The sequence below is a fragment of the Halorubrum sp. SD41 genome, from assembly GCF_058630335.1.
Map to the genome: position 1 here is coordinate 1 of NZ_JBZVGZ010000020.1, position 54,011 is coordinate 54,011.

At 69.3% G+C, this 54,011-nt stretch carries 57 protein-coding genes and 1 pseudogene (1 of these 58 running past the window's edge); 31 read left to right on the forward strand and 27 right to left on the reverse strand.

Features of this window, described 5'->3' with window-relative positions:
• Window positions 1-209 precede the first annotated feature (209 nt).
• Entirely contained in the window at window positions 210-851 is a 642-nt protein-coding gene (locus AC4NMM_RS10625; protein WP_096393861.1) for an MBL fold metallo-hydrolase, read from the reverse strand.
• A gap of 131 nt (window positions 852-982) precedes the next feature.
• Between AC4NMM_RS10625 and AC4NMM_RS10630 the strand changes: the two genes are divergently transcribed.
• The 3 genes from AC4NMM_RS10630 to AC4NMM_RS10640 are packed head-to-tail and all read left to right on the forward strand — an operon-like array spanning window position 983 to window position 2,437.
• Window positions 983-1,165: a DUF5786 family protein gene (locus tag AC4NMM_RS10630; RefSeq protein WP_007995123.1), complete on the forward strand. Its 183-nt coding sequence runs from the start codon at window positions 983-985 to the stop codon at window positions 1,163-1,165.
• Window positions 1,166-1,753 carry an endonuclease dU gene (locus AC4NMM_RS10635; RefSeq protein WP_096393862.1) on the forward strand — a complete coding sequence of 196 codons (588 nt, stop codon included), beginning with the start codon at window positions 1,166-1,168 and terminating at the stop codon, window positions 1,751-1,753.
• Window positions 1,754-1,804: 51 nt separating this feature from the next.
• A complete protein-coding gene (locus tag AC4NMM_RS10640; RefSeq protein WP_491924224.1) occupies window positions 1,805-2,437 on the forward strand; it encodes a uracil-DNA glycosylase in 633 nt (210 codons plus the stop codon).
• A 7-nt stretch (window positions 2,438-2,444) separates the two neighbouring features.
• Here AC4NMM_RS10640 and phnE read toward each other — a convergent pair whose 3' ends face one another.
• From phnE to AC4NMM_RS10655, 3 genes are all read right to left on the reverse strand, one after another.
• Window positions 2,445-3,461, reverse strand: a complete 1,017-nt coding sequence (gene phnE / locus AC4NMM_RS10645; RefSeq protein ID WP_096393864.1) for a phosphonate ABC transporter, permease protein PhnE — start codon at window positions 3,459-3,461, stop codon at window positions 2,445-2,447.
• On the reverse strand, window positions 3,458-4,264 hold the full coding sequence (phnC, locus tag AC4NMM_RS10650; RefSeq protein WP_096393865.1) for a phosphonate ABC transporter ATP-binding protein: 807 nt from the start codon (window positions 4,262-4,264) through the stop codon (window positions 3,458-3,460). Before phnC ends, phnE begins: the two co-directional genes overlap by 4 nt.
• A 72-nt stretch (window positions 4,265-4,336) precedes the next feature.
• A complete protein-coding gene (locus tag AC4NMM_RS10655) occupies window positions 4,337-5,374 on the reverse strand; it encodes a phosphate/phosphite/phosphonate ABC transporter substrate-binding protein (RefSeq protein WP_096393866.1) in 1,038 nt (345 codons plus the stop codon).
• A gap of 129 nt (window positions 5,375-5,503) precedes the next feature.
• Between AC4NMM_RS10655 and hisH the strand changes: the two genes are divergently transcribed.
• The gene (gene hisH, locus AC4NMM_RS10660) at window positions 5,504-6,157 is read left to right on the forward strand and encodes an imidazole glycerol phosphate synthase subunit HisH (RefSeq protein ID WP_096393867.1); all 654 of its coding nucleotides are present in this window, start codon (window positions 5,504-5,506) and stop codon (window positions 6,155-6,157) included.
• Window positions 6,158-6,179: 22 nt separating this feature from the next.
• Here the strand turns inward: hisH and AC4NMM_RS10665 are convergent, their stop codons facing one another.
• The 4 genes from AC4NMM_RS10665 to AC4NMM_RS10680 all read right to left on the reverse strand — a co-directional run bounded on the left by AC4NMM_RS10665 (window position 6,180) and on the right by AC4NMM_RS10680 (window position 9,382).
• Entirely contained in the window at window positions 6,180-7,193 is a 1,014-nt protein-coding gene (locus tag AC4NMM_RS10665) for an aldo/keto reductase (protein WP_491924225.1), read from the reverse strand.
• A gap of 94 nt (window positions 7,194-7,287) precedes the next feature.
• A complete protein-coding gene (locus AC4NMM_RS10670; RefSeq protein ID WP_157745933.1) occupies window positions 7,288-7,431 on the reverse strand; it encodes a DUF7560 family zinc ribbon protein in 144 nt (47 codons plus the stop codon).
• A gap of 101 nt (window positions 7,432-7,532) precedes the next feature.
• A complete protein-coding gene (locus AC4NMM_RS10675; RefSeq protein WP_491924226.1) occupies window positions 7,533-8,288 on the reverse strand; it encodes an ABC transporter permease in 756 nt (251 codons plus the stop codon).
• Window positions 8,285-9,382, reverse strand: coding sequence for an ABC transporter ATP-binding protein (locus AC4NMM_RS10680; RefSeq protein ID WP_491924227.1), 1,098 nt, complete (start codon window positions 9,380-9,382; stop codon window positions 8,285-8,287). Before AC4NMM_RS10680 ends, AC4NMM_RS10675 begins: the two co-directional genes overlap by 4 nt.
• 96 nt (window positions 9,383-9,478) lie before the next feature.
• Here AC4NMM_RS10680 and folP point away from each other — a divergent pair, with 96 nt between their 5' ends.
• From folP to AC4NMM_RS10705, 5 genes are all read left to right on the forward strand, one after another.
• Window positions 9,479-12,061 (forward strand): dihydropteroate synthase, encoded by a 2,583-nt coding sequence (folP, locus tag AC4NMM_RS10685; RefSeq protein ID WP_491924228.1) that lies wholly within the window; start codon window positions 9,479-9,481, stop codon window positions 12,059-12,061.
• A gap of 76 nt (window positions 12,062-12,137) precedes the next feature.
• Entirely contained in the window at window positions 12,138-13,628 is a 1,491-nt protein-coding gene (locus tag AC4NMM_RS10690) for a DHH family phosphoesterase (RefSeq protein ID WP_096393873.1), read from the forward strand.
• A 77-nt stretch (window positions 13,629-13,705) separates the two neighbouring features.
• Window positions 13,706-14,491 carry a class I SAM-dependent methyltransferase gene (locus tag AC4NMM_RS10695; protein ID WP_096393874.1) on the forward strand — a complete coding sequence of 262 codons (786 nt, stop codon included), beginning with the start codon at window positions 13,706-13,708 and terminating at the stop codon, window positions 14,489-14,491.
• A gap of 347 nt (window positions 14,492-14,838) precedes the next feature.
• A complete protein-coding gene (locus AC4NMM_RS10700; RefSeq protein WP_491924229.1) occupies window positions 14,839-15,909 on the forward strand; it encodes an NAD(P)/FAD-dependent oxidoreductase in 1,071 nt (356 codons plus the stop codon).
• A 138-nt stretch (window positions 15,910-16,047) separates the two neighbouring features.
• Window positions 16,048-16,611 (forward strand): hypothetical protein, encoded by a 564-nt coding sequence (locus AC4NMM_RS10705; protein ID WP_491924230.1) that lies wholly within the window; start codon window positions 16,048-16,050, stop codon window positions 16,609-16,611.
• A 481-nt stretch (window positions 16,612-17,092) separates the two neighbouring features.
• Here AC4NMM_RS10705 and ilvA read toward each other — a convergent pair whose 3' ends face one another.
• Both ilvA and AC4NMM_RS10715 read right to left on the reverse strand, forming a co-directional pair.
• The gene (ilvA, locus tag AC4NMM_RS10710) at window positions 17,093-18,304 is read right to left on the reverse strand and encodes a threonine ammonia-lyase (RefSeq protein ID WP_096393877.1); all 1,212 of its coding nucleotides are present in this window, start codon (window positions 18,302-18,304) and stop codon (window positions 17,093-17,095) included.
• Between the two features lie 273 nt (window positions 18,305-18,577).
• Window positions 18,578-18,985: a gamma-glutamylcyclotransferase family protein gene (locus AC4NMM_RS10715; protein WP_491924231.1), complete on the reverse strand. Its 408-nt coding sequence runs from the start codon at window positions 18,983-18,985 to the stop codon at window positions 18,578-18,580.
• Between the two features lie 153 nt (window positions 18,986-19,138).
• Here AC4NMM_RS10715 and AC4NMM_RS10720 point away from each other — a divergent pair, with 153 nt between their 5' ends.
• The gene (locus tag AC4NMM_RS10720) at window positions 19,139-20,569 is read left to right on the forward strand and encodes an MATE family efflux transporter (RefSeq protein ID WP_491924232.1); all 1,431 of its coding nucleotides are present in this window, start codon (window positions 19,139-19,141) and stop codon (window positions 20,567-20,569) included.
• A gap of 30 nt (window positions 20,570-20,599) precedes the next feature.
• Here the strand turns inward: AC4NMM_RS10720 and AC4NMM_RS10725 are convergent, their stop codons facing one another.
• On the reverse strand, window positions 20,600-20,911 hold the full coding sequence (locus tag AC4NMM_RS10725) for a DUF8081 domain-containing protein (RefSeq protein ID WP_491924233.1): 312 nt from the start codon (window positions 20,909-20,911) through the stop codon (window positions 20,600-20,602).
• Between the two features lie 50 nt (window positions 20,912-20,961).
• Window positions 20,962-22,536 (reverse strand): hydroxymethylglutaryl-CoA lyase-like TIM-barrel protein, encoded by a 1,575-nt coding sequence (locus AC4NMM_RS10730; RefSeq protein WP_491924234.1) that lies wholly within the window; start codon window positions 22,534-22,536, stop codon window positions 20,962-20,964.
• 295 nt (window positions 22,537-22,831) lie between these two features.
• Between AC4NMM_RS10730 and AC4NMM_RS10735 the strand changes: the two genes are divergently transcribed.
• Window positions 22,832-23,320 carry a cupin domain-containing protein gene (locus AC4NMM_RS10735; protein ID WP_096393882.1) on the forward strand — a complete coding sequence of 163 codons (489 nt, stop codon included), beginning with the start codon at window positions 22,832-22,834 and terminating at the stop codon, window positions 23,318-23,320.
• Window positions 23,321-23,369: 49 nt separating this feature from the next.
• Here AC4NMM_RS10735 and AC4NMM_RS10740 read toward each other — a convergent pair whose 3' ends face one another.
• The 4 genes from AC4NMM_RS10740 to AC4NMM_RS10755 all read right to left on the reverse strand — a co-directional run bounded on the left by AC4NMM_RS10740 (window position 23,370) and on the right by AC4NMM_RS10755 (window position 29,669).
• On the reverse strand, window positions 23,370-24,065 hold the full coding sequence (locus AC4NMM_RS10740; protein WP_096393883.1) for a CRISPR-associated protein Cas4: 696 nt from the start codon (window positions 24,063-24,065) through the stop codon (window positions 23,370-23,372).
• Between the two features lie 375 nt (window positions 24,066-24,440).
• Complete coding sequence (locus AC4NMM_RS10745; RefSeq protein ID WP_096393884.1) at window positions 24,441-25,124, reverse strand: hypothetical protein; 684 nt, start codon at window positions 25,122-25,124, stop codon at window positions 24,441-24,443.
• Between the two features lie 73 nt (window positions 25,125-25,197).
• The gene (locus AC4NMM_RS10750; protein ID WP_096393885.1) at window positions 25,198-27,210 is read right to left on the reverse strand and encodes a type II secretion system F family protein; all 2,013 of its coding nucleotides are present in this window, start codon (window positions 27,208-27,210) and stop codon (window positions 25,198-25,200) included.
• Window positions 27,207-29,669 (reverse strand): type II/IV secretion system ATPase subunit, encoded by a 2,463-nt coding sequence (locus AC4NMM_RS10755; RefSeq protein WP_491924235.1) that lies wholly within the window; start codon window positions 29,667-29,669, stop codon window positions 27,207-27,209. Before AC4NMM_RS10755 ends, AC4NMM_RS10750 begins: the two co-directional genes overlap by 4 nt.
• Window positions 29,670-30,035: 366 nt before the next feature.
• Between AC4NMM_RS10755 and AC4NMM_RS10760 the strand changes: the two genes are divergently transcribed.
• From AC4NMM_RS10760 to AC4NMM_RS10775, 4 genes are all read left to right on the forward strand, one after another.
• Window positions 30,036-31,121: a sulfite exporter TauE/SafE family protein gene (locus AC4NMM_RS10760; protein ID WP_096393887.1), complete on the forward strand. Its 1,086-nt coding sequence runs from the start codon at window positions 30,036-30,038 to the stop codon at window positions 31,119-31,121.
• A 53-nt stretch (window positions 31,122-31,174) separates the two neighbouring features.
• Window positions 31,175-32,227, forward strand: a complete 1,053-nt coding sequence (locus AC4NMM_RS10765; RefSeq protein WP_096393888.1) for a zinc-dependent alcohol dehydrogenase family protein — start codon at window positions 31,175-31,177, stop codon at window positions 32,225-32,227.
• Window positions 32,228-32,829: 602 nt separating this feature from the next.
• Window positions 32,830-33,003 (forward strand): hypothetical protein, encoded by a 174-nt coding sequence (locus AC4NMM_RS10770; protein ID WP_162832650.1) that lies wholly within the window; start codon window positions 32,830-32,832, stop codon window positions 33,001-33,003.
• 412 nt (window positions 33,004-33,415) lie between these two features.
• Complete coding sequence (locus tag AC4NMM_RS10775) at window positions 33,416-34,660, forward strand: RNA-guided endonuclease InsQ/TnpB family protein (protein ID WP_491924236.1); 1,245 nt, start codon at window positions 33,416-33,418, stop codon at window positions 34,658-34,660.
• A 77-nt stretch (window positions 34,661-34,737) separates the two neighbouring features.
• Here the strand turns inward: AC4NMM_RS10775 and AC4NMM_RS10780 are convergent, their stop codons facing one another.
• Genes AC4NMM_RS10780 through AC4NMM_RS10790 form a run of 3 tightly spaced genes read right to left on the reverse strand, consistent with a single transcriptional unit; the run spans window position 34,738 to window position 36,468 of the window.
• Window positions 34,738-35,496: an HFX_2341 family transcriptional regulator domain-containing protein gene (locus tag AC4NMM_RS10780; RefSeq protein WP_096393890.1), complete on the reverse strand. Its 759-nt coding sequence runs from the start codon at window positions 35,494-35,496 to the stop codon at window positions 34,738-34,740.
• 3 nt (window positions 35,497-35,499) lie between these two features.
• A complete protein-coding gene (locus AC4NMM_RS10785; RefSeq protein ID WP_491924237.1) occupies window positions 35,500-36,084 on the reverse strand; it encodes a hypothetical protein in 585 nt (194 codons plus the stop codon).
• A gap of 21 nt (window positions 36,085-36,105) precedes the next feature.
• On the reverse strand, window positions 36,106-36,468 hold the full coding sequence (locus tag AC4NMM_RS10790) for a VOC family protein (protein WP_096393891.1): 363 nt from the start codon (window positions 36,466-36,468) through the stop codon (window positions 36,106-36,108).
• Between the two features lie 129 nt (window positions 36,469-36,597).
• Between AC4NMM_RS10790 and AC4NMM_RS10795 the strand changes: the two genes are divergently transcribed.
• Both AC4NMM_RS10795 and AC4NMM_RS10800 read left to right on the forward strand, forming a co-directional pair.
• Window positions 36,598-37,683, forward strand: coding sequence for an ABC transporter ATP-binding protein (locus AC4NMM_RS10795; RefSeq protein WP_491924238.1), 1,086 nt, complete (start codon window positions 36,598-36,600; stop codon window positions 37,681-37,683).
• The gene (locus AC4NMM_RS10800) at window positions 37,680-38,552 is read left to right on the forward strand and encodes an ABC transporter permease (RefSeq protein ID WP_491924239.1); all 873 of its coding nucleotides are present in this window, start codon (window positions 37,680-37,682) and stop codon (window positions 38,550-38,552) included. The genes AC4NMM_RS10795 and AC4NMM_RS10800 overlap by 4 nt, the downstream gene beginning before the upstream one ends.
• A 51-nt stretch (window positions 38,553-38,603) precedes the next feature.
• On the opposite strand, the gene AC4NMM_RS10805 is transcribed toward AC4NMM_RS10800, so the two are convergent.
• The 3 genes and pseudogenes from AC4NMM_RS10805 to AC4NMM_RS10815 all read right to left on the reverse strand — a co-directional run bounded on the left by AC4NMM_RS10805 (window position 38,604) and on the right by AC4NMM_RS10815 (window position 39,932).
• The gene (locus tag AC4NMM_RS10805) at window positions 38,604-39,071 is read right to left on the reverse strand and encodes an HVO_A0114 family putative DNA-binding protein (RefSeq protein ID WP_096393894.1); all 468 of its coding nucleotides are present in this window, start codon (window positions 39,069-39,071) and stop codon (window positions 38,604-38,606) included.
• Window positions 39,052-39,359: pseudogene (locus AC4NMM_RS10810) on the reverse strand (toxin-antitoxin system TumE family protein). The gene AC4NMM_RS10805 and the pseudogene AC4NMM_RS10810 overlap by 20 nt, the downstream one beginning before the upstream one ends.
• A gap of 123 nt (window positions 39,360-39,482) precedes the next feature.
• Window positions 39,483-39,932, reverse strand: coding sequence for an acyl-CoA thioesterase (locus AC4NMM_RS10815; protein ID WP_491924240.1), 450 nt, complete (start codon window positions 39,930-39,932; stop codon window positions 39,483-39,485).
• Window positions 39,933-40,097: 165 nt separating this feature from the next.
• Here AC4NMM_RS10815 and AC4NMM_RS10820 point away from each other — a divergent pair, with 165 nt between their 5' ends.
• From AC4NMM_RS10820 to AC4NMM_RS10855, 8 genes are all read left to right on the forward strand, one after another.
• Window positions 40,098-41,681 carry a methyl-accepting chemotaxis protein gene (locus tag AC4NMM_RS10820; RefSeq protein WP_491924241.1) on the forward strand — a complete coding sequence of 528 codons (1,584 nt, stop codon included), beginning with the start codon at window positions 40,098-40,100 and terminating at the stop codon, window positions 41,679-41,681.
• On the forward strand, window positions 41,674-42,414 hold the full coding sequence (locus tag AC4NMM_RS10825; protein WP_491924242.1) for a G protein-coupled receptor family protein: 741 nt from the start codon (window positions 41,674-41,676) through the stop codon (window positions 42,412-42,414). The genes AC4NMM_RS10820 and AC4NMM_RS10825 overlap by 8 nt, the downstream gene beginning before the upstream one ends.
• Before the next feature lie 107 nt (window positions 42,415-42,521).
• Window positions 42,522-43,049 carry a hypothetical protein gene (locus tag AC4NMM_RS10830; RefSeq protein WP_491924243.1) on the forward strand — a complete coding sequence of 176 codons (528 nt, stop codon included), beginning with the start codon at window positions 42,522-42,524 and terminating at the stop codon, window positions 43,047-43,049.
• A 288-nt stretch (window positions 43,050-43,337) separates the two neighbouring features.
• Entirely contained in the window at window positions 43,338-43,871 is a 534-nt protein-coding gene (locus AC4NMM_RS10835; RefSeq protein WP_491924244.1) for a DUF7342 family protein, read from the forward strand.
• Complete coding sequence (locus AC4NMM_RS10840; protein WP_491924245.1) at window positions 43,868-44,305, forward strand: toxin-antitoxin system TumE family protein; 438 nt, start codon at window positions 43,868-43,870, stop codon at window positions 44,303-44,305. Before AC4NMM_RS10835 ends, AC4NMM_RS10840 begins: the two co-directional genes overlap by 4 nt.
• 60 nt (window positions 44,306-44,365) lie before the next feature.
• Window positions 44,366-44,662, forward strand: coding sequence for a DUF7317 family protein (locus tag AC4NMM_RS10845; RefSeq protein WP_491924246.1), 297 nt, complete (start codon window positions 44,366-44,368; stop codon window positions 44,660-44,662).
• A gap of 182 nt (window positions 44,663-44,844) precedes the next feature.
• A complete protein-coding gene (locus tag AC4NMM_RS10850; protein WP_491924247.1) occupies window positions 44,845-45,522 on the forward strand; it encodes a winged helix-turn-helix domain-containing protein in 678 nt (225 codons plus the stop codon).
• Entirely contained in the window at window positions 45,522-45,995 is a 474-nt protein-coding gene (locus AC4NMM_RS10855) for a toxin-antitoxin system TumE family protein (protein ID WP_491924248.1), read from the forward strand. Before AC4NMM_RS10850 ends, AC4NMM_RS10855 begins: the two co-directional genes overlap by 1 nt.
• Window positions 45,996-46,021: 26 nt before the next feature.
• Here AC4NMM_RS10855 and AC4NMM_RS10860 read toward each other — a convergent pair whose 3' ends face one another.
• Complete coding sequence (locus tag AC4NMM_RS10860) at window positions 46,022-46,429, reverse strand: ArsR/SmtB family transcription factor (RefSeq protein ID WP_491924249.1); 408 nt, start codon at window positions 46,427-46,429, stop codon at window positions 46,022-46,024.
• Between the two features lie 90 nt (window positions 46,430-46,519).
• Here AC4NMM_RS10860 and AC4NMM_RS10865 point away from each other — a divergent pair, with 90 nt between their 5' ends.
• Window positions 46,520-46,750, forward strand: a complete 231-nt coding sequence (locus tag AC4NMM_RS10865) for a hypothetical protein (protein WP_491924250.1) — start codon at window positions 46,520-46,522, stop codon at window positions 46,748-46,750.
• A 90-nt stretch (window positions 46,751-46,840) separates the two neighbouring features.
• On the opposite strand, the gene AC4NMM_RS10870 is transcribed toward AC4NMM_RS10865, so the two are convergent.
• Both AC4NMM_RS10870 and AC4NMM_RS10875 read right to left on the reverse strand, forming a co-directional pair.
• On the reverse strand, window positions 46,841-47,167 hold the full coding sequence (locus AC4NMM_RS10870; RefSeq protein ID WP_491924251.1) for a DUF5615 family PIN-like protein: 327 nt from the start codon (window positions 47,165-47,167) through the stop codon (window positions 46,841-46,843).
• Window positions 47,164-47,394 (reverse strand): DUF433 domain-containing protein, encoded by a 231-nt coding sequence (locus AC4NMM_RS10875; protein ID WP_423996327.1) that lies wholly within the window; start codon window positions 47,392-47,394, stop codon window positions 47,164-47,166. The genes AC4NMM_RS10870 and AC4NMM_RS10875 overlap by 4 nt, the downstream gene beginning before the upstream one ends.
• 122 nt (window positions 47,395-47,516) lie before the next feature.
• Between AC4NMM_RS10875 and mntA the strand changes: the two genes are divergently transcribed.
• The 3 genes from mntA to AC4NMM_RS10890 all read left to right on the forward strand — a co-directional run bounded on the left by mntA (window position 47,517) and on the right by AC4NMM_RS10890 (window position 48,751).
• Complete coding sequence (gene mntA, locus AC4NMM_RS10880; protein ID WP_491924252.1) at window positions 47,517-47,957, forward strand: type VII toxin-antitoxin system MntA family adenylyltransferase antitoxin; 441 nt, start codon at window positions 47,517-47,519, stop codon at window positions 47,955-47,957.
• 109 nt (window positions 47,958-48,066) lie between these two features.
• Entirely contained in the window at window positions 48,067-48,327 is a 261-nt protein-coding gene (locus AC4NMM_RS10885) for an AbrB/MazE/SpoVT family DNA-binding domain-containing protein (protein ID WP_004598831.1), read from the forward strand.
• 1 nt (window position 48,328) lies between these two features.
• The gene (locus AC4NMM_RS10890; RefSeq protein WP_491924253.1) at window positions 48,329-48,751 is read left to right on the forward strand and encodes a hypothetical protein; all 423 of its coding nucleotides are present in this window, start codon (window positions 48,329-48,331) and stop codon (window positions 48,749-48,751) included.
• Window positions 48,752-48,790: 39 nt separating this feature from the next.
• Here AC4NMM_RS10890 and AC4NMM_RS10895 read toward each other — a convergent pair whose 3' ends face one another.
• Both AC4NMM_RS10895 and AC4NMM_RS10900 read right to left on the reverse strand, forming a co-directional pair.
• On the reverse strand, window positions 48,791-49,039 hold the full coding sequence (locus AC4NMM_RS10895) for a UPF0175 family protein (RefSeq protein ID WP_491924254.1): 249 nt from the start codon (window positions 49,037-49,039) through the stop codon (window positions 48,791-48,793).
• A gap of 25 nt (window positions 49,040-49,064) precedes the next feature.
• Entirely contained in the window at window positions 49,065-49,262 is a 198-nt protein-coding gene (locus tag AC4NMM_RS10900) for a hypothetical protein (protein ID WP_491924255.1), read from the reverse strand.
• A 301-nt stretch (window positions 49,263-49,563) separates the two neighbouring features.
• On the opposite strand from AC4NMM_RS10900, the gene AC4NMM_RS10905 reads away from it, so the two are divergent.
• A complete protein-coding gene (locus tag AC4NMM_RS10905) occupies window positions 49,564-50,820 on the forward strand; it encodes an RNA-guided endonuclease InsQ/TnpB family protein (RefSeq protein WP_491924256.1) in 1,257 nt (418 codons plus the stop codon).
• Between the two features lie 610 nt (window positions 50,821-51,430).
• Window positions 51,431-54,011, forward strand: partial view of a BGTF surface domain-containing protein gene (locus AC4NMM_RS10910; protein ID WP_491924257.1) — the 5' portion only. Its footprint extends 311 nt past the window's final position; 2,581 of the gene's 2,892 nt are visible here — the first part of the coding sequence; the start codon lies at window positions 51,431-51,433; the stop codon falls past the right edge of the window.

The window sequence follows — 54,011 nt, forward strand, 5'->3', positions numbered from 1 at the left end:
GTTTCCCCTTTTGGCGGCCCGGCCGTGCGTGGCCCCCCCTCCCGCCGCCGGCCGCGCGTGGCCCCCGGCCCCCCCCCCCCTGGTCGCGGGCCCCACCGCCCCAAGCGACTCCCTCGCGCGTGCGACTCGCGCCCTGCGGGCGCTCGTCGGCACGCGCCGAAGTCGGCGGTCGGTCCCGGCGCTCGCTCGCATTTAAATACGGCTCCCGCTCACTCCTCGGGGTACTTCGGCTCGCGGCGCTCGGCGCGCTCCGTCGCGCGCTCGATCACCTCGCGGACGGTGTCCGGGCCGTCGGCCGCGCGGTAGACGTCGCCGTGGCCGGGGAACATGGCTTCGGTGGTGTCGGGCATGCGGTCGAGGATCTCGTGGAGGCTCTCGATCAGGCGCTCGCGCGACTGGCCGGTCATGTCGGTGCGGCCGAACGAGCCGTCGTCGAAGGCGCCGTCGTTGTAGACGACCACGTCGCCGGAGTAGCACCGCTCCTCGCCGACGAGCGAGACGTGGTCGTCGGCGTGGCCCGGCGTGTGGACGACCTCGCAGGCCTCGCTGCCGACGAGTATCTCGTCGCCGTCCGCGAGCGCGACGTCGCGGCGCGGGTGGTCGGCGTACGCGAACACCCGCGGGTCGAATCGGTCGACGACGGCGTCGAGCTCCCCCACGTGGTCGTGGTGCTGGTGGGTCACGACGAGGCGGTTGAGGCCGTCGACGCCCGCGTCGTCGAGCGCGTCGGCGATCACCTCGTCCACCCCGGGCATCGTTCCGGCGTCGACGAGCGTCGTCGCGTCCCCGGCGACGAGGTACGCGTTACAGGTGAACTCCTCAGCGTCCGCGGTGACGGTGATCGGCTCCATGCCCGTACTCGCTCGCGCAGCGACAAAAGGGTACAGCCGCGGCGCGCGCGGCGTTCGGGCCCCGGGGCGGCGTTTCGGAGGCACCACCGGCCGTGGATTTATTTGACACCCGCTGTTAGTCTCACGCACAGATGGGTTTCGGCAGCTACGACGAGTCCGAACAGGAGAATCAGGACCTGGACGCGGACTTCGACGACGACGACGGTGTCCGGGCTGCCCAGGAGACCCACCAGGGGTCCGTCGACTACGAGCCCGGCGCCTCGAACGACGAGCTTCTCGACCGACTCCAGGAGATCAAGTCCGAGGACGCGTGAGTGACGCCGCCGAGCCGCACGCTCGGCATCGCCTTCTCTGACGCCCGCGACGCGAGCCACGCGGCCGGCGTCGTCGTCCGCGCCGACGGGACGCCGGACGGCTTCGCGTTCGCGACCTGTACCGTCGGCGGGACCGACGCGACCGACGCCGTTCTCGACTGTTGGAGCGCGCTCGACCGCGAGGACGTCCGCCACGTCGCCTGCGCGGGCGTCGCGCCCGCGTGGTTCAACCTCCTCGACCTCCGGCGCCTCCACGAGACCCTCGACCGTCCCGTCTACGCCGTGAGCTACGAGCGGAGCCCCGGGCTCGAACCCGCCCTGCGCGACGCGTTCGACGGCGACGCGCTCGCCGACCGCCTCGCGACGTACCGGTCGCTGCCGCCGCGGGTTCCGGTCGACTCCGCGGACGCGGACGAGGACGTGTCGGACTCCGACGACCCCCGCTTCGTCCGCGCGGTCGGCCTCGACTCCGACGAGGCCGCCGCGGCGGTCAGGGGGCTCACCCGCGACGGGTTCCGGCGCTGCGAGCCGCTCCGGATGGCGGCGCTCGCCGCGAGCGCGCACCGCGAGGCCGTGACGGGCGAGTGAACGCTCCGGACCGACCGACGCTACTTAGACGACCGCGCCCGCAGCGCCTGTATGAGCGAACACGGCGGCGACGGCGCCGGCCTCGACGAGGACCTGTGCGTGCCGTCCTGCGAGCGGTGCCCCGAGCTCGTCGCGTCGCGGAGCCGGATCGTCGACGGGGTCGGCCCGACCGACGCGGACCTGCTGTTCGTCGGCGAGGGGCCGGGGGCCACCGAGGACGAGGAGGGCGAGCCGTTCGTCGGTCGCTCGGGCGACGTGCTCGACGAGGCGCTCCGGGACGCGGGACTCGCCCGCGCGGACGTGCGGATCACGAACTGCGTGCGGTGCCGGCCGCCCGACAACCGAGACCCGACGACCGAGGAGCTGGCGAACTGCCGCGGCTACCTCGAAACGGAGATCGCCCGGCTCGACCCGGAGCTGATCGTGACCCTCGGGAAGGTGCCGAGCGAACACCTCCTCGACCGCTCGGTAGCGATCACGTCGGAGTCGGGCGACGTGGTCGACGCGCGCCTCGCGGGCGAGTCGCGGCGCGTCCTCCTCTCCGTCCACCCGGCGGCGACGCTGTACGACCGGAGCCAGCGCGACGGCTTCTTCGAGACGGTCGCGCGGGCGGCGGAGCTGAGCGGCGTCGGAGAACGGGGAGAAGAAGGCGGGGACGGCCAGTCGCGGCTCGGCGAGTTCTGACGCCGGATCAGTCCCGGTCGGACCGGTCGCCGACGCCGAGCCACTTCTTCGCGTCGAACAGGCCGCGGATCGCCTCGACGAGCCCCTTCCCCTCGTGCTCGCCGGGCCGGAGCCGGGCGCGGATGCGCGAGGAGATCAGCTCGATGCCGAGGACGACGATGAACACCATGATCAGCCCGGCCGCGGTCTGCTGGAACTCGAAGAGGTCCTGGCTGTTCCGGATCATCAGCCCGAGGCCGCCGGCGCCGACGACGCCGAGCGAGATGGCGATCCGGGTGTTGATCTCGAGGATGTACAGCGTCCACGCGATGAAGGATCGAGACACCTGACTCAGCATGCCGAAGCTCACGGTCTGGGTGCCCGACGCGCCCGTCGACCGGATCGCCTCGATCGGCCCTTCGTCGATCTCCTCTAAGTCGTCGGTGAACAAGCGGCCGAGGTTCCCGATGCTGTCGGTCGCGATCGCGAGCACCGCCGTGACCTGCCCCGGCGGGCCGATGGGGATGTACAGGAAGATCCAGACGATGGCGGGGATGGCGCGGATGCCGCTGAGAGTGCCCCGGAAGATGAAGTTGAACGGGAACGGCGTGACGCGCTCGCTCCCGAGGACGCCGAGGACGAGCGCGAGCGGGAAGGCGAACACGGTGCCCATGAAGCCGAGGAGGAGCGTCACCAGGCTCGCCTTCACCAGCGACTGCCGCTGCGACTGGAAGCTCTCGATGATGTGCGCGCCGCCGTCGCCGAAGCTCGCGGGGATCGCCCGCAGCCCGGTGATCCCCTGGTCTTTGGTGTAGATAGTGAAGTTCTGGAAGTCCGGCGGGAAGAAGCCGGTCGCGATGAACTCGTACATCCCGGGGAGCCGCCCCGCGACGACGTTCGGCTGGAAGCCGATGAAGCCGAGCCCCCAGTAGGTGACGCCGAGGACAGCGGCGAGCAGCACGCCCCACAGCACGTACTTGAGCCGGCGGAGCCGTTCGAGCGCGCGGAACTGGTCGTCGATCGCCGAGTCGGGCGGCGAGCTCACGCCCGCTCACCTCCGTCGGCGGCGGCGTCGGCCTCGCCGAGCTCGTCGCCGCTCGTGCCGGTCGGAACCGTCTTGCCGCCCTGGGCCTCGCCGTAGTAGATCCGGTCCATCTCGTCCATGGTGAGGTCGTCGGCGTCGCCGTCGAAGATCACCTCGCCGTCGCGGATGCCGAGGAACCGGTCCCCGAACTCGCGCGCGATGTTCACCTGGTGGAGGCTGGTGATCGTGGTGAGGTCCTGCTCGGTCGCCGCCTTCTTGAGGTAGCGCATCACGTCGCGGGCGGCCTTCGGGTCGAGGCTGGCGACCGGCTCGTCGGCGAGGACGATCTCGGGGTTCTGGACCAAGGCGCGAGCGATCCCGACGCGCTGTTTCTGGCCCCCGCTCATCGACTCGGCGCGCTGGCCGGCCTCGTCGAGGAGGCCGACCGTCTGGAGGGCCTCCAGGGCGGTCCGCTTGTCCGCGTCGTCGTGTATCCCGAGGGCGCTCCGGAGGAGTCCGTTCCGGGAGAGCGCTCCCGACAGCGCGTTGCCGAACGCCGTCTTGCTCTCGATGAGGTAGTGTTCCTGGAACACCATCCCGACCCCGCTGCGGTTCCCCTGAAGCTCCTCGCCGCCGATGCGGACGGAGCCCTCGGTGGGTTGGGTGAGCCCGTTCAACACCCGCAGCATCGTCGACTTGCCGGCACCGGAGGGACCGAGGAGGATGACGAACTCCCCCTCGTCGATGGTGAACGACACGTCGTCGAGGGCGACGGTGTCCTCGTCGTATATCTTGCTGACGTTTTCGAATTCGATCGTTGGCATGAGGTGTGGCTTTGTCCGAAAACGGACCAATCGTGTGAAAAGTGATCCGAAGTTAGGGTGGAGAGCGGTGCCCTACTCGCCGAAGATGTCGGTTCCGACGCCGAGCTCGTCGGCGACGTCGATGACGGACTGGTAGTCGTCCTGGGTCGCCTCGCGGACGCGACTGAACCAGAGGTCGTCTTCGGTGCCGTCCTCGCCGTCGGCACCGTAGTAGATGCTGTCCGGCCCCTCCAGGAACGACTCCTGGAGCGCGGACTTCACGTCGTCGCTCAGCTCGGGCGAGACCACGACCGGGGCGCGCGGCAGGCCCTCGTCCTCGTGGAGGGTCGTCGCGACCTCCTGCCACGCCTCCGGCGATGGGCCGGTGCCCGTGTCGCGGACGAACCCGCCCATCGCGGCCGCGTCGACCCGGCCCTGTTCGAGCAGGGTGTACGAGCCGACGTGGCCGCCGGCGAAGCGGGCGTCGAACTCGGCCTGCGAGCCGTTGCCCTCGGGGAGCTCGCCGACGTCGAGGCCCCCTTGGTTCGACATGCTGTACAGCGGGTACAGCGCGCCGCTCGTCGAGAGCCGGTCGGAGAACGCGACCGTCTTCCCGGAGAGGTCGGACAGCTCGGTGATGTCGCTGTCGTTCGGCGTCGCGATGATACTCTTGTAGGTCCAACCGCCGTAGCCGTACCGCTGGAGGATGATCTCCGCGTTCCCGGTCTTCACGCCGAGGGCGGCCGCGAACGGGCCGGTCTCGGCGATGTCCAGCGTTCCCTGGCCGAGAGACTGGATGATGGCGCTGTAGTTGCTTCCGATGGTCCCCTCAACGCTGAGGTCGCTGGGGACGTCGTAGTTCTCCCGGAGGTAGCTCCCGATGTGGTCTTCGAGCGGGGAGTACTGTACGTTGAGGTCTTCCTGCGGCACGGACGGCGAGATGCCGAAGTCGACCGTGCCGTCGCCGCCGAAGGTCATCTCCGGTTCGCTGTCCGACCCGTCGGAGCCGTCGGAGCCGTCCGACCCGTCGGAGCCGTCCGACCCGTCGCCGCCGTCGCCGCCGCTACAGCCGGCCAGTCCAACGATGCTTGCTGCGCCCGCGACCTTGAGGAATTGGCGTCGTCGCTCCATGAGGAGTACATATTGGCGTTCTACTGATCTATCAAAAGTGTTGCTGTTCAAATATACGTACAGGTATATACTGCTCTGTAACCGATCCCGGATAGAAACTGACTTCCACGCAGATGATATATCGGTAACATGGACGAATCTCCAACGGATCGAGAGGTGTCCGTCGCCCTCGTGGACTACGGTCTCGGGAACCTCCGGTCGGCGACCCGCGGGCTGGAACGCGCGGGCGCCTCCGTCGAGATAACGGACGACCCCGATGCGTTCGCGGCCGCGGACGGCGTCGTCCTCCCCGGAGTCGGCGCGTTCCGCGAGGGGATGGAGAACGCCGGCCCCCTGCGCGAGGCGCTGACCGACCACGCCGCGGCGGGCCGCCCCCTCTTCGGGATATGCCTCGGGATGCAGATGCTCCTCACCACGAGCGAGGAGGCGGACCACGAGGGCGAAGGCGAGGTGACGGGCCTCGATTTAGTCCCCGGCACCAACGTCCGGTTCGACGTGGACCGGAAGGTCCCCCACATGGGGTGGAACGAGCTGGAGGTCGCGCGCGACCACCCGATCGTCGACGGGGTTAACGGCGAGTACGCCTACTTCGTCCACTCCTACTACGCCGCGCCGGACGACGCCGACGCGGTCGTCGCCACCGCGGACTACGGCGTCGACTTCCCGGCCGTCGTCGCCAACGAGGCCGGCAACGTGTTCGGCACGCAGTTCCACCCCGAGAAGAGCGGCGAGACGGGGCTGAAGATCCTGCGGAACTTCGTCGACTACTGCGCGGAGCAGTAGTCGGCGACCGCGTTCGCTTTTCTCAGAGTTCGTCGTACGGGCCCGGCTTGGCGGCCGTCAGGCGGTCGACCTGGTCGTCGGAGAGCTCGATCGTCGCGGCCGCGAGGTTCTCGCGCAGCTGGTCGACCGTCCGGGCGCCGACGATGGGCGCGGCCACGCCGTCGCGGTGCGTGAGCCACGCGAGCGCGGTCTGAGCGGGCGAGGCGTCCACCTCGTCGGCGACGGCGTCGAGTTCGTCGTGGACGTCGAAGTTCTCCTCGGTGAGGTACGCCTCCTGGAACCGGCTCGACTCGGCGGCCTTCGAGTCGTCGGGGAGGTCGGCGTCGCGGTCGTACTTCCCGGTCAAAAAGCCCTGCCCGAGCGGGCTCCACGGGGAGACCGCGAGGTCGCGCTGGCGCGCGAACTCCAGGTAGTCCCCCTCGACCTCGCGGTCGACGAGGTTGTACCGCGGCTGGAGTACTTTGAACGGCTCCCACCCCTCGCTCCGGGCGATCTCGTTGGCGCGGGCGACCTTCCACGCGTTCGGACGGAGCGTGGAGGCGCCGAGGTAGTGGACCTTGCCGGACTCGACGAGCCCGTTCAGCGTCTTCATCAGCTCGCGGGCGGGCGTCTCGTCGTCCCAGCGGTGGATGTAGAGGACGTCGATGTAGTCGGTGTCGAGCCGGTCGAGCAGGGCGTCGACGCGGTGCCGGACGTTCTTGCGGTTCGTGCCGCGGCTGTTCGGGTCGCCGTCGCGGATCTGCCAGTACACCTTCGAGGCGACCGTGTAGCGCTCGCGGTCGCGCTCGGCGAGCCAGTCGCCGATCCAGCGCTCGCAGTCGCCGCCGCCGTACACGTCGGCGGTGTCGATGTACCGCCCGCCGGCGGCCTCGTAGGCGCCGAGCAGCTCGTGGGCGCGGTCCTCGTCGATCTCCACGTTCCCTTCCTCGGTCACGCGGCCGAACCGCCACGTGCCGAACTGGAGCTCGCTCGTCCGCAGGCCGGTCCGGCCGAGCGGCACGGTTCCCAGGTCGATCTCGTCGAGTTCGGGCGTCATCGCCGAACGGTTGTCGCGGTCGACGCAAAAAGCCTCAGCAACCGGATGCGGTGTGCGAACGCGTCTCTATCGCCGAGGACGGGCGCGGGGGCGACTACTCGCAGGTCACGGCGAAGTCCGCCTCCGTCGCGGCCGCGGTACACACCGGACAGCCGGCGTCGAGTATCGTCTCCCGCATCGCGTCGTTGACCTCGATGGTCTGCGCGCAGTCCGGACAGGTGAAGTGAACGGTGGTCAACGGCTTTTCCTCTCGTTCCCCTCGGACGCGGGCTGCGAACATAAATGGACGGTTCCGGGGCGACGCGGGGCGCCGCCCGCCCCGCGCTCGCCGGCGTCCGCTCACTCGGTCCGCGGCACCGCGTACGCGCCGACCGCGAGGAAGGCGGCCGCGAGCGCGGCCAACACGAGCAGGTCGCCCGCCCACGCGCCGCCCTCGAAGGTTATCGCCCGGGTCCCGCGCGCGAAGTACGTCAGCGGCGAGGCGGCGACCGCCGGCAGGAACCACTCCGGCAGCAGCGACGGGGTGACGAACGTCTCGGAGAGGAAGAGGAGGGGGAGCGCGACCGTGTTGCTCGCGGCGATCACGCCGTCCTGCGAGTCCGAGAGCGCGCCGAGGACGGCGCCGAGCCCGCAGAAGAGCGCGACCGCGACCGCGACGAAGAGGGGGAGCGCGGCGAGCGCGGGCGAGACGATCAGCGTCGCGTCCGTCACCGCCAGCACGAGCCCGAGGATGAGCAGGCTCGCGGCGCCGATTATCCCCACGTTGACCAGCGTGTGCGCGAGCAGCCACTCGGCGCGGGAGAGGGGCGTCGTCGCCAGCTTCTCGAACCGCCCCCCGTCGCGGTGGCGCGCGATCTCGGAGCCGACCCGCGACAGCGGCGTGAACAGGACGACGACCGCGAGGTAGCCCGGGATGTAGTAGCCCGCGGGCTCGGCGAAGAGCCCGCCCCCGGTCGGCTGGGTCCGGACCAGCGCGCCGAAGATGACGACGAGGATGACCGGGAAGAAGAACGTGAAGAACACCGCCGTCCGGCGACGAGTGAACGAGCGCGCGGCCGCGACCGCCTCCGTCCGGATCCGGCCGAGGCGGGTCATCGGTCGCCCCCGTCCGGCGCCGCGTCGTCGGGTGCGCGCCGCCCGTCCGCCGCTGTGGCCGGCGTCGCGTCGGCGACGCCCTCAGGGGCGTCCCGGCCGCGTCTGGTGTACTCCTCGCCGGTGAGCCGCAGGTACACGTCCTCCAGCGACGGCTCCGACCACGAGAGCGAGTCGAACGCGACCCCGGCGCCGTCGAGCGCGTCGACCGCGGCGCCGATGGACTCTGGCCGCACGCCGCGCACTCGGAGCCCCTCGTCGGTCGCCTCCACGGTCGGGTCGCCCCCGAGCCGCTCGCGGACGCCGGCCGCGACGGCCTCGACGACCTCGTCGGTCGCCGGTTCCGCCGTCGCCGCGTCGAGCCGGGGCGCGCCGCCGTGCTCGGCGACCAGCCGGTCGGGCGCCCCGGTGGCGACGACGCGCCCGTCGCGGAGCATGGCCACGCGGTCGGCGAGCCGCTCGACCTCGTCCATCGCGTGGCTCGTGAGGAAGACCGTCGTCCCGCCGGCCGCGAGCCGCTCGATCAGCCGGTGGATCGCACGCCGGCCGGCGGGGTCGATCCCGGTCGTCGGCTCGTCGAGGAAGAGGAGGTCCGGATCGTTGACGACGGCGGTCGCGACGCAGGTGCGGCGCCGCTGGCCGCCCGAGAGCGTCTCGTACCAGGCGTCGGCGTCGCCGGCCATCCCCACGTCGTCGAGGACCGCCTCGGTGTCGCGGGCGTCGTCGTAGAGCCCGCCGTAGTAGTCGACCAGTTCGCGGGCCGTGAGCCGCGCGGGCGGGTCGAACGACTGCGGGAGCAGCCCGATCCGGGCGGGATCGACCTCTCTCGGCGGCGCGCCGAACACGCGCAGGTCGCCCTCCGCCTCGGTCGTCCCCGTGAGCGCGCGGACCAGCGTCGTCTTCCCGGCGCCGTTGGGGCCGATGAGCCCGAACACCTCGCCGGCCGCCACGTCGAGGTCGACCCCGTCGAGCGCGTCGACGTCGCCGTACGACTTCCGGACCCCCTCGCCGACGACGACCGGGTCGGCCGCGGGGCCGCCCGGAGTCGCCCCGTCGGCGGGGGCGTCGACCGCCGCGTCGGTCGCTGTCTCGTCCATGCGATCGGATGCGGCCGCGGCGCGCGTAAGGGTTGCTTTTCGGTCGGCCCGGCCCGCTCCGTTACGCATAAGCGACGCGCCGCCGACCCACGGCGTATGCACTACCACGAGGCGGCGGCGTTCCTCTTCGACCTCCGCCGCTTCTCGGTCAAGCCCGGCACGGAGCGGGTCGAGGCGCTGTTAGCGCACCTCGGGGACCCGCAGGACGACGTGCCGTTCGTCCAGATCGCCGGCTCGAACGGGAAGGGGAGCGCGGCGCGGCTGACGGAGTCGGTCCTGCGGGAGGCGGGGCTGTCGGTGGGGCTGTACACCTCGCCGCACCTCTCGGCGCTCGCCGAGCGGGTCCGCGTCGACGGCCGACAGATGACCGAGTCGGCGATCGCCGACTTCGTCGCAGAGGTGCGCCCCTGGCTGATCGAGCGCGCGGCCGCCGGCGAGCCGCTCACCTTCTTCGAGGTCGTGACGGCGATGGGGATCCGGGAGTTCGCGCGCCGCGAGGTCGACGTCGCGGTCCTGGAGGTCGGCCTCGGCGGCGAGTACGACGCGACGAGCGCGGTCGACCCCGTCGCGACCGCCGTGACGAACGTCTCATTGGAACACACCGCGGTCCTCGGCGACACGATCGAGGAGATCGCCCGCACCAAGTCTCGGATCGCCCGTCCGGACGCCCCGTTCGTCACCGCCTGCGAGGGCGAGGCGCTCGACGTGGTCCGCGAGGTCGCCGGCGAAGCCGGCGCGCCGGTGACGCGCGTGACCGGCGACGGGGGCGCCGGGCGCTCCGAATCCGATGAGACCGAGGACCCGCCCGCGCTCGCGGCGACCTACGAGGGTCGGGTCAGCGCCACCGACGCCGAGGTCTCGCTCAGCGGCGAGCGCGAGGGGACCTACCGGCTCCCCCTCGTCGGCCGGCATCAGGCCGCGAACGCGGCGGTCGCCGTCGCGCTCGCGGACCGGACCGCGGCGGCGCTGGGGACCGACCTCGGCGAGCGCGCCGTGCGCGACGGCCTCGCGCGGGCGACGTGGCCGGGGCGGTTCGAGGTGGTCGAGACGGCGCCGCTGACCGTCCTCGACGGCGCGCACAACCCCGCGGCCGCCCGCACGCTCGCCGCGACCCTCGACGAGTACGACTACGACGACCTCCACCTCGTGTACGCCGCGATGCACGACAAGGACCACGCGGAGACGGCCGCGGCGCTCCCCGAGGCGGCGACCGCGGTCACCTGTCGGCCCGCCATCGACCGGGCGGAGGACCCCACGGTGCTCGCGGCCGCGCTCCGGTCGGCGGGCGTCGGCGAGGTGACGGCCGGCGACGACGTGACCGACGCGCTCGCGACGGCGGTCGACCGCGCCGACGAGGGGGACTGCGTGCTGCTCGTCGGCTCGCTGTTCGCGGTCGCGGAGGCCCGGGCGGCTCAGATGCGCACGGTCCGGGAGCGGGCCGTTCGGGACGCCGAGGACGCCGAACACGCGCTCGACACGGCCGGGGTCCCGCCCGAGGGCGTCGCGGCCCACCGGGACGGCGTCGACCACCGGGTCCTCACCCTCCGACTGCGCGGCGACCGCGCCGAGCGCGTCGCGAGCGAGGCCCGGGCGGTCGGCGGCGACGCGGCGCTCGGCGGCCTCGGCGCGGGCGAGGACCGCGGGGCGAGCGGCGAGCAGGTCCCGGTCACCGTCGCGGGGACGGTCGCGGAGATCCGGGCGCTCGTCGACCGCCTCGACGCGGCCGACGGCGGCGGGCTCGGGGGGGTGGCGGCCGACCTCGCCGCGGCGGTCGGAATCGAGACCGACGGGATCGGCGGAACGGAAGAGAAGAGCGACGCCGACGAGGCCACCCCCGACTTCCCGTGGAGCGACCGCACCGCGGTGATGGGCGTGCTCAACGTCACGCCGGACTCCTTCCACGACGGCGGGCGCCACGCCGACCTCGACGACGCGGTCGCGGGCGTCGAGCGGATGGTCGACGCGGGGGTCGACGTCGTCGACGTGGGCGGGGAGTCGACCCGACCGGGCGCGGAGCCGGTCCCGGTCGAGGCGGAGATCGAGCGCGTCGTGCCGACGGTCGAGGCGATCCAGTCGGTGCCCGCGGTCGAGTCGGGTGACGTGCTGGTCTCGGTGGACACCCGGAAGCCGGCGGTCGCCGAGGCGGCGCTCGACGCGGGCGCGGACGTCATTAACGACGTGACCGGGCTGGAGGACCCGGAGATGCGGTCGGTCGTCGCCGACGCCGACTGCCCGGTGATCGTGATGCACAGCCTCGACGCGCCGGTCGACCCGGACGCCGACCCCGAGTACGACGACGTGGTGAGCGAGGCGGTGGACGCCCTCCGCGAGCGGCTCGCGCTGGCGGACACGGCCGGCATCGACCGCGACCGCGTCATCGTCGACCCCGGGCTCGGCTTCGGGAAGTCGCCGGCCGAGGACTTCGAGCTGCTCGCTCGCTGCGGGGAGTTCGCGGCGCTCGGCTGCCCGGTCCTCGTCGGCCACTCGCACAAGTCGCTGTACGGCGCGGTCGGGCGCGACGCCGACGACCGCGAGCACGCGACGGTCGCGGGCACCGCGCTCGCGGCCGACCGCGGCGCCGACATCGTTCGGGTCCACGACGTCGGCGAGAACCGGGCCGCGGTCGACGTCGCCGCCGCGGTGAACGGGGCGCTGCGCGACGGAGACGGCGCGGAATGACTCGGACCCGGCCTCCGGTCCCGGTCTCGCGCCGCGCCGACGGCAGCGTTTTGCCTCGCGACCCCCTCGCGCCCGTATGACCCGGCGCCTGCTGCTCGGCTGTAGCGCGGTCGGGAGCGCGCTCGTCGAACACGCCCGCGACGAGCGCGGCGGGCGCGACGACCTGGTGGCGATCACCGACGACACCGGCTGGGTGTCGACGCTGCGCGACCGCAACGTCGCCACCGTCGAGGCCGACCCGACCGACCCCGGGACCTACCCCGACAGCGCAGCCGTCGTGCTGATCGCGAGCGACGACGCCGAGCGAAACGTCGCCGCCGCGCGGGCGGCCCGGGAGCGGTACCCTGAGGCGTTGATCGTCGCGCACCTCGGGACGGCGCCGACCGACGAGCAGCGGGCGGCGGTCGAGGCGGCCGCCGACCGCGTGGTCGACCCGGTCGAGGCGGTCGCCGACCGCGTCTTCGAGGCGGTCGGCCTCGACGACGGCCGCGGCGCCGCCGACGCGGAGTTCGCCCCCGCGGACGACGGCGGCGAGAAGCCCGCCCGACTGCTCGGGACGCTCCGTCGCCTCTCCGGGCCGCTCCTCGTCGTCGCGCACGACAACCCGGACCCGGACGCCATCGCGAGCGCGATCGGGCTGGCGCGGATCGCGGCGTCGATCGGCGTCGACGCGGACGCCTGCTACGGCGGCGAGATCGCCCATCAGGAGAACCGCGCGCTGGTGAACCTCCTCGACATCGGGCTGCGGTCGTTCGACGAGGTCGACCTCGACGCGTACGGCGGCGTCGCCCTGGTCGACCACTCTCGCGCGGGGATCAACGACAGCCTCCCGGAGGGCCATCCCGTCGACGTCGTGGTCGACCACCACCCGCCGCGGGGGCCGGTCGCGGGGTCGTTCGTCGACATCCGCCCCGAGATCGGCGCGACGAGCACGCTCATCTCCGAGTACCTCTCGCGGTACGGGATCGCGCCGGAGCGGGACCTCGCCACGGCGCTTCTGTACGGCATCCGGATCGACACGAAGGACTTCACGCGCGCGACCGCCACCGACGACTTCGAGGCGGCCGCCGCGCTGCTCGCGCACGCCGACGAGTCGACGCTCGAACGCGTCGAGAGCCCGAGCGTGAGCCCGGAGACGCTGCGCGTCCTCGCGGCCGCCATCGAGAACCGCGACGTCCGCGGGTCGGTGGCCGCCTCCTGCGTCGGCGAGATCTCCGACCGCGACGCGCTCTCGCAGGCGGCCGAGCGCCTCTTGGATCTGGAGGACGTGACGGTGACGTTCGTCTACGGCTACATGGACGGCGTGATCTACGGCTCCGCCCGCGCCCGCGGCGCCGACCTCGACGCCGGCGAACTCTTACGCGACGCGCTCGACCCCGTGGGCTCGGCCGGGGGGCACGCCTCGATGGCCGGCGCGCAGGTCCCGCTCGGCATCCTCTCGGAGGTCTCCGAGTCGGAGTCGCTGTCGGACGTCGTCGAGGCGTTCGTCGCCGGGCGGTTCTTCGAGGCGCTCGACGACGCGCCCGCCCAGCCGACCGGGCTCCCGCCGGAGTTCCCGACGGACTGAGGCCGGGGCGTGCGAACCGGTCACGCGGCGGCGTAAGACACTCCTCGCCGGCCGCCGATCCCCTCGCCGTCGCCGCCATGTCCGACGGCCTCTACGTCGAGCGCCCCCGGCTGTACGACGCGATCCAGTCCGAGTGGGACTACGACCGCGACGTCGCTTTCGTCCGCGACACGCTCGCCGACCGCGGGGTCGACCTCGGCGGCGTCGCCCCCAAGCGCCTGCTGGAGGTCGGCTGCGGCACCGGCGAGCACACCCGCCGGTTCGCGGCCCGCGGGCTCGACGTGACCGCGATAGACGTCCACGAGGGAATGCTGGACGTCGCACGCGAGAAGTGCGCCGGCGTGGACGCCGGCGTCGGCGACGACGACTTCGGTGACGGCGACGCCCCGGGATCGGTCGAGTTCTGCCTGACTGGCCTTCCGGACCCGGACCTGGCGGACTCGGCACCGTTCGACGCGGCCGTCGCGATCCGCGGCGTCGTGAACCACCTCGCGCCGAGGGATCTCGATCCCGCGCTGGCCGCGCTCCGCGACCGTCTGCGGCCGGGCGGCGTCCTCGTCTTCGACAACTCCCCGCTGCCGCCCGACGGGAATCGACCCGGACTGGACGTGGGCCGCGACGCCGAGGGCGCGATCGAGTACGTCCGCGTCGCGCACCACGTTGCGACCGGCGAGGGACGGCTCGACTGGCGGGCGGTGACGTTCACCCGCGACGGTGACGCGTTCACGGATCGACGGCGGATGACGCCGTTCGCCGACGACCGGATCGCCGACGCGCTCGCCGCGGCCGGGTTCGGCGACGTCGACGTCGCGGACGGGTACGGCCCCGGCGACGACCGGAGCGTGTTCGTCGCGGTGCGGTAGGCCGCCGGGTACGGTGCGGTCGCGGTGCGGGCGGTCGTGGTGCGGTCGCGGTGCGGGCGGTCGTGGTGTGGTCGCGGTGCGGGCGGTCGTGGTGCGGTCGCGGTGCGGGCGGTCGTGGTGCGGTCGCGGTGCGGGCGGTCGTGGTGCGGTCGTGGTGTGGTCGCGGTGCGGGCGGTCGTGGTGCGGTCGTGGTGCGGGCGGTCGTGGTGCGGTCGCGGTGCGGGCGGTCGCGGTGCGGTCGCGGTGCGGTCCCGTCGTCGGGAGATTGTCACGGAGTGGCAGGCCGGTCGTGCGGAAACCGCGCAACGGTCGCAACGTACATACGACGCGCCGGCCAACTGTTCGATATGACCGACGACATCGTCGAACACCGTCGACTGATCATCGCCGGCACCGGTATTTCGGGGCTCTCGGCGGCGATCTACGCCGCGCGCTCGAACAACGACCCGCTGCTCATCGAGGGCGACGAGCCGGGCGGCCAGCTCACGCTGACGACCGACGTGGAGAACTACCCCGGCTTCCCCGAGGGGGTCTCCGGGCCGGGCCTGATCAACGACATGAAAGAGCAGGCCGAGAAGTTCGGCGCCGAGGCCCGCAACGGCGTCATCGAGGACGTCTCGAAGGAGCCCGCGGGCCACTTCCGCGTCGCGCTCTCCGACGGCGACGTGTACACCGCCGACGCCGTCATCGCCGCCTCGGGCGCCAGCGCCCGGACGCTCGGCGTCCCGGGCGAAGAGGAGCTGATGGGGTACGGCCTCTCGACCTGTGCGACCTGCGACGGCGCGTTCTTCCGCGACGAGGACATGCTCGTCGTCGGCGGCGGCGACGCCGCGATGGAGGAGGCGAACTTCCTGACGAAGTTCGCGGACACCGTCTACGTCGCCCACCGCCGCGAGGAGTTCCGCGCCGAGGACGTGTGGATCGAGCGCACGATGGACGCCGTCGAGGACGGCGACATCGAGCTGCTCCTCAACACCGAGCTCACCGAGATCCACGGCACGCCAGAGGACGGGATCGATCACGTGACCCTCGTCGAGCACCCCGACGGTCACCCGAAGGAGAAGCTCGACGACCCCGCGACCGCCGACGAGGTCGACGAGTACGACTTCGACGTGGGCGCCGTCTTCTACGCCATCGGCCACACGCCGAACACCGACTTCTTGGAGGGGACCGGCATCGAGACCGACGACGACGGCTACCTGATAACCGAGGGCGGCCGCGGCGGCGGACAGACGCGTACGGGCGTCGAGGGCCTCTTCGGCGCGGGCGACGTGGTCGACTTCCACTACCAGCAGGCGGCCACCGCGAGCGGGATGGGCGTGAAGGCCGCGCTCGACGCCGACGAGTACCTCTCCGAGCGCGAGCGCGCCGGCGAGCTGTACGAGGCCGAGGTCGACGCCGCGGCCGCGGACGACTGAGCGGCGGTTCGTCGTTTCGGGCGCGTCCGGTTCGCCGCCCCGACGGCCCCGTCCGCACCCGTGAGGCGATCGGTGACGCAAACCTCTCTTTGCGTTATGCGTGGTACTATCCGCGGCGCCTCCGTCGTTCGAGACGAGATGAACAGACGCGGTCTGGCCGTCGTCGCCGCTGCGCTCGCGTTGTTCGTAACTGGTAGCGCCGTCGCCCTCGCCGGCCCCGTGTCGGGCGGGCCCGGCGGCCTCCTCGGCGGGGCGAGCGAGCCGCCGGCGCTGCTTCAGTTCGACACCGACGACGTCCGCTGTCCCGACGAGTTCGCGGCCAACGGTTCGACATCGGTGGCCGCCGGCCCAAGAAACACGGAAATAACGTACGCTCGAAACGTCTCGCTGCCGAGTTCCTCACACGCCGTCGGCGGCCCGACGTTCGAACGACTGAACGAGTCGGCCTACGTCCTCGACGTTCCGATCGAGGAGGTCGGGAACGCGTCGCGGTCGTGTTCGGGCGTCGTCCGCTACAACGGTACGATGCGGATCCCCGCGGGCGACGACCCCTGGACCCTGATCGTGAAACAGGACGGCGAGACGGTCACGACGCTGCGCGGCGACTCGGACTCCTCGCTCCTCGGCGGGTCGACGAGCGTGAGCGGAAGCGTTTCGGCCCCGGAACAGACGGACGACTCCGCGAACTCGTCCGGAGATTGATGTTCCACCGGCGTTGAACGAGTTCAAAGCCCAGCCGTTCGTTTATAAATAGCTGACCGTAGATCGACGGTGAACGACTTCAAGGCCAGCCGTTCGTTTATAAATAGCTGACCGTAGATCGACGGTGAACGACTTCAAGGCCCCAGCCGGGAGGCGGGCGCACGCTCGCTGTCGTTCGAAAGGCGCGGAGCGCCTTTCGTGATGACGAGAGAGCTTCGCTCTCTCGAACCACGCTCCTCGTCGCCCGTTTCACTCGCTCCTGCGGTGCTTGCATCGCCTGCGCCCGCCTCCCGGCTGCCCCTTTGAGTCCCACCCCGCACGGCACCGCAGCCTCACGCCTCCCCAGCCTCGTCGGCCGCCCTCCGCGTTGCTCCGGGCGGCCGACTCCCTCGCGCGTGCTCCTCGCGGCCGCCGGGGGCGGCCGCTCGCAGGCGCGCGCCACCGCGGTTCTATTTATAAATGGTCGTCGTGATCGCTCGCCTCACGACAGAATCTCCACCTCGTACCCCTCGGCTTCGAGCGCGTCGACGATGTCGGCGGCGTGTTCGGCGTCGTCGGTCTCCAGTTCGAGTTCGAGTTCGGCGGCGTTGACGGCCACGTCGCGGGAGGTGCGGTCGTGGTGGACCGCGTACACGTTCGCGCCGGTGCGCGCGACGATGCTGGAGACGCGCTCCAGTTCGCCGGGGCGGTCTTTTAAATCGATCGTGATCTTGAGGTACCGGCCCATCTGGACCAGCCCGCGGCGGATCACGGTGCCGAGGCGGTTGAGGTCGATGTTGCCGCCGCAGAGCGCGGCGACGACCGTCTCGCCGTCGTCGTACTCGAAGGCGTCGGAGAGGACGGCGGCGAGCGCGACCGCGCCCGCGCCCTCCACGAGCGTCTTCGCGCGTTCCAAGAGGAGCGTGAGCGCCAAGGCGATCTCGCGGTCGTCGACGGTGACGACCTCGTCGACGTACTCTTCCATCACTTCGAGGGTCTCCTCGCCGACCGACCGCGTCGCGATCCCGTCGGCGATCGTGTCGACGCTGTCGATCTCCGTGACTTCGCCGGCCTCCAGCGACTTCGCGGCCGAGGCGGCGCCCTCCGCCTGAACGCCGACGACGCGGACGTCCGGGAGCTGCTCCTTTATCGCGACCGCGACCCCGGAGATCAGCCCGCCGCCGCCGATCGGGACGACGACGGTGTCGAGGTCGGGGCAGTCGTCGACGATCTCCAAGCCGAGCGTCCCCTGCCCCGCCATCACGACGGGATCGTCGAACGCGTGGACGTAGGTGCGACCCTCCTCGCGCTCCAGCCGGTGCGCGTACGCCTGCGCCTCGTCGTAGTCGACGCCCTCTAAGCGGACGCTCGCGCCGTACCCGCGGGTGGCCTTCACCTTCGAGACGGGCGCGAACTTCGGCATCACGACGGTGGCGTCGACGCCGGCGCGGCTGGCCGCCAGCGCCACGCCCTGCGCGTGGTTGCCGGCGCTCGCGGTGACGACGCCCGCCTCCCGCTCCGCCTCGGAGAGCGTCTCGATCCGGTTCATCGCGCCGCGGATCTTGAACGCGCCGGTGCGCTGGAAGTTCTCTAACTTGAGGTGGAGGTCGGCGCCGCTCATCTCGGAGAACGAGCGCGACCGCTCCAAGGGCGTGTGCCGGGCGACGCCCGAGACCCGCTCGCGCGCCTCGCGGATGTCGGCGAGTGTGAGCATGGAACCTCGTCGCCGCGCCGACCGCTAATCGGTTCCGGTCGGCCTCGACCGAGGAGTGACGGCGAGCGGCCGCGGCCGCCGCGTCGCGGTCGTCGCGTCGGCCGGCGCCCCGGCCTGCGCGCCGATCCGGGTCGACGGCCCGGCGGCTCGCGGGTGATAAGGGGGGAATGCACGCGTGTGACGTGCGAGTGAAACGAGGCGACGGGAATACAAAAAGGTGAGGCTACCAGAGCGAAAGTGAAAACGCACGACTGCGGCGCCGTCATCGCTCCGTCAGACGGGATCTCGGGGGGTCAGCCGCACCCGCACGTCCCGCTCGGCGAGGACCGATCGCACCCGGTCGGCGAACGGGCCGGATCCGGGCCACGTCGCGTCCGCGTCGAGGCGGTCGGGGTCGCCGACGTACACCGCGGCGGTGTCGGGATGCCCGGTCGGCGCGTCGAGCGGCACGGCCTCGCGGACGTACAGTCCGCCGTCGACGTCCTCGTACGCGTCGAGCGCGTCGACCGCCTCCGTCCGGAGGAGCCGTCCCGCCGTCTCGCCGCCCGGCGCGAGCGTCGGGTACCGCCCCTCGACGAGGCGGAGGCCGTCGAGCGTCGCGGGGCCGACGAAGACGTACGAGTCGACGACCTCGGCGACCCGCTCCGGCTCGGTCAGCGTCCCGTACACGAAGACGTCCATGGGGGCCGTGGGTCGCTCGCGGGCTTCAACGTTCGGGCGCTCCCGGCCCGACGCGGTCGGCTGGAGGTGCGATCGCCCCTCGCGACGCCGAGTGCCGGCGACGCCGACCGGCTCCGGTATATCAATACCGCGGGCGACCGTCGGGAAGGTCACATGGACTTCCCGCGGCTGCGGCGCGTCTGGAAGCGCGTGTTCGCGCTCGCGTGGCCCGTCATGGCCGAGCAGACGTTCCGCACCGCGATGCGGACGACGGACATCCTCGTCACCGCGCTGTTCTCGCCGGCCGCGGTCGTCGCCATCGGCCTCGCGGACCTGTACGCCCGGTTCCCGCTGCGGATCGGGCTCGGCCTCGGCGGCGGCGCCATCGCGCTCTCCTCGCAGGACACCGGCGCCGGCGCCGCGGAGAACCGCGACGAGGCGGTGACGCAGGCGATCCTGCTCGGCGCGCTCGCGGGGGTCCCGTTCGTCCTCTTCGGGTTCCTCTTCGGCGAGCTCGCGATCGACGTGTTCGGCCGCATCGTCGGCGAGGAGACCGCGCCCGCGGTCGTCGACCTCGGCTCGACGTACCTCGCGATCGTGTTCGCCACCGCCCCCGCCCGCCACGTCGCCCTCGTCGGCGCCCGCGCGCTCCAAGGCACCGGCGACACCCGGACGCCGATGTACGTCAACATCGCCGCCAACTCCGTCAACATCGCCGGCTCCGTCGTCCTCGGGCTCGGCCTGTTCGGCCTCCCGCGGCTGGAGGTCCTCGGCGTCGGCCTCGCGACCGCGGGCGCCAACGTGCTCACGGCCGGCCTGCTCTGCGTCGCCATCTGGGGGTCGTGGACCGACGCGGAGTTCGCGTGGCCGCGCGACCTCACGATCGCCAAACAGCTCCTCGTCGTGAGCGCCCCCCGCGTGCTGGAGGGGTTCGGCTCCGAGATCGCGGAGTTCCCCTTCAACGCGCTCCTCCTCGGCTTCGGCGAGACGGTCAACGCCGGCTTCCAGATCGGCCGCCGCGTCTACCAGCAGGTGACCGGGCCGCTCTCGCGCGGCTACAACGTCGCGGCGTCGATCCTCGTCGGGCAGGCGCTCGGCGAGGGCGACCCGGAGGCCGCGCGGTTCAACGGCTGGGCCGTTGCGAGCCTCGGCGTGCTCACGGTCGGCGCGATCGGGCTCGGACTCGTCGTCGCCGCGCCGCGGATCGTCCCGGTGTTCACCGACGACGCCCCGACGATCGCGTCCGCGGTCGACTTCGCGCGGGTGTACGGCGTCGCGGGCGCCGCGCTCGCCTGCTTCTCCGCGCTCTCCGGGTCGCTCCAGGGCGCCAGCGAGACGCGGATTCCCCTCGTCGCGCGCGTCTCGGGCATGTTCGGGCTCTTCTTAGGCCTCTCGTGGCTGCTCGGTCGCACCGCGGGGTTCGGCCCCGAAGGCGCGTACGTCGGTGTGTCCGCGGCGTACGCGTGGATGGCGCTCCTCGTCGCCGCCGGTTTCCGCTACACGGACTGGGCGAGCCGCGCCGCGGACATGATGGACGCGCGCGGGTCCGGGCCGGGCGCCGAGCCCGACGCCGCGTCCGGCGACGGCCCGCCCGCGGACGAGTAGCGGCAACTCGCCGCCGCCGGGGCCGTTCGGTCAGGGCTCGCCGCCGAGCGACTCCTGCTCGGAGCCCGGGTCGCCCCTGAGCCGTCGGCGGCGCTTGTCGTAGGCGGCCTCCAGCTTCGCGTTCGTCGCCCGCGAGACGAGGTAACAGTCGGCGTCGTCGTCGTCGCGGGGGTGCGCGCTCGCGACCCAGACGTGGCCGTCGCCGGCCGAGAGGTCGTCCGCCCAGCGCTCGGCGGCCGCGCGGCTCTCGAACGCGTGGCGAGACCCGTCCTCGAAGACGAGCCGTCCCACCTTCGCGTTCCGCTTGCGCGCGGACGGTTTGATCGCGACGACGACGCTCACACCCCGAGGTCGGACGCCATCAGGTAAAAACCTCGTCAGACGCCGCGGGCTCAGTCGTCGGCGACGGCGCCCGGCTCGGCGTCCGCGGCGTCCGCCTCCGCCGCGAGCAGGCGGTCGAGCCCGTCGACCATCCCGACGACGCTCGCGCGGGTGATGTCCGCGTCCGACGCGGAGACGCTCACGGAGCGGTCGCCCCGCGAGAGGTCGACCTCGACCGTGACGACCGCGTCGGTTCCCCCCGTGATCGCGTCGACGTGGTAGGAGTCGAGCTCGAACGCGACGCCGTCGTGATCGGCCGCTCCCTCCGCTCCGGAGTCGGACTCGTCGCCCGCGAGCGCCGCGCGGACCGCCTCCAGCCCGGCGTCGACCGGGCCGGCGCCGGTGCCGGAGGCGACGCGCTCGTCGTCGCCGACGCGGAGCCGGACCGAGGCGGTCGGGAGGTTGCCCCCGGAGGTCGCCGAGAGGTCGACGAGCTCGACGTGGCGCTCGCGCTCGCGGCCCCGCACGTCGTCGGCGATCGCGAGCAGGTCGGCGTCCGTGACGCGCTTGCCGCGCTCGCCGAGCTCCTTCACGCGGGCGACGACCTCGCGCAGCTCGTCGTCGTCGACCGCCACGTCGTGCTCGGCGAGCGCGGCCTTCACGCCGGCCCGGCCGGCGTGCTTGCCGAGGACGAGTCGGCGCTCCCGCCCGACCGTCTCCGGCGGGTACGGCTCGTACATCGTCCCGTCCTTGAGGGTCCCGTCGGTGTGGATGCCGGACTCGTGGGCGAAGGCGTTGGCGCCGCAGACGGCCTTGTTCGGCGGGAGCGCGACGCCGGTCGCCTCCGAGACGGTCCGGCAGAGCCGGTAGAGTCGCTCCAGCTCGACGGTGTCGACGTCGTACGACTCGCCGAGCGCGATCGCGACCTCTTCGAGCGCGACGTTGCCCGCGCGCTCGCCGACGCCGAGGACGGTGCCGTGGACGGTGTCGGCGCCCGCCTTCAGCCCGGCGTGGACGTTCGCCAGGCCGAACCCGAGGTCGTCGTGGGTGTGGAGGCTCGTCGGGCCGAGGGCGGCGAGCCGGGAGACCACCTCGGCGGTGCGCTCGGGGTCGGCCGCACCGACGGTGTCGCAGTAGCAGATCCGGTCCGCGCCCGCGTCGAGGCCGGCGCCGAGCAGGCGGTCGAGGTAGTCGAGGTCGGCGCGCGAGCCGTCCTCGCCGAGCACCTCCACCCACAGCCCGTGGTCTTTCGCGTACTCGACGAGTTCGACCGTCGTCTCGACGACCTCGTCGCGGGTCGACCCCACCTTCGTCTCGACGTGCTTGTCGGAGGCGGGGACGACGAGGTTCACGCCGTCGACGCCGCAGTCGAGCGCGTGGTCCACGTCCCGCTTAACCCCGCGGGCGAAGCTCGTCACGGTCGCGTCCAGTCCCTCGTCGGCGACGCGGCGGATCGCCTCGCGCTCGCCTTCCGAGGTGCACGCCGAGCCGGCCTCGATCAGGTGGACGCCGGCGGCGTCGAGCTCGCGGGCGACGTCGACCTTCTCCCCGGGCGTCAGGGAGACGCCGGGCATCTGTTCGCCGTCGCGCAGCGTGGTGTCTAACAGCTGTACCTCGTCGCGGTCGGTGAGTGTGGTTCGGGTCAAAAGATGGTCCGTCGGCTCTGCGGTGGTCTCGGGGTCGGTGCCGCCGCGGGGCGGTCGTGCCCCGTCGTCCTTATCGCCGGAGAATTTCGCGGCCAGCCGCCGTGAGGCGACTTCCTCTATCCTCCGAACGAACGCGTTCGTCTCGCGTCATTCGTACCCGTGCGGACTGTGTACACACGGATAAACTGTCGGGTCGCGTCAGGTTTGGCCGAGCGATCTTCGGCGTCGGCCCGCTTCGGCCGACGATCTCTCGCCCCGCCGACAGCGTTAGGGGACTCCCCTGCGACCGGCTCGCATGGAGCGAGTCGCGATCGACGACGTCGACGTCGTCACGAACCCGATGGACGTCCACGACCTCCGAAAGCCTGTCTCGCGCGCACTCGGTACCGACCACGTCGCGATGAACTACTTCGAGCTCGCGCCCGGGGACGGCTTCTCCGGCGGGCTCCACACCCACGGCGACCAGGAGGAGATATTCTACGTGCTCTCGGGTACCGCCACGTTCGAGGTCGGGCGCGACCGCGAGCGCGTCGAGGTCGGCCCCGACGAGGCGATCCGATTCGCGCCCGGCGAGTTCCAGTCCGGGTTCGTGGCCGAAGACGCCGACGAGGAGGTGGTCGCGTGGGCGATCGGCGCGCCGGGCGCGCACCACGACTGGGACCAGATCGAGTCGATCGTCGAGTGTCGCGACTGCGGCGGCGAGCGCGTCCACGACACGGAACTCACCGACGAGGGGCGATTCCGGTTCACCTGTACGGAGTGCGGCACGTCGTTCTCGCCGTGAGACTCGTTCGCGGCGTTCGAGACGACCACGCCGCGCCACCGCACCCGCCTCACCCCAGCAGCGACCGCAGCGACCGCCGCCGGGTGCCGCACTCGGCCGCGTAGTCGCAGGCGTCACACCGGTCGTCGTCGACGCGCGGCGGCGGGCCGTCGATCGACCGGGCCGCGCGGAGCGCCTTTCGATACGCCGCCTTCTTCCGGAGCGTCAGTCGCACCTCGCGGACCACTCCGACCGCGGGGTACTCGACCAGGGCGCGCTCGATCTCGCGTTCGCGCTCCCACGCCAGCGCCTTCGCGAGCCCGACCGCGCGGACCGCCTGCGGCTCCCACACGCCGTTTGCCGGCGGCTCGCCCGAGGAGACGAGGGTCGGAATCGGCGGCGGTGACGGCCCGGCATCGTCCGGTTCCTCTGTGCCCGCGGCCGGCTCCAACACCTTGTGAACGGTTCCATGGCAGTCCTTGCCCGAGAGGAATCCGCGCTCGGTCGCGGGGTCGACGAGGTCGCCGTACTCGTCGCGCTCGCGCAGTCGGGTCAGATTTCGGCGATAGTCGGTCGGCGACCGGTGGAGCGGAAGTTGCCGAAGGACCCGATCCGGCGCGTCGACCAGCTCGTCGTACCGGAACGCGAGGTCGATGCGCTCGCGCGCCTTCGGCGGGACGCTCCGCTCGTCGTCGCGCCGCACGTAGTAGAGCTGTCGGGGGCAGTACGCCGCGCGGGCCAGGTCGCTGAACGGGACGAGGGTCACGCGGCGGACTGGCCGCGGCTTCATTTATAAACAAACGACGGCGGTGCGGCGGCGCGCGCCTCCGAGCGCCCAGCGGGCGCGAGGAGCGTCGCGCGAGGGAGTCGGCCGACCGCAGGGAGGCCGACGAGGCTGGGGAGGTGTGAGGTGCGGTCGCTGTGCGGTCGGGTGGGACTCAAAGGGGCAGCCGCGAGGACGACGGCGCGCGACGCAAGCACCGCAGGGAGCGAGTGAAACGAGCGACCGAGGAGCGCAGCGAGCGCACCGAGTCCTCGCGGCTGGGGCTTTGGAGGTGTTCGTCGCCGATCTGCTGTCAGCTGCTTATAGCCGAGCGGCTGGAGCTTTGGAGGAGATCACCGACGATCCACAGCCAACTACTTATAAAGACACGTCTGTTTCGATGTCCTCGGTCGCCTCGCGGAGGCCGTCCTCGCGGGCGTCGCTCGCGAGCGACCCCTCGATGTCGGCGTCGGTGAGCAGGTCGCGGAACGCGTCGCGGAAGCGGTCGTTCGCCCGCGTGGAGGCGATGTCCGTCCGCGCGACGGCGGCGTACTTGGCAACTTCGTCCGGCTCGGCGTCCAGCTCCTCGGCGCACTCGACGATCGAGTTCCCGGCCGCGGTGAGCCGCTTCAGGTCGGCGTACTCGAAGGGCGGGTCGGCCTCGTCGCCTTCCCCGTCCGCCTTCACGTCCCGGTCCGACTCGCGGACGAGGTGGAGGTCGAGCCGCGCCTTGCGGACGGTCTCGGCGTCAATTTCGTCGCGATCGACGTCGCTGTCGCCGTCTGTGTCGGCCAGCCCGTCGCGGATCGCCGCCGCGATCGCCGCGTCGCCCTCGTCCGCGAACCGGCCGCGCGCCACTCGGACGTAGGCGTCGTCGCCGAGCGGCGTCGAGAAGCCGTCCCGCTCGCGCATCGCGGCGACGAGGTCGCGGACCGCGTCGTCGACCGCCTCGTCGTCGCGGTCGACGAGGGTCCCCCGCTCCGCCTCTTGGCGTTCGGTGACCGTCTCCGAGCCGGTGGCGTCGACGAACAGGTCGCGGAGGTCGGCGGTCTTCTCGTCCATGGGAGTCGATCTACGCGGGCGCGGTAGAAAAGGGTCGTGTCGACGCGGCGCCCCCACCGCCGGCGTTGCGACCTCACACCAGCCCGCCCACGGTGAACACCACGTAACAGCACGCCACCAGCGCGCCCGAGTGGAGCAGCGCGGCGTACCGCCCGCGCGCTGCGGTCCCGGCGAACCACCCCGACGCCAGCACCGTCGCCTGCGTGACGACGTACAGCCGGAAGCGCTCCAGCTCCGGATACACCCCCTCGGGCTCCGTCACCGCCTCCGAGGCGGCGGCGATCTCCGCGAGCCGCGCGGCGTCGACCACCTGCGTGTTCACGACCGCGACGACGCCGGCGACGAGGACCGCCGCGGCCCAGCCGACCGCGATGTACGGCTGCATCGACGAGCGGAGCGCGCGCTGCTCGCTGTACAGCCGGCCGACCTCGATCCGGAGCGTCTCGAAGACCGCGTCGGCGTCGCCCCCGGCGTCGAGCGCGCCCGTGACGAGCCCGAGCGTCCGCGCGGCCAGCGGCGTGTCGACGCGGTCGACGAACCGCTCGATGGCGGCCGCGCGGACGTCGACCGCGCCCGACTCCCCGGCGGAGCCGGACCCATCCTCGACCGCCCCCTCGGGCGCCGTCGTCGAGCGCAGCGCGAACGCGAGGTCGGTCACGTCGTCGTCGAGGACGCCGAGGTCGGCGTCGCGCGCGACGGCCGCCACCGCGGCTTCGAGCGGGCGCCCCTGCGCGACGTGGCCCGAGACGGCGTGGACGAAGTCGGCCAGTTCGCGGTCCTTCGCGTCGTCGATCCGGGTGCGCCGCGCGGCGACCAGCCCGACTGGCACCGCGAAGGCGGCGTAGCCGACGAGCGCGACGTTGACGAGCGTGTACTCCGCGAGCGCGAGCCAAGCCACGAGCGCGACGGCCGGCGCCGCGGCGACGACCGCCGTGCTCGCGGGGTTGCGCCCGGCGGTCGCGAGGACCGCCCGCGGGCCCGTCGGAAGCTCGTAGCTCGCGCGCTGGCTCGGCGGGCGGAGCGTGCCGACCGCGACCGCGGCCGCGAGTCCGAAGGCGACGAGGAACGCGACGGCGCCGTACAGCACCACCGCCCGCGTCGGCACCACGCCGACCGGCGTTGCGACCGGCGGGAGCAGCTCCGGGATCACGACCGACAGCGCGGTCGCGCCGATGACGAGCAGCGCCGGCAACACCAGCACGGCGACGAACAGCTCCGTCAGCAGTTCGAGGAACCGACGCGCGCGCTTCCGGGCGCGGTCCTGCCGGTGCGAGAGCATGCGGCGCTCAGTCGCGAGGAACTCCGAGAGTGCCTCGTCGCCGGCCGCGGCGCGCTTCCGGAACTTCAGGAGGAAGGGGGCGAGCAGCTCCCGCGAGGGCGTGTCCCGCGCCACGCGCCGGAGCCCCTCGTCGAGGCTGCCCGCGAGCCGGGCGGCGTTGAGCGCCTTCCGCAGCGAGGTGGCGGTGGCGCCGTACGCGTCGCCGTCGGCCGCCTTGCGGAGCATCGCCCGCGGCCCGTCGCTCCCCGAGGAGAGCAGGTCGAGGTACCGCACCGCCCCGGGGAGGGTGCGCTCGATGTCCGTCCGCCGCGTCGCGACCACCCAGCGGAGGCCGAGGCCGGCGACCGCCACCGTCGCGCGCTTCGCGAGGAGCGCGACCGCGAGGGCGACGAGCAGCGCGGCGTGACCCGTGCGGAGCGGCCCCACGGAGTCCGGCGTCGGCGCGGGCGCCGCGGTCGACCCGGCCGAGAGCAGCGCCGCGCCGAACCGCGCCTCGACCGCGGCCGCGACCGCCGGCGCGGCGCCCGCGGCGACGACCAGCGCGGGGAAGAAGGCGGCGGCCGCGACGACCCACGAGAGGCCGTACGCCCGCGCGAGGTACGTCTCGAACCCGGTGTCGAGCGCGGTGCCGCGGTACCGCTTCCGGTCGGCGTCGTGCCGCCGGTCGCTCGCGTGGCGCGCGAACAGCGCGTAGCAGACGCGGTCGACGACCGCCAGCCGGCCGCCCGCCGCGAGCGCGTCGTCCGCGGATCCGTCCTCGGCGTCACGGCTCCCGGCGACCGCCCCGGTCGTCCCTCGCCGGCTCACGGCCGCCCCCGGTCCGCGGGTTCGTCCCGGTCCCCGTCGCCGTCGCGGTCCGCGGTCCCGCGGTCCATCGTCCGGGCGGCGCGCTCGACCGTCGCCGCCTCGTCGGTTCGGAGGTCGGCGAGGAACTCGAACAGCGCCTCGGGGTCGTCGACGCCGTCGCGCACGAGGTACTCCACGTACCGCCGCTTCGACTCGAACTCGGCGGCGACCGCCTCGCGGTCGCGGTCGGTCCGGTTGGCGATCCGGTCGAAGACCCGGAACCGCGGGCCGGCGCCGCGTCCGCCGCCCGGAGCGTCGCTCGTCCCGGCCGCGCCCGCCCTCGAAACCCCCTCGTCCGCGTCGCCGCCCGGCGCGCCGGGGAACCGGAACTCCCCGTCGCCGTCGCGCCAGGCGACCGTGTTGAAGCGGACCGACTCGCCGCCGGCCTCGACGACGCCCGCGCCGCCGCGCTTCGGGTCGCCGGTCGGGCTCCGCGTCGCCTCCGGGTCGAGGCCGTCGTACGCGGCCTCGGAGAGGGGTTCGATCGCCCGGGAGACGTAGCGCTCGCCGTCGACCTGTCGGGGGAAGACGACGAGGTCGACCTCGCGGAGCAGGCGGGCGGGCAGATCCCGCTCGCGCAGGCGGTTGGCGAGGGCCTCGACGTCCTCCGCGTGCGTCGTGCCGATCACGCCGTGACCCGTGTTCAGGCTCTCGGCGAAGGTCTCGAAGCTCTCGGGCGTGTTGATCTCGGCGATGACCTCCACGTCGGGATTGAGATAATTCGCCTCGGTCATCAGCTCCGCCATCCCTACCGACTTGTAGGCGTCCTCGTGGTCGCGGGTGGTGAGCGAGACGCCCGTCTCGTGGGGTAAGCGGACCTCTCGGGACCCCTCGTCGACGGAGACCGGGCGGGCGTCGAAGGGGATGAAGGGGGCGTGGGCGTTGAGCAGCGTCGTCTTCCCGACGCCGGTCGGGCCCGCGAAGAGGACGACGCCGCGGTGTTCGTACAGGAGCCACAACAGCGTCACCAGCTCCACCGACAGGGTGCCGCGCTCGACCAGGTCCACCGGGGTGAGCGCGTCCGCGCGCTGCTTCCGGATCGAGACGTGCGGGCCGCCCTCGGAGATGACGGGCAGCGCCACCGCACACCGGATGGTCTGGGGGACGCCGTCGAGTTCGAGGTTCACCTTCGCGGAGGGCGTCGAGGCGTTGAGTTCCGTCCCGTCGCGAGCGGCGATCCCCGTGACGACGTCGACGAACGTCGTTTCCTCGTCGAACGCGAGGTTCGTCGGGACGCGGGTGCCGGCCTCGGGGGCGTCGTCGGCGTCGAAGCCGTGTTCCCCGTCGGCGTCGAAGCCGTGTCCCCCGTCGGCGTCGAAGCCGTGCTCCCCGTCCGCCGCCCCCGAGAGGACCGAGGCGCGGGGGACGACCTTCACGCGCTCGCCGACGCGGTTCGCCTCCACGTCCTCCAGGTGGGGGTCGCGGATCGGCACCGTGAGGATGCCCTCGCCGACGAAGTCGCGCAGCACGTAGTACGCGAGGTCGTCGAGGCGGTCGCGGGCGAACCGCGAGTCGACCGGCGGCGCGGCGAGCCCGCGGTCCGCGAGCGCGGCCCGCGCCCGGTGGACCGCGGCGTCGAGCCACGCGCGGGTGTTGCGCGCGGTGAGCCGCCGCGAGAGGAACCGCCGGGCGCGGGCGGCGACGAACGACTCGCGGTCCTCGATCACGTCGCTCACTGTCGTCTCCCAGATCCGCGACTTGCACTCCTCGATGAGCTCCTCGTCGCCCGGGAGCAGGTCGGGCTCCAGCACGGCGTACTTCGTCTCGAACGCGTCGGAGCCGAGCAGCCGCTCGCGGTAGACGACCACCTCGATCCCGAGGCCGGCGAACTCGACGGCGTACTGCGCGAGCCGCTCGGCGGCGACCCGCTCGACGTAGTCGGCGTCGGCGTCGATGCCGGTCTCCAGCGGCGCGAACGTCTCGGTGTGGACCACCAGCTCGCGGTCGTCGCCCACGTCGGCGACCTCGATCCGGTCGTCCAAGGCGACCGGCGTGAGCTCGCCGAGCAGCCGGAACTCCCGCAGCGCGTGGTAGTCGACCCGGCGGCGCGCGGCCGCGCTCGCGTCGACCAGCCGGTCGATCGCCGTCGCGTACTTCGGATCGAACCCCCGCTCGGCGCGCTCGACGACGCCGACCCGCGTGAGCGGGCGGCGGTGACGCACCGCGGAGAAGCGGTCGCGGACGCGGTCGAGCGCCGCCTCGTCGGCCGCCGACAGCGGCGGCTCGCGGACGTCGTAGCCGAACCGGCCGCCGTCGCGCTCGCGGACGGTCGCCACCACGCCGGGCGCCGCCTCGTACTGCGCCCGGACGTCCGGCGCGTACCACGCCTCCGGGTCGCCCGGCGGCACCGGTGCGGGGACCGCGCCGCCCGGATCGTCGTCGGGCTCGTCGACGATCCGGAGGGTCGCGCCGTCGCTCACGACGCCGTCCCCCGTGTCCGCCGAGTCGCCGCCGTCGGCTCTCGTCGCCGCGCGCTCGGCGCGTCCGTCAGCCGGATCGCACCTCTCGCGTTCGTCCGGCGCGTCGTCGTTCCCGAGCCGCCGCGCGCTGCGGTTCCGAGTACCCGCGTCATCGTTCGATCCGCGGGTGACCGATGCCGCCGTTTAACCGTTTCTTTCTATCATAGAACGTTCATTTCGGATCGCGAAAACGTTCTACGGCCGCACGTATTTCGCCGCTATGACGGACTCTACGGCCGACCCTGTGACGTTGACGATCGTTCATAACGATCGTGATGTGTGGAAACGCATTTATAATATCCCACGTAATTCGCGTTCCACGACTCAATGAGTAGCTCACTGTCGAGCGGCGTCCAGCGTGCCTTCCTGCGCTATCAGCACGTCTTCGTGTTCCTCGCTCCCGTCCTGTTCGTGGCGGGGGTGTACGCCTTCGCACCGACGCCGGCCGACGCCGGCGTCGAGTACTGGACCGAGTACTGGTGGCTGTTCATCGCGTTCGCCATCGGCGCCACCATCGTCAACACCGTCGGGATCAGCGGGTCGGCGCTGTTCGTGCCGTTCCTCATCTTCGTCTTCCCGCTCGTCGCGTATCCCCTGGAGCCGACGACGCTGGTGAAGATCGGGCTCATCAGCGAGTCGTTCGGCCTGTCGAGCTCGTCGCTCGCCTTCATCCAGTACGGGCTCGTCGACCGGCGGCTCTCGCTGTCGCTCGTGTTGGGGGGTATCCCCTTCGTGGTCGGCGGGGCGCTCCTCTCCTTCGTCATCCCCGAACCCCTGTTCCACGCGCTGTTGGGGATCGCGCTGCTCTCGGCGTCGTACCTGCTGTTCAAGGCCAACCTCGGCCACGACGAGCCGACCGGGGGCGGGGGCGGCGACGGGATCGCGACGGACGGCGGATCCTCACGGGGCCTCCCTGACGACGCGGACAAACTCGGGCCAGCGGGCGTCGAGACGGACGACTCCGGCACGGTGACTCGGGTCGACCGCGACGGCGACGACTACACGTACTCCCGGGGCGGCTACCTCGAACGGTTCCTCAACTACAGCGTCGGCGGGGTGTTCCAGGGGCTCGCCGGCTTCGGGATCGGCGAGCTCGGGATCATCTCGATGCTCCGCACGCAGGTCCCGGTCCGCGTCGCCATCGGCACGAACCACATCGTCGTCGCGACCACCGCCGTGCTCGCCTCCGTCGTCCACGTGTTCGGCGGCGGCCTGGTCGGCGGCCACTCTATCGACCTGGCGACGACGCCGTGGAACATGGTCGTCTGGACGGTCCCGGCGGCGACGCTCGGCGGCCAGATCGCGCCGTACGTCTCGACCGCGCTCGACACCGGGACGATCAAGGCGGGCGTGGGCGGGCTGTTCGCGGTCATCGCCGTCGCGCTGTTCGCGATGGCGGGCGGCGGGATCTGAGCCGCCGGGCTCGCTGACGCCGCGCTTTTGTGCGTTCGCGCCGCACCGACGGTATGCGCGCAGCCGTTTTCAACGGTCCCGGCGAGATAGGCGTCGAAGAGCGGCCCCGCCCCGAGGTGGAGGCGCCGACGGACGCGATCGTCCGCGTCACCCACACCGCGATCTGCGGCTCCGACCTCTGGTTCTACCGCGGCGACAGCGACCGCGACGCGGGCTCGCCGGTCGGCCACGAGCCGATGGGGATCGTCGAGGAAGTCGGCGACGACGTGACCTCCGTCAGCCCCGGCGACCGCGTGCTCGCCCCCTTCGCTATCTCCTGCGGCGAGTGTGAGTTCTGTCGGAAGGGGCTCCACACCTCCTGCGAGAACGGCGACTCGTGGGGCGGCGACAACGGCGGGGGGCAGGGCGAGTACGTCCGCTCGACGCACGCCGACGGCACGCTCGTGCGCGTGCCCGACCGCCACGCGGACGACGAGGAGACGCTCCGCTCGCTGCTCCCGCTGACCGACGTGCTGGGCACCGGCCACCACGCCGCGGTCAGCGCGGGCGTGGAGGCGGGCTCGACGGTCGCGGTGATCGGCGACGGCGCGGTCGGGCTCTGCGGCGTCCTCGCGGCCCGGCGGCTCGGCGCCGAACGGATCGTCGCGGTCGGCCACCACGAGGACCGCCTCGAACTCGCCGAGGAGTTCGGCGCCACGGAGACCGTCTCCGAGCGCGGGGAGGCCGCGGTCGAGCGCATCCGAGAGCTCACCTACGGCGGCCCGAACCACGTGATGGAGTGCGTCGGCGCCGCGAGCGCGATGAACACCGCGATCGACGCCGTCCGCCCCGGCGGCACGATCGGGTACGTCGGCGTCCCCTACGGCGTCGAGGAGGAGGGCCTCGACGTGTTCGGCATGTTCGGCAAGAACGTCACCCTCGCGGGCGGGGTCGCCCCCGTCCGCGCCTACGCCGAGGAGCTGATGGACGACGTGCTCCAGGGGACGCTCGACCCCGCGCCGGTCTTCACCGAGACGGTCGGCCTCGACGACGTCGCCGAGGGGTACCGGATGATGGACGAGCGCGAGGCGATCAAGGTGCTGGTGAAGCCGCACGGCGACGCGTAGGCGGCCGCGAAACCGGATCTTCGATCTACGTCTGCTCGACTCGGTTTTTAAGCGGTGGCGCGTGCCTGCGAGCGACCGCCCTCGGCGGCCGCGAGGAGCACGCGCGAGGGACGCGGTGAGCGAGAGGCGACCGCAGGGAGCCCGAGCGAACCGCGAGGCTGGGGAGGCGTGAGGTGCGGGTGCCGTGCGGGGCGGGTCTCAAAGGGGCAGCCGCGAGGGCGAAGCCTGACGACGCAAGCACCGCAGGGAGCGTAGCGACCGAGGAGCGCAGCGAGTCACGCGAGCCCTCGCGGCTGGGGCTTTGGAGGTCTCCGCCGTCGAGACACAGCCGCCCATTTATAAGTAAAGGACTGGGGCTTTGGCGGTGTTGGCCGTCGATCCACAAACGCCCATTTATAAGCGAACGGCTGGAGATTTGGCCGTGTTCGTCGCCGAGGTGTAGTCGCTCATTTATAAGGGGCGGTCGTGGATTCCGCAGCCGTCGCCGGGCCAGTAGCCGCCGATGGGCATTCGGACGCACCGCAGACAGATCCGCTCAAACGTTCGTTTCCGACGGTATCGGCGTAACCTTTAGTACTCCCAAGTCATTGTCATCCGTTGTCATGTGCCACCATTACGACGAGGCGCGCACGTGGACGGAGGTCAAGGCGCGTCACCGGTCCGAGGAGGCGGACGAGCTCGACGAAGCGCCCGACGTCGACGCGGTCGACGAGCCGGCGGACGAGACGGAGGAGCCCGAGCCCCCGGCGGAGCCGCGCGCCCCGGCCGACGACTGACGCGGTCGGGGACGACCCCGCCTCGAACCCCGACTTTCTATCGCGTGTCGCTGTTCCGTGAGCGGCCGCGCCGCCCGCCGTCGGCCCCATCGCACTCATTTTCGGGCCGCTGGCCGTGCTGTACGGATTCGCTGCCGGGGTCGTGCTGTTCAGGGCGGGCTACTGGTTCGCACGGCCTACCCCGAACGCGTATGCTCGGGCAGCCCGGGGTGTCGGATTCGTGATAGATCGCGGAGGTGACTCATCGATCGGGGTTCGGCTCAGCATGATTCGAGGTGGAGCCTCCGACCTCAAGGAGCGAGAGCAGCGAGCGAGTAGGTCGGAGAGGAAACCGACAACGCACGACGCAACCGCACGACGGTAGCTACCTGACTCCCCAATAAATAAGTACCGTTAGATAGTAATCTGAAACATGGAGGTGCGTCGAACTGCACCGGTCAAACTTGTTGTTCCCGACAAGCGGTACGACGACCTCCACGAATCCGCGCGACAGTTCCTTCACTGTGCGAATCGTGCCGCTGAATTCTGTTGGGACGACGACTCCTACGCCAACTGCGTTACGGCGAACTCGACCGCACGGGACGCGCTCTACGAACAACTACGAGAGGAAACTGATCTTACTGCGAACCTCGTTCAAGCGGCTATCCGTCGTGCCGTCCAAGCGACGAAAGGATGCGTCGAACGGTGGAAACAGGGCAAGCGGGTGAGCCAGCCGGAGTTCACGTCGTGGAGCATGGTCTACGACAAGCGAAGCGCGACGTTCTACCGCGATCGTGTGTCTCTTTCGACCGTCAACGGGCGCGTCGAGTGCGACTTTGAACTTCCGGCGGATAGCCCGACTCCCTACGAACAGTACGTTCTCTCGGAGGACTACGAGTTCCGGGCGAGCACACTGCAATACGACAAGGCAACTGACGAGTTCTATTTCCACATCACGACGCGGAAGTACGATACCGACGAATCCGAGGTTTCGGAAGATACCGAGCACCAAACAGTTCTCGGTATCGACCTCGGCGTCAACAGCCTCGCAGTCGCTTCGACCGGCACGTTCTGGCAGGGCGACGAATACGATCACTGGTGCCGTGAATTCGAGAAGCGGCGTGGTGAGATGCGACAGCGCGGGACGCAACCCGCGCACAACGCCCTGCTTCGCCTCGGAAAGCGCGAAGAAGCGTGGCGGAAGCAGTACATCCACACGGTTGCCAATGAGCTCGTTTCGGAAGCCATCGAACACGACTGCGACGTAATCGTGTTCGAGGAGTTAACCGACATCCGCGAGCGGCTCCCGCAGGCGAAATGGCACCACGTGTGGGCGTTCCGACGCCTGTCCGAGTACGTCTCCTACAAGGCACCAGAGCAGGGCGTCTCCGTGGAGCAAGTCGAGCCGAACCACACGTCCCAGCGCTGTTCTCGGACGGATTGTGGGTTCACGCACGAAGCGAACCGTGACGGCGAACACTTCGAGTGCCAGAAATGCGGCTATGAGGTCAACGCGGATTACAACGCGGCGAAGAATATCGGGGTACGGTATGCCCGAAAGCGGAAACACAGACTCCGCTCCTCGCCCAAGTCGGGGAGCGGAGACGCACCAGTAGACGTGCGTGTAAATGGTGGGACGTTGAACGGCAAGAGTCACCAGTCCATTGCTGGCGACTGAGCGCTGGGAGTCCACATCAAAGCCCTACCCTCAACGAGCGAACCCCGTATGGGGCGAGCGAAGTAGGGTAGGGTAGTTTACTCGCGGAGCAGGTAGCGGAACGCGCGCAGGTGGTTCGATCCGCTCTCGGTGACGGAAAGGTATTGGTACTTGGAGTGTTTCTCGACCTCGAGGAACCCGCGGCTCTCAAGCGGCTCGACGACGTGCGTGTTGAGCCGCCGGTAGTACCCGCGTTTCGGGTTCTGAACCCCATCGGTGTCGTAGCGCTCGACGAAAGGGAGGCCTTCCCGGCGGCCGTAGTCGATGAGCTCTCTCTTGGTGACGGGCTGGTTCCGTTCGACGTACGCGAGGACGGCGACGCGTTCGGCGTTCGGCTCCTCGATCGGGTACTTCGGGAGTGTCTCCGGTGGCTTCGCGCCCGAGGCCACCGGTCGCTCCTCGCCGCCCGCGTACTCCTCCGCGTGGACGTAGTACGGGATCGCGCCGGTGACCATACAGGCGATCATTCCGCCGATCGCGGTCACCTTCGACCCCGACGCGAGGTTCACGTAGACGTTGTGGTCACGGAGACGGTTCGAGATCTCGGCGATCGTCCCGAGCGAACTGAAGAGATTGAAGATGTCGCACTCGACGGTCTCGGTCCGAATCCCTTCGTCTCGAACGCGTTGACGGGCCGTCTCGTGGTATGACGGTCGGTCGACGCCCTCTTTGTCGGCGTCGGGTTCGAGGAGGATCACCTCGTCGGCGTTCCCGTCGACGACCGGACGGACGATCCGGTCCAATTCGTATCCCAGCGGAACGATATGGACACGTTTCGGCACGTCGAGATCGTTCATATATCAGCTGATTATCGGGACGATATTGACGATTATGATCACATTGTCGTTTGTTTTGTCTGTGTCAGCGTAATTCATATCCGACCGAGGGCGTTGTATCCGATCGCCGACGAAGGTCCCCGCAGACGTGTGTTCTCCCCCTCTACCCAAACAACGCGGGTCGGCGTTCCGTCGGTCGCCCCGTTCGGCCCTCCCCCCGTCTCGGTGACCGCCGGTTTCGTCGCCTGAGACCTCGTCGGCGAACGCAGTATTCTTTTCACGGTCGTCCGGCCCACGTCCGACCTCGGCGACCCCGATCCGCCCTCCGGTTGCCACCGTGCCGAGTCCGCCAGATCGCGACGAGGACATGATGCGCTCGGCGGCCGACAGCGACGCCGCCGAGGTGTTCCTCGACTGAGGGACGCGATGGCGCCGAACGGCAAGCCGGTCGCCCGCGAGCCGCTGGTCGCGGCCGCCCGTGAAGGGGACTGGGGCGGCACGGTGTTGAGCTTCCGGAAGAACGGCATCGACACGCGGTGGTGGTACGAGGACCCGATCTCCGTCGGCGGCGAGGCAGGCGCACAGTGTCGATCGCGTCCCGGACCTCATTTCCGAACCGCCCGCGACCGATCAGAGCGGCTCGATCAGCTCGACGACGTGGCCGTCGGGGTCCTTCACGAAGGCGACCCGCGCGCCGGCCTCCGGGTGGTCGGTCGGCGCCTCCCTGACGCCGTGGTGATCGATCTCCGCGAACGCCGCGTCCACGTCGTCGACGCCGACGGCGACGTGGTCGTAGCGGTCGCCGTCCGCGCTCGGCGCCTCGCCCTCGGTGTCCGACAGCTGGAACTCGACGCCGTTCCCGTCGGCGACGTACACGTTGCGGGTGTCGTCGATGGTGAACTCCCACGACCGCTCGAAGCCGAGCTCGTCGACGTACCAGTCGGCGGCCCGGTCGGCGTCCGCCACGTTCAGACAGGTGTGGAGAATCTCCATGCGTCGGCCTCGCGCGGTAGCGGCATAAATCCCGACCGCCGACTCCCGCGCGACCGCCCGGTCGAGTCGGTGCCCCGCGCGGTCGCCGGCGAGCGCGGATATATCCGCCGCCGGCCCGTACGGAGGGCGATGGCACGGAGCGCGACGAGCGCGCGCGGCGGTCCCCGCGAGCGCGACGAGACGGACGCGGCACGCGGCGAGGAACCGCCCGACGACGAGACCGGCCCGCCGGCCCTCGCGGTCGAGGGGCTCACGAAGCGGTTCGGCGAGGGCGACGACGCGGTGGTGGCCGTCGACGACGTGAGCCTCACCGTCGAGCGCGGGTCGGTCGTCGGCCTGCTCGGGCCGAACGGCGCGGGCAAGACGACGCTGATCAAGTGCGCGCTGGGCATCGTCATCCCCGACGCGGGGTCGGTCCGTGTGTTCGGGAACGACGTGCGCGACGGTCGGCGGGCCGCGTACGCCGACGTGGACGCGATGCTGGAGGGCGCGCGCAACGACTACTGGCGGCTCACGGTCCGGGAGAACCTGCGCTACTTCGCGACGATCAGCGGCGTCGACCCCGACTCCGTGGCGACGCGTCACGACCGGCTCCTCGACCGGCTCGACCTGACCGACAAGGCGGACACGCCCGTCCGCGACCTCTCCCGGGGGATGAAACAGAAGGTGTCGCTCGCGAGCGTACTCGCGGGCGGCGCCGAACTCGTCTTTCTCGACGAGCCGACGCTCGGGCTCGACGTCGAGAGCGCGCGGACGCTCCGGGCGGAGCTGCGGCGGCTCGCGGCCGAGGAGGGGCTCACCATCGTCGTCAGCAGCCACGACATGACGACGATCGAGGCGGTGTGCGACCGCGTCGTCATGCTGTCGAACGGTCGGATCGTCGCCGACGACACCGTCGAGGCGCTGCTGGGGGCGGCCGCGAGCGACGCGGTCCGCGTGGCGAGCCCGGACCTGGACGCGGAGACGGTCGACGGGCTCCGCGAGCGGTTCGAGGTCGTCGGAGTCGACCGCGACGCGCGCCCGCCCGCGATGACGGTCGCGGCCGGCGGCGACCGGCTGTACGAGCTGACCGACGCGCTCCGGGCGGCCGGCGTCACCGTCTCGGACATCCGCACGGTCCAGCCGGACCTCGAAGAGGTGTTCCTCGAACGCACCGGAACCGTCCCCGGTGCGGCCGGTCCAGCCGGTGCCGCGTCCGGGGGTGAATCCTCGTGAGCGCGGAAGCGCCGCCCGGGGACGCGACCGCGGCTGACTCGTCGCCCGCAGAGGCGTCCGCGGCCACCGACGCGATCGCCGACGACGATCCCCGGCCGGCCACCTACTACCACCTCGCGCGGGCGGTGCTGTATCGCGAGTTCCTGATCTTCGTGCGGTACCCGGCCAACGCGATCGGGGGGATCGTGGTGTCGCTGTTCTTCTTCGCCGCGCTGTTCCTGGGCGGGCAGCTGCTCGCCGGGCAGGCGCTCGCGGACTCGATCGAGGGGATCGTCGTCGGCTACTTCCTGTGGACGCTGTCGGTGGGCGCGTACTCGTCGGTGTCGAACGACATCGGCAGCGAGGTGCAGTGGGGGACCCTCGAACGCCACATCACCACGCCGTTCGGCTTCGCGCCCGTCGCGCTGTTGAAGGGCGTCGCGAAGGTGGTGCGGACGTTCCTCACGAGCGCCGTGATCCTCGCGGTGATGCTCCTCGCGACCGGGACGCGGCTGAGCCTCGCGCCCGTGACCGTGGTCGTCGTCGCCGGCCTGTCGATCGTCTCGGTGCTGGGGCTCGGCTTCGCTGCGGGCGGCGTGACGGTGCTGTACAAGCGGATCGGCAACTGGCTCAACCTGCTCCAGTTCGGCTTCGTCGCGCTGATCTCGGCGCCCGTCTTCGATCTCCCGTGGACGCGCGTGCTCCCTCTGGCGCACGGCAGCGCCATGCTCCAGCGCGCGATGGTCGACGGGATCCGGCTGTGGGAGTTCCCGCTCGCGGACGTGGCGCTGCTCGTCGCGGTCGCGGGCGGCTACCTCGTCGGCGGCTACCTCGTCTTTCAGGGCGCGACCCGGCGGGCGCGGCGGCTCGGCGTGCTCGGCGACTACTGAGCGCGGCGCGTCGACACACTAAGCGGTCGTCACACGTCGTCGCCGCGGCGGTCACGCCGACGCCGTCGATTCCGACTCGTCGCCGCGTGGCAGTCCGAACTCGACCTCGATCCGCACCGTTTCGTAGGGGACGTACGGCCGCTTCGCGCGGCCGTCCGCTTCGAAGTGGACAATCTCGTAATCGGCCAACAGCGACAGGTCGTCGTGGACGACGTGGACGTCGCGGCCAAGCCGGTCCGCCAGCCCGCGGATGCTCTCGGGCGGCCGTTCCATGACGGCTTCTAAGAGCTCCATCCGGCGGTCCGTGAGCAACTGGCGGAGCCGCGCACGGTCCTCGAAGTTGACCACGTGCGGGACCGCCTCGCCGTCCTCCCAGCGCTCGGCGCGCTCGATCGCTGCCGCCTGTGCCTGTTCCGCCGGCAGCGACGTGATTCGGAGCGTCGAGGGGTACTCGGCATCGTTCGGGTCAGGTGTAAATTCGTCGTGGGTGGGGTGGGTGTCAGTTGGTTCGTCGGTCATGGATGTCGTTCACCTCGGCTTGGAAGTCGGTGATCAGGTCGGCGAGACCGGTGAAGTCCAGTTTGGTGACCTCACCGGCCTGCGTGTGGCGATGGTGGCGCCCGACGTCTCGGTGATGCGGCGCGTTGTCGTACCGGAGGAGCGTGCCGCCGTCAGCGTCCATGTATTGGAAGCTGTACTTCAGCCCTTCCGGGTACTCCTCGCTTTCCGGGACCTGCCACGCGACCATTTCATACCGACTGCCGTCCGGTTTCTCGGATTCTCCCGGTACACGACCGTGGCGGGCATCGGCCTCGTACGTTGTGGTACGCCCACAACTGTGTTAACGCTTTTCGTTGTGTTTCAAGTACAACAACTGGGCACTGGTCTCGACTCAGAGCCGAACCCGGATGACGCCGTCTGTCGGGGTTCCTATCGATCCTCGTCCGGCTCCGCGGCCAGCGCCTCGTCGCGGAGTTCGCGGCAGCGCTCGCCCTCGATTTCGAGGTCGGGCACGGGCGTCGGGTTGCCGTCGGCGTCGACGGCGACGAACACGAAGTACGACTCCGTGGTGAGTTCGCGCTCGCCGGTGCGGGGCGACTCGCGGTACGCGCGGATCCGCGTCCGGAGGCTCGTGCGCCCGACCGCGTACACGTACGACTCGATGACGCAGGTGTCGCCCTGCGGCACCGGCCGCTTGAAGTCGAGCCCGTCGATCTTGGCCGTGACGCAGGTCTCGCCGGCGGCGCGCATCGCCGACATCGCGCCGATCTCGTCCATCCACTTGACGACGTTCCCCCCGTGGGCCGACTCGTAGTTGTTCGTGTGGGTCGGCTGGACGCGCTGGCGGTTCTCGATGTACGTGTCGCTGACGCTGGGCATACTCGCTGGTAGCGCGGCCGCGGGAAAAACACCGGCCCACCCGTCGCGTCGCCCGGGCACCGGGGCTCGTTCGTCACCGTCCTCGCCCGGCCGCCGGTTAGTTATCAGATCGTGTAATTTGGTCTTTACTCCTAAATAGGGCAGCTTTCTGCGGGCGAACAACAGATGATGAACGCGATCACCGCGCGGTACGGTCGGCGGGTCGGCGCGGCCGTCCTCCTGACGCTCGCCGTGACGCTCGGCTTCGTCGCTCTCTTCGCGGGGCACGTGACGACGGTCGGGACCCCGGCGGCCGCGACGGCGGCGCTGGCGTCGGTCGGCGTCGTCGTCACGCTGAACCTCGGGCTGCTTGGCATCGTACTGGTCGGCAACGTCGCGGTCGAGCTCCGGCGGCTGACGGAGACGGCCGAGGCGGTCGGGCGCGGCGAGTTCGACGCTCGCGCCACGTCCGACCGCGGCGACGAGATCGGGCGGCTGTTCGACGCCTTCGACGAGACGCGGCGGTCGCTGCGGGACGCGGTCGCCGAGTCCGAGCGGGCGCAGTCCGAGGCGGAGGCGGCCCGCGAGGAGGCCGAGGCGCTGTCCGACACCCTCTTGGAGCGCGCCGAGGAGATCGGCGGCGCCATGGAGGACGCGGCCGAGGGCGACCTCACGCGCCGGCTCGACGCCGACGGCGACGTCGACGCGATCGAGCGCATCACCGCTGCCTACAACGAGATGACCGGTGGGCTCGCGACGACGATCGAGGACATCCAGGCGTTCGCGGGCGACGTGGAGGCGACGAGCGAGGAGATGGCCGCGGAGGCCGACGAGGTCGCGGGGATGAACCGGGAGGTGGCCGACGAGATGCGCGAGCTGGCCGACGAGCTGGACGCGCAAACCGAGCGGTTACGGGAGACGGCCAACGACACCGACGACTTCTCCGCGACCGTCGAGGAGATCGCTTCCACCACCGACGAGGTGGCCGGCGACGCGAGCGCCGCGGCCGACCTCGGCGCGGAGGGCGAAGAGCGGGCGACCGAGGCGGTCGAGGCGATCGCCGCGATCGGCGAGCTGCTGGCGGAGCTGGACGAGCTCGTCGCCGGGCTCGACGACCGAATGGACGGCGTCGCGGAGACGACCGACGTGATCGCCGACATCGCCGAGCAGACCAACATCCTCGCGCTGAACGCCTCGATCGAGGCGTCGCGGGCGGGCGGCGACGGCGACGGCTTCGCGGTCGTCGCCGACGAGGTGAAGGGACTCGCCGAGGAGACGCGCGCCTCGACGACGGAGATCGAGGCGACGATCGGCGAGGTGACGGAGGACGTGTCCGCGGTCGCCGGCGAGATGGACCGGACGATGACGGAGCTCGACGAGACGACCGCGGCGGTCGAGGCCGCGGGCGAGGCGATCGAGGAGCTCACCGGTACCGTCGAGGACGTCGACGTCGCGATGGCGGACATCGCGCGGGCGACCGACGAGGGCGCCGAGGGGATCGAGTCGGTCGCGGCGCGCGTCGAAGCGGTCCACGGCTCCGCCACCGACGCCGCCGACCGCGCGCGGTCGCTCGCCGAGACCGCCGACGAGACGGCCGAGACCGTCGGCGATCTCGCGGCGACGGCGACGGCGCTGTCGGAGCGCACCGCGTCGCTCACCGAGCGGCTCGCGCAGTTCGAAACGCGTGCGGACGCGGCCGACGTCGGAGGCGGGGCCGCGGGCGCTCCCGCTCCGACCGCCGGCGACGCGGAGGTGCACGCCGATGATTGAGCCGTCGACGGTGCGGTTCGCTTCCGCAGGGATCTACGCCGTCTCCGCGGTCGTGCTGCTCGCCTTGGCGCGGCGCAAGCCCGCAGACCTGCGGCGGTACTGCTACCCGTTCGTCGCGGTCGTGGCGCTCGCGGGCGTCGGGATCGCGAGCTGGGGCGCCGGGATCGGGACGTTCGCTGTCGGGACCGGCACGCTGGAGGCCGGCCAGCTGCTCTCCGACTACGTGGCGTACCCGTTCCTGTTCGGGTTCGCGGCGTTCGTCTCGGGGGCGGGCCGGCGGTACGTCGGGGGGATCGTCGCGATCACCGTCGCGATGCGGCTCGGCTACGACTTCGCCGAGGTGTTCGCGGGGCCGCTCGCGACGGCGGGCACCCTCGGGATCCTCGTCGGCTACGCGACGCTCGTCGGGCTGTTCTTCGGGCCGGTGGCGAGCGCGGCGGCGCGGCAGACGCCCGCACGCGAGCTGTTCTACAAGAAGACGCGGAACCTCGCGCTGTTCGCCTTCGGCGTGTTGATCGCGTGGGCGATGTTACAGATCGCCGGGCTGTTCGATACGTTCACCGCGGCGGTGACCTTAGAGTATCTTGATCTCCTCTTGCGGGTCGGCTTCGCGGGCTTCGTCTTCGCGAATGTAGAGACGCTGGCGGCGGCGGAGGAATCCGAAGTCGGCGATGCTGGCGATGATGCGGGACGGGGTCCGGCCGCGACGGTGTCGACGTCGAGCGCGGACTGAGTCGGCGCAGTCGGCTTCTCTGGGCTGTCTGTATTGTCACCGATCACCAATCCACTCACTGTCAATCCGGGAGGGTGCTTTTTGTCGGCGTTCACTGATACCCTTCCATGGGCCTGTACGATGTCGTGCTGGTCGCGGATGGCGTCAGGCTGCCGAAGTTTCCGGCCGATGCCAGTCCGTCCGATATCGAGTGGCAGACGAAAGATATCGGTCGGCCGGCCATGAAAGCGTACAAGCTGACCGCAGACGGACGGCTCCTGCGACGCGAGCGGGAGTTCCGTGAGAAGACGCCCGAGGAAAAACAGACGGCAGCCGCCGACCACGGCTTCGACTCGTGGGAGGCGTACGTCTCGTTTTGTGAGGACGCAGCCCCAGATGAGCGCATCCAACGTGGAATCGGTCTTGGAGCGCCGAACCCCCAGACCGTCGACGAGGAGCTCTGGCTCGACCACAATATGCACGGCAGCTTCGAATTCCATGGCCGGCGCGACGACATCGAAGACGGATTCCACTGGTCGTACGAGGCACGGTTCACGCGTGGAGCCCTCGACGCGATCGTCTTTCTCGGCGAGCGAGGGGGTGGTTCCCTCGATGACTACCGGCCCGACGCGCCAGTGCGCGTCGAGTTTTCGTGACTAAACCAGAGGAACGTGGATTCCGAGGTCGGACATCGCGTCGGGCACGTCGTCGTCACCGAACGCGAGACCGTGCCGACGGCAAACACCATCTCCGGAACGTTTCGCGGGGCTGGTCGAGGACGACTGGGACGTCGACGCCTATCGCGAACGGGTCGAGGCCGAGTACGAGGAGACCGCCACCGAGCGGGAGCGGGACCGCCGGGAGTTCGTCGATCGGCTCGCTCCTTTTCGACTACATAATTCGGCGACGCCAGAATTATATAGTCTCTTCCGCTACTGACGAGTATGCCTGCCGACGAGCCCGGCGAGGAGTTCGGACTCGCCGAGGGGTTCAGCGCGGACCTCGACGCCGAACCCGCCGACGAGCGGGTGTACCGGGTCGCGCTCCAGCTGTACGACCCGGCGGGCGTGTCGGAAATCGCGGAGCGCGCCTCGTGCGCGCCGGACACCGCGCGGCGACATCTCAAGCGACTGGCCGACATCGGCGTCGTCGAACGCGTCTCGGAGTCGCCGCTCACGTTCGCCCGTAACGAATCGTACTTCGAGTGGCGACTTCGGAATCGGCTCGAAGCCCTGTCACGCGACGAGCTCCACGAGAGACTCACCGAACTCACCGAGCGCGAGTCCGCGTTTCGCGAGCGCTTCGACGCCGAGTCGCCGACCGACGTGGATGCGCTCCACCACGCGGAGTACGACGACATCGAGACGGTGTGGCTCGCGTTGAGCGAGTGGCACACGGTCAGGGAACGGATCGACCGACTGGAGGCGGTCCGCCGCGATCGCGGTTCGGACTCCCCTCCTGGGGAGAACGCCGCGTGACCGGGTTCGACCCGTCGCGGTCCGTCGACGAGGCGACCCTCCGGTATCTCGGTCGCGCGCTCGGTCGACGGGACGAGGTGCGCCAGACGTCGCTGTTCCCGTCGAACAAGCCGGAGCGTCTCGTCGTGACGCTCGACGTCGAGTACTATCCCGAGCCAGTCGACGGCGTCTCGCTCGAAGTTCGCGCGTACACGAACGGTGAGTTTCACGTATCATATCACGAGACGCGCGCCGGCGACCGGCGACGGTGTCGCTGGGACCGCCACGACCAGCCGCACAACACGCGGGACCACTTCCATCCGCTCCCGGACGCGGCCACGGACTCTGCGGTCGATCGAAGCTACGCGACTGACCTCACGTGTATTATCGAGGGGACCGTGCTGCCGTGGGTCGATGAGCGGGTCGGCGCGCTGTGGGAGGCGGACGGGAGATAGGTCGGCGGCGATATCGAGTGCGGCAGCATACTTATCCGTGGTTCCGACATAGCGAGTCGTATGTCCGGGCTCGAAGCGGACCTCGATGCCATCGCGGCCGCCGGCGGCTACGACGACACCGACGCCGTGGTCGAGGAGGCCGTCCGCGAGCTGTTGCGTCGGCGTCCGGAGCTTCGGCTCTCGCTCGCGGTCGAGAAGTACCGCACCGGAGCGGTGAGTCTCAACCGGGGGGCAGAACTGGCCGGCGTCTCGACTGAGTCCTTCAAACGCGAACTCGCGGATCGGGGGATCGATCGGGAGGCCGGATTCCTGAGCGAGTCCGCCCGCGAGGATCGCCTGGAGACGTTTTCCGAGTGAGACGCGACTAGCGGACGCGTACCGCTCAAGAGTGGACTCGTATTCCCCCATGCGTGGGAAGCCTCACCGTTTACCGTGAGGCGGACGTCAATGCCCCGCTCGCAAGACCATCGAGAACGAAGCCCAAGGCGCATATATCTGTGCCAGAAACATATATGTGTGCTTAGGGCGTAGCGTCGCGTATGACAGACGAGCCACCCTCCTCTGACGGCTCCGACGAGTTCCCCACCGAGGAAGAGCTGCCGGACGAACCGGTAACGGCAGCCGACGCCGACCCGTTCGACGTCGATGACGACAATTTCGAGAGTATCGACGACTTCGCGGCCGCAGAGTGGAAACACGAGACCACTGCGGACGAGCGAATTCGCGCGGTGATCGACGGAACGACGACGCCGAAGTCGGCGGGCGACATCGCAGAGACGGCGCTCGTCTCGGAGACGAAAGCCAGGACGACGCTCAACAAGCTCGCCGAGGAGGGTATCGTCAGCAGTCAGCGGACGGGCTCCGGGAAGTTGTACAGTCGCGACCCGGAGTGGCATCTTCTCAAACAGATCCGGCGACTCGCCGGAAGCGACACGCTCGTCGACCACATCCAGCGAATAAAACGGGAACTCGCGGCGTACGAAGCCGAATACGACGCGCCCGACCCGGAGGAGCTTCTGGTCTCGGACAGGGACCTCGATCAGGACGAACTCGACGACGTCTCTCACTGGCGGACGGCGAAACGAGAACTCAGCCACCTCAGAGCGGCGTACCGCTTCAGAGAAGCGAAGGAGCGGGCGCCGACCGTAACCGAACAGGGAGACGGACGGACGGGGACGCAGACGACCCCCGCCGGCGATCGGCTCCCACTCGAGTAATGGGGCTGGGGAACGGTTCGCCGCTCGATTCGGACGCGATCGATGCGAGCGTGGAACAGGTGCGCCGACAACTCGATGCGGGAGTCGTCGACGTCCGATTCCGGTATCAGAAGGGCCACCCGTTCAAACAGCGGGACGGAGGCGACGTCAGAGCGGCACGGGTCACCGTTACCCCCGGTATCCACGAGCGAGGCGGGTACTTCGATATTCAGTGGTGGGAGAACGGCGACTACAAATACCACTATCGGGAGGACGGACTGGAGTTCAGATTCGGGCGAGAAGCGGCGAACGAAGCCACCTCGAAGCCGGTACGACATTTTCACCCGCCACGTGATCTCGACGCACATCGGCAATCCCGTATCGGAATCGAACGACCGCCCGAACTCGTCACGATCGCCGTATTGAAGACGTGGTGGACGGCCGTCGAGAACGGTGACGAGGCCCTGGTGAACGCGCAGGACGGCTTGCCTTGACCGCTTCTACTACATTCGACGTACTCTCACGCCTCGGCCGAACTGTCGTACATGGCCTCGAACTCCCGCTCGCCGCGGATCAGTTCGTCGACGCCGCTCGTGAGCGTCACCGCTCCGAAGACCGTCGCCCGGTAGTACGTGTACAGACCGTCTTGCCCGCGGTCGGTACGCTTCCGTTTTTCGACGAGCCCGACGTCGACGAGTTCGTTGAGGTGATAGTGGAGGGTGCTGTCGTCGATATCGATCACTGTTTCGAGTTCCGTCGGACTCATGTCCCCGCCGTGGACGAGTCGGTAGAGGATCTCGTATCGCGTGCGGTGTCCGACGGCGGCATACATCGCGAGGTACTCGTCGAGCGTGAGGACGCTCTCGTCCGGGAGGAGATCCTCCGGGTCCTCCGGAGCGTTTCCCTCGACCGTATGGTTCGTCGCCATCTCGTCGCAACCTACGGACGAGAGGCTCTTAGTCGTTCTCAAGCCAGCATCTTTTAAAAACACAGTATTCTATGTGAGCATAGATTCTGTATGCCCAGTATCACGGTCAACGTGGACGACGACCTCAAAACGCGCATGGAGAACCACCCCGAGATCAACTGGAGCGAGGTGACGCGACAGGCCATCCGCGAGAAGATCGAGACGCTGGAAGTGATGGACGAACTCGCCGCGGAGAGCGAGCTCACCGAGAGCGACGTTCGGGAGATCGCCGACAGGATCAACGAGAGCGGGCGCGAGCGCGTGAACGAGGGATCGCCCTAGTCCCGACGAACCAAGCTGACTGTCGGACTCACGAGAATCCCCGCGCCTGATGCCGTGAGAGAATTAACAGCCGGCGGTTCCTCCTCCGTGCTACAGATACTGGACCGACAGATCGTCTTCTGAGCGGTTCTGTAGGTGTTCGTCGACGACTTTCACGACGTCACCGATCTGTCGTCCGGCCTGTCGGACGTATATCAACCCCCTGTGGGGCAGTTCCTGGCCTTCGACGAGTGAGAGGAAGTCGTCGTCGAAGGTCAGCAAGATCCACTCGTTCTCTACGGTGTATCGCAACTGTTCGCGGTCGGGTTCCCCCAGCGTGCCCTCATCTCTGGCGGTGTGTACGGTCCACCCGCGCCGACGGAGTCCGTCGGCGACGGGAATCCAGATACTCTCGTCGCAGTACAGCGGTCGCGTCATGCCGAGGCCGGCTCGGAGGACGACGACCGGAAGTCGTCGATGTGGTCGTAGTAGTACGCGAGCGCTCGGTGAACGTCACCGAGCGTGAGATCGGGGTACAGCTGCGTGATCTCGTCGGGGCTGTACCCGCTGTGTTCGTACGCCGACGCGACGTCTTTCACGCGGATCCCCGTCTCTCCGACGGTCGGCGCCCCGTCGCTGTGGTCGCTATCCCGAACGATTCCCATACCGGAGAATCGACTCGTGCCGACTTGAAACGCATGGTCCAGCGAATCATCGTCGAGACCTCGCCTCGGGCCACTCCGCCGGCCACCAAACGGTTTTGTCCCCCGCCATACTGGTGGACGACATGGCGGGAGCGAACCACGGGAAACCGCCCGTCGAGGACGTGGACGTGGCTGCGATTCGGCGGTATCTCGCGGAGGCGAACGTCCGCTTCGCGGTCCTGTTCGGCTCGCGGGTCCGCGGCGAGGCCCACGAGTCGTCCGACGTCGACGTCGCCCTCCGGTTCCCAGACGACCTGTCTCCCACGGAGCGGTTCCGTCGCCGGAACCGGATCGACGCGGACCTCCAGGATCACGCGGACGCCTTCGTCGACGTGAGCGACATCGACGACCTTCCGCTCCCGATCGCGCGCGCCGCCCTCCGGGACGGGATTCGGCTGGTCGGGGACGACCGAGATATCGACGCCTATCGCGACCGGGTCGAGGCCGAGTACGAGGAGACCGCCGCCGAGCAGGAGCGGGACCGCGGGGAGTTCGTCGATCGGCTCGCGAGGGGAGACATATAGGTGGTCGATGCGGTTGTCGGAGTTGCTCGCTTCTCCCCCATTGTAACCGTTTTAACGGTGATAGTCCGACCCCCACAAGACTAAGGTATTACGAAAGGTATTACTGGATATGAGCAAGTCCACGCGTGTCACTGAGAAGGGCCAAGCGACGATCCCTCACGAACTCCGCGAAAAGTACGATTTACAGCCCGGTGACGAGGTCGTCTGGATGGACACCGACGAGGGAATCGTCGTAAAGAAGCGCACCCGCACTGGTGGCCGTGGGATGCTCGTTCCCGAGGGCACCTCCGCGGAGAAGCGCGAGGAGATCGCAGCGGAACTGGGTCAGCGCGTCCGCGACCGCCGCGACCGTAACTACGAGGACGCCTGAGATGGCGACGTACACCGCCGACGCCGTCTCGCTACTGGCGTATCTCGTCGATGCGCTCCCGCAAGGGGCCGACCAGGTGTTCGCCGAGGCAGAAGCCGGGGAAACGGTCATCGAGGCACCGAGTACGGCTCTCGCCGAGGTACTGTACTCGGTCTCCCGCGACACGGACGTCCGAGGGATCACACTCACCGGGACGCCCGAGGATGCCCGGCAGGCGTTGGTCGGAAACGGGCCGGTCTCGGTCGCCCCCGTCGACGAGCCGGAGCTGGCAACGTACGCGCAACTGTTGGACGAGTTCAGCATCCACGACGGGCTGATCGTCGCCAGCCATCGCGCACGGGAGACGGACGCGATCCTCACGACCGATGGTGTCATCCGCGACGCCGGGTACGAAACGATCTGGGAGTCAGTGGCCCGCGACTGAAATCGGTGACCGCGCGCGTTCCTCGACCGATGACGACCGTCATTCCCGGGCGTACTCGACGTCGAGCGCGAGATCGTCTTCGGTGTAGTGGCGCTCGACCTCACGCTCGCCGAGCAGCCGATGGAACTCCGCCTTCGAGAGGCCGGCGAGCTCCCGTGCCTTCCCGAAGGAGAGGTATTCCTCTCGGTACAGCGAGACGGCGAGCTCCTGCCGGACGATGGGCTCGCGGTCCGCCGGCGGTGCCGCGATCGCGTCCAGCACCCCGGCGGGCAGATCGATACTGCTCATACCGAAGCGTTCGACGCCGCGGAACTTAATATCGCCGCTCAGGGAGGTCGACCACGAGGATCTCCACGAGGATCGCCACCCGTTCGAGCGCTTCCAGCAGGAAGTCGCACAGTGGCTTCGCGACCGCGACTCGTAGTCCACTCGAACCGAACGGGCCGAGAATCGTTCGAGCGAACCGAGCCTCGCGCACGCGCCCGCGAACACAACCCACCGTCCCACTCACCGACACCCCACGCAGCCGACTCCTTTTATACGATCCTGCGACCCCACCCGCACCCCCCGCGTTCCGAACCGGTTTTCGAAAACGACCGTCTCACCCGCCTTAGACGCTTGTGAGATGCGTTCATATACTTCGGAGAACCACACAAAGCATATACTGACGATTTGATTCGGGAATTTGGGGTTTTAGCGTCTATGAAGCCGGTAACAAGGCAACGAACGGCTTACTGACTATCGGCTGGATTCCCTATGTGAATCAAAACTTTAAATAATTTTAGCTCATAGAATCTTATGAACACAGCACGATGCTGGAAACGACTCGCACTTACGTCGCACGCATCACGAACCACGAACAGGTTCGTGAGGCCCTCGACCAGTGCGGGTTCGCGGCATCTAAACTGTGGAACGTCGGACGCTACTATATTCAACAGCGATGGGACAAAGACGGTGAAATTCCGGGCGAAGCCGAATTGAAATCGGAGTTGAAAGATCATGAACGCTACAATGACTTACATTCGCAGTCGAGTCAGCGAGTTCTCGAAGAGCTTGCTGAGGCGTTCGTCGGTTGGTACAACTCCGACGATGGCAACAATCCACCCGGATACCGGAAAGGCGGTGACGATCATCCGCGCTCCACCGTCGTGTGGAAAAAGGAGGCCATCAAGCACGACGACAAGCACGGTCAGCTCCGCCTCTCAAAAGGATTCAATTTAAAAGAATCTTGGTCAGACTTCATCCTCGCGGAGTACGAGACTCGTCCCGACGTACCAATTGAGAACATCCAGCTGGTACGGGCCGTCTGGGACGGCGACGAGTGGGAACTTCACATCGTCTGTAGAAAAGCGGTTCCAGTCGAAGACGCACCCGGCGACAAGACGGCCGGTATCGATCTCGGCATCAGCAACTACCTCGCTATCGATTACGAAGGCGGTCCCTCGGAGTTGTATCCGGGGAACACGCTGAAAGAAGACAAACACTACTTCACCCGCGAGGAGTACCAGACCGAAGGCGAGAACGGGCCGTCGAAGCGTGCGGTGAAGGCTCGAAAGAAACTCTCCCGGCGTAAAGACCACTTCCTCCAGACGCTCTCGAAACACGTCGTAGAGCGGTGTGTCGAAGAGGGCGTGGAGACGATCGCCGTTGGTGATCTCAGTGGGATCCGTGAGGACGAAGACGGTGAGTCGCGGAACTGGGGCCAGTCGGGGAATAAGAAGCTACACGGCTGGGAGTTCGGGCGATTCGCTCGTCTGCTCGAATACAAGGCCGAAGAACACGGCATTCTCGTCGATCGCGTGGACGAAGCGAACACCAGTAAAACGTGTTCGTGCTGTGGACAGATTCGGGACTCGAACCGCGTGGAGCGTGGACTGTACGTCTGTGAGTCGTGTGAGACGACGATGAACGCGGACGTGAACGGCGCAGTGAACATCCGACGAAAGATAACTCAGAGTCCTCCGACGGAGGATATGAGTAACGGCTGGTTGGCCCAGCCCGGAGTCTACCTGTTCGACCGCGAGAGCGGACGGTTCACACCGAGAGAACGGGGAGACTGTAAACCGTAATCTCCCAACGCTCGGGAATCCCACTCCTTCGGGGGTGGGAGGAGGTCAAACTAACCGCTTTAACACTCGATCCTAGCCCGCGTCTCTAAATACGGCCTGCCGTGAGTCTGGATCACGTTCGGCTGTTCGATACTGGCGACGTGGCTGACACCAATCAGGTCGAGGTCGTCACGAGCGTACCGATGGCTGGAAAGACTCAGACGGCTGAGTAGGTCCCTTCCCTAAAAATCAACACACCATCGCCTGAGAGGGTTCAAATCCACGGATTCAAGCGACGGGCCGCACGTCGCGTTTTGCTCGCACGCAACCCCCGGAAACGGTCACACGCTTGCTCGCCACGGTGAGGGTAACGATTTTTCTCAATTTCGAAAACACGCGTCTGACGCCCGCTATCGTCTGTGTGTGGCTTTCACACACCGTTAGGAGGCACACAAAGCATTTATACCTGACACCAGAAGTAGTGATCGCAGCCCCTACCCCATAATGCGACAGAAGGCTAGTAATCCGAGTCGAGTCCGGTTGCCCTACGACGGCGACGTTGGTGACGACGAGCGGGCGACGGAGACGCGGACAAAGCAGGCTGTCGCGACGCAGAACACAACAACACACAATGACAAACGACAATAACACACGCACGAAGGCCAATGCGGTCTTCTTCGCGGCGATCATGGTTGTCTCCATGTTCGCAGCTGGCTTCGCTGCCGCTCCGGCAGCCGCCGCAGTCCAAGGCATTACTGCCGGGAGTGCGGACGATGTTGAAGTCGGTAATTCCGCGGTAACGCAGCAAGTAACGTTCGATGTAGATATTGAAACTGGAGACACTAACGAGACGGTTACAGTTGATCTCAGCGGCGCAAGTGCCGTTGCCGACACTACCGTCACTAGTGTCTCCGGTAGTGGTGACATCACAGCCACCGACGCAGGACTCTCCGGAAGTACTCACAGCATCAATGTGAGTAACGCCTCCGGTGTTACCGGCGATCCTGCTTCGTCGACTGTTACCGTTACCTACGAACACGATACCTCGAATCTCGATAACAGTGATTCGACAAGTGGGGATGCGATTGACTTCGTTATCTCCGGTAACAGTAACCAGGCTACTGTGTCGTTCGACTTGACGGCGCAGACCTACACGCCGGACTACGAGCCTGATCAGGAGCTGTACTTCGCTGGCCAGACGTTCGAGGTCAGTGACCTCCAGCCCAGTTCGGACTACCAGATCCGCGAAGTCACCGGGACCAACGATTCTGGTGGCATCACTAACACGGACCCGTTCGAGCAGTTCCAGTCCAACAGTACTGGCTTCTACACGGTTGACACGAGCGGCTTCGACACCGGCTCGTACGTCCTCAGTGGTCCGGGTATCAACGACCAGGACGCGACTGAGTTCGAGATCTCCACGCAGGACCTGACGACTGAGTTCGAGGACGACTCGGTTGACAACGCTGGAGAAACCACGACCGACCTCGAAGTCGAGTCTAACCGTGGTTCCTACGACATCGTCGTCTCGTCTGACGACTTCGCGTACGACGATCAGGAACTCGACAACATCTTCAACGAATCGTTCACCACGGTCGTTGACGATGCTGACGAGGAGTTCCGCATCACCGGTGTCACCGACGACACCTACGCGCTGAACTTCTCGGAGATTGACGCTGGCAACTACACCTTCGACTTCGACGTCGCTGACACGGACGCGGCCGACTCCGCGACCATCACCGTCAACGACGTTGGCGAAGGCGAACTCGACATCGACCCCTCCTCGGTCACCGAGCAGCAGGGCGATGTCGTTCCGATCACCGTGACCGCCAGCGAGGCCGTCACCTCCGGTGAGCTCGTCATTGGTGACGAGTCTGATGTTGGTTACCAGGCGAACGTCACCATCGACGACTTCGGTGACAACGACGAGATCACGATCTACTTCAACAGCTACGCTGCGGGTAACACCTCGGCGGATGCTGATGACATCGTCTGGGTCGATTCTGAGGACGCTGACGAAGATGCGTCCATCTCGTTCAACAAGAGCGCAGACCAGACGACGGGCATCGACATGCTCGACGCTGGTGACTACGAGCTCGCCGTCTCCACGGTGTCTAACGATGCCGCGGAGACGCTCAACTCGCCCGACAACGTCGGTACGCTCTTCCTCGAAGAGCGGTCGACGTCCGAAACGATCAACACGTGGACCGTCTCCGACGGCGTTGCCGGCGACATCGTTAGCGCCGACGACTCTGTCGAGGCGCTGAACGAGCGTATTGGTGAGAACGTTACGCAGGCCAGCACCCTCGCTGAGGGCGACCGCGTCGTCCACCAGATCGAGGCGTCCGGGCTGACCGGCCTCCTCGAAGCGACTGGTGACGATGCTTCGACCCAGCAGTTCGAAGAGGCTCTCGGTGACGAGATCACCCTGCGCCTTCGCGAGACGCGCGAGAGCGCCGGTCCGAACTCGGAACTCCGTACGGTTAACATCGGCAACTCCACCGTCGATGTCGTCGTCGACGACGAGGCAGACACGCTCTACGTCATCGTCGACACGGACTCGATCGAGTTCGACAACAGCGACATGCTCGACGCGAGCGACGACGATGTCGGCATTGACGCGCGCTTCCGCGTTGAAGATCCGCGTCTGCTCGAATTCAACCGTATCTCGCAGACCAACGAAGACGTTGAAGAGGTCTCTGACCTCTACCAGTCGGCCACGGGAACCTTCACGGTGACCGCGCCCGACGGTGAGTTCGATCAGGACCCGTACAACGTGACGAACGCCGAGGGTCAGGTCGTCTCCGGGACGACCAACCTCGCGCCCGGTACGGAACTGACGCTCCGCGTCCGTTCCGACGGTGACACGCGTCCGGCGTTCTCGAAATCTGAAACCGTGACCGTCACACCTGACGGCACGTGGTCCACTGAGTTCGACTTCAGTGAGCAGAGCGTCAACGACACGTACAACATCAACCTCCGCAACTCGGCGTTCAGCGAGAACCCGTCCGTTGAGGGTACGGTCGTCGAGCAGGTCGAGGAGTCCGCGACCTTCACGGTCTCGGAGCTCGACCCGCAGGACGTGACCGCGACGGTCGGCGACGCGCTGACCGTGACGGCCACAGTCGAGAACACCGGCGGCCAAGAGGCCACCCAGACTGTCGAGTTCCGCGTTGGCGGTAACGCGGTCGCCAGTCAAGACGTGACCCTCG

What these genes read in the sequence shown, in the direction of transcription:
- AC4NMM_RS10625 (WP_096393861.1), bottom strand. Translation starts at nt 851, where the DNA reads ATGGAGCCGATCACCGTCACCGCGGACGCTGAGGAGTTCACCTGTAAC.
- AC4NMM_RS10630 (WP_007995123.1), top strand. Translation starts at nt 983, where the DNA reads ATGGGTTTCGGCAGCTACGACGAGTCCGAACAGGAGAATCAGGACCTG.
- AC4NMM_RS10640 (WP_491924224.1), top strand. Translation starts at nt 1,805, where the DNA reads ATGAGCGAACACGGCGGCGACGGCGCCGGCCTCGACGAGGACCTGTGC.
- phnC (WP_096393865.1), bottom strand. Translation starts at nt 4,264, where the DNA reads ATGCCAACGATCGAATTCGAAAACGTCAGCAAGATATACGACGAGGAC.
- AC4NMM_RS10655 (WP_096393866.1), bottom strand. Translation starts at nt 5,374, where the DNA reads ATGGAGCGACGACGCCAATTCCTCAAGGTCGCGGGCGCAGCAAGCATC.
- hisH (WP_096393867.1), top strand. Translation starts at nt 5,504, where the DNA reads ATGGACGAATCTCCAACGGATCGAGAGGTGTCCGTCGCCCTCGTGGAC.
- AC4NMM_RS10665 (WP_491924225.1), bottom strand. Translation starts at nt 7,193, where the DNA reads ATGACGCCCGAACTCGACGAGATCGACCTGGGAACCGTGCCGCTCGGC.
- AC4NMM_RS10675 (WP_491924226.1), bottom strand. Translation starts at nt 8,288, where the DNA reads ATGACCCGCCTCGGCCGGATCCGGACGGAGGCGGTCGCGGCCGCGCGC.
- AC4NMM_RS10680 (WP_491924227.1), bottom strand. Translation starts at nt 9,382, where the DNA reads ATGGACGAGACAGCGACCGACGCGGCGGTCGACGCCCCCGCCGACGGG.
- folP (WP_491924228.1), top strand. Translation starts at nt 9,479, where the DNA reads ATGCACTACCACGAGGCGGCGGCGTTCCTCTTCGACCTCCGCCGCTTC.
- AC4NMM_RS10690 (WP_096393873.1), top strand. Translation starts at nt 12,138, where the DNA reads ATGACCCGGCGCCTGCTGCTCGGCTGTAGCGCGGTCGGGAGCGCGCTC.
- AC4NMM_RS10695 (WP_096393874.1), top strand. Translation starts at nt 13,706, where the DNA reads ATGTCCGACGGCCTCTACGTCGAGCGCCCCCGGCTGTACGACGCGATC.
- AC4NMM_RS10700 (WP_491924229.1), top strand. Translation starts at nt 14,839, where the DNA reads ATGACCGACGACATCGTCGAACACCGTCGACTGATCATCGCCGGCACC.
- AC4NMM_RS10705 (WP_491924230.1), top strand. Translation starts at nt 16,048, where the DNA reads ATGAACAGACGCGGTCTGGCCGTCGTCGCCGCTGCGCTCGCGTTGTTC.
- ilvA (WP_096393877.1), bottom strand. Translation starts at nt 18,304, where the DNA reads ATGCTCACACTCGCCGACATCCGCGAGGCGCGCGAGCGGGTCTCGGGC.
- AC4NMM_RS10715 (WP_491924231.1), bottom strand. Translation starts at nt 18,985, where the DNA reads ATGGACGTCTTCGTGTACGGGACGCTGACCGAGCCGGAGCGGGTCGCC.
- AC4NMM_RS10720 (WP_491924232.1), top strand. Translation starts at nt 19,139, where the DNA reads ATGGACTTCCCGCGGCTGCGGCGCGTCTGGAAGCGCGTGTTCGCGCTC.
- AC4NMM_RS10735 (WP_096393882.1), top strand. Translation starts at nt 22,832, where the DNA reads ATGGAGCGAGTCGCGATCGACGACGTCGACGTCGTCACGAACCCGATG.
- AC4NMM_RS10745 (WP_096393884.1), bottom strand. Translation starts at nt 25,124, where the DNA reads ATGGACGAGAAGACCGCCGACCTCCGCGACCTGTTCGTCGACGCCACC.
- AC4NMM_RS10760 (WP_096393887.1), top strand. Translation starts at nt 30,036, where the DNA reads ATGAGTAGCTCACTGTCGAGCGGCGTCCAGCGTGCCTTCCTGCGCTAT.
- AC4NMM_RS10765 (WP_096393888.1), top strand. Translation starts at nt 31,175, where the DNA reads ATGCGCGCAGCCGTTTTCAACGGTCCCGGCGAGATAGGCGTCGAAGAG.
- AC4NMM_RS10770 (WP_162832650.1), top strand. Translation starts at nt 32,830, where the DNA reads ATGTGCCACCATTACGACGAGGCGCGCACGTGGACGGAGGTCAAGGCG.
- AC4NMM_RS10775 (WP_491924236.1), top strand. Translation starts at nt 33,416, where the DNA reads ATGGAGGTGCGTCGAACTGCACCGGTCAAACTTGTTGTTCCCGACAAG.
- AC4NMM_RS10780 (WP_096393890.1), bottom strand. Translation starts at nt 35,496, where the DNA reads ATGAACGATCTCGACGTGCCGAAACGTGTCCATATCGTTCCGCTGGGA.
- AC4NMM_RS10785 (WP_491924237.1), bottom strand. Translation starts at nt 36,084, where the DNA reads ATGAGGTCCGGGACGCGATCGACACTGTGCGCCTGCCTCGCCGCCGAC.
- AC4NMM_RS10790 (WP_096393891.1), bottom strand. Translation starts at nt 36,468, where the DNA reads ATGGAGATTCTCCACACCTGTCTGAACGTGGCGGACGCCGACCGGGCC.
- AC4NMM_RS10795 (WP_491924238.1), top strand. Translation starts at nt 36,598, where the DNA reads ATGGCACGGAGCGCGACGAGCGCGCGCGGCGGTCCCCGCGAGCGCGAC.
- AC4NMM_RS10805 (WP_096393894.1), bottom strand. Translation starts at nt 39,071, where the DNA reads ATGACCGACGAACCAACTGACACCCACCCCACCCACGACGAATTTACA.
- AC4NMM_RS10815 (WP_491924240.1), bottom strand. Translation starts at nt 39,932, where the DNA reads ATGCCCAGCGTCAGCGACACGTACATCGAGAACCGCCAGCGCGTCCAG.
- AC4NMM_RS10820 (WP_491924241.1), top strand. Translation starts at nt 40,098, where the DNA reads ATGATGAACGCGATCACCGCGCGGTACGGTCGGCGGGTCGGCGCGGCC.
- AC4NMM_RS10825 (WP_491924242.1), top strand. Translation starts at nt 41,674, where the DNA reads ATGATTGAGCCGTCGACGGTGCGGTTCGCTTCCGCAGGGATCTACGCC.
- AC4NMM_RS10830 (WP_491924243.1), top strand. Translation starts at nt 42,522, where the DNA reads ATGGGCCTGTACGATGTCGTGCTGGTCGCGGATGGCGTCAGGCTGCCG.
- AC4NMM_RS10835 (WP_491924244.1), top strand. Translation starts at nt 43,338, where the DNA reads ATGCCTGCCGACGAGCCCGGCGAGGAGTTCGGACTCGCCGAGGGGTTC.
- AC4NMM_RS10845 (WP_491924246.1), top strand. Translation starts at nt 44,366, where the DNA reads ATGTCCGGGCTCGAAGCGGACCTCGATGCCATCGCGGCCGCCGGCGGC.
- AC4NMM_RS10850 (WP_491924247.1), top strand. Translation starts at nt 44,845, where the DNA reads ATGACAGACGAGCCACCCTCCTCTGACGGCTCCGACGAGTTCCCCACC.
- AC4NMM_RS10855 (WP_491924248.1), top strand. Translation starts at nt 45,522, where the DNA reads ATGGGGCTGGGGAACGGTTCGCCGCTCGATTCGGACGCGATCGATGCG.
- AC4NMM_RS10860 (WP_491924249.1), bottom strand. Translation starts at nt 46,429, where the DNA reads ATGGCGACGAACCATACGGTCGAGGGAAACGCTCCGGAGGACCCGGAG.
- AC4NMM_RS10865 (WP_491924250.1), top strand. Translation starts at nt 46,520, where the DNA reads ATGCCCAGTATCACGGTCAACGTGGACGACGACCTCAAAACGCGCATG.
- AC4NMM_RS10870 (WP_491924251.1), bottom strand. Translation starts at nt 47,167, where the DNA reads ATGACGCGACCGCTGTACTGCGACGAGAGTATCTGGATTCCCGTCGCC.
- AC4NMM_RS10875 (WP_423996327.1), bottom strand. Translation starts at nt 47,394, where the DNA reads ATGGGAATCGTTCGGGATAGCGACCACAGCGACGGGGCGCCGACCGTC.
- mntA (WP_491924252.1), top strand. Translation starts at nt 47,517, where the DNA reads ATGGCGGGAGCGAACCACGGGAAACCGCCCGTCGAGGACGTGGACGTG.
- AC4NMM_RS10885 (WP_004598831.1), top strand. Translation starts at nt 48,067, where the DNA reads ATGAGCAAGTCCACGCGTGTCACTGAGAAGGGCCAAGCGACGATCCCT.
- AC4NMM_RS10890 (WP_491924253.1), top strand. Translation starts at nt 48,329, where the DNA reads ATGGCGACGTACACCGCCGACGCCGTCTCGCTACTGGCGTATCTCGTC.
- AC4NMM_RS10895 (WP_491924254.1), bottom strand. Translation starts at nt 49,039, where the DNA reads ATGAGCAGTATCGATCTGCCCGCCGGGGTGCTGGACGCGATCGCGGCA.
- AC4NMM_RS10905 (WP_491924256.1), top strand. Translation starts at nt 49,564, where the DNA reads ATGCTGGAAACGACTCGCACTTACGTCGCACGCATCACGAACCACGAA.